This is a genomic window from Bradyrhizobium sp. 191 (genome assembly GCF_023100985.1).
Lineage (GTDB): Bacteria > Pseudomonadota > Alphaproteobacteria > Rhizobiales > Xanthobacteraceae > Bradyrhizobium > Bradyrhizobium diversitatis.
In genome coordinates this window covers 3705468-3755000 of record NZ_CP064692.1, presented here as the reverse complement: position 1 = coordinate 3755000, position 49533 = coordinate 3705468, and the positions used below count along the sequence as shown (strand labels likewise).

52 protein-coding genes and 1 pseudogene (2 of these 53 running past the window's edge) are annotated in these 49533 nt (G+C 64.5%); 34 read left to right on the top strand and 19 right to left on the bottom strand.

Annotation, left to right across the window (positions count from 1 at the left end):
- Positions 1–179, bottom strand: the 5' portion of a protein-coding gene (locus IVB23_RS17420; RefSeq protein WP_247804434.1) for a helix-turn-helix domain-containing protein. Its footprint begins 172 nt before the window's first position; 179 of the gene's 351 nt are visible here — the first part of the coding sequence; its start codon is at positions 177–179; its stop codon lies off the left edge, out of view.
- A 38-nt stretch (positions 180–217) separates the two neighbouring features.
- Here IVB23_RS17420 and IVB23_RS17415 point away from each other — a divergent pair, with 38 nt between their 5' ends.
- The gene (locus IVB23_RS17415; RefSeq protein WP_247803920.1) at positions 218–1348 is read left to right on the top strand and encodes an IS630 family transposase; all 1131 of its coding nucleotides are present in this window, start codon (positions 218–220) and stop codon (positions 1346–1348) included.
- Positions 1349–1450: 102 nt separating this feature from the next.
- On the opposite strand, the gene IVB23_RS17410 is transcribed toward IVB23_RS17415, so the two are convergent.
- The 6 genes from IVB23_RS17410 to IVB23_RS17385 form a co-directional block, all read right to left on the bottom strand.
- Entirely contained in the window at positions 1451–2539 is a 1089-nt protein-coding gene (locus tag IVB23_RS17410) for a TRAP transporter substrate-binding protein (RefSeq protein ID WP_061879180.1), read from the bottom strand.
- A 181-nt stretch (positions 2540–2720) separates the two neighbouring features.
- Positions 2721–4034, bottom strand: a complete 1314-nt coding sequence (locus tag IVB23_RS17405) for a Gfo/Idh/MocA family oxidoreductase (protein ID WP_247804433.1) — start codon at positions 4032–4034, stop codon at positions 2721–2723.
- Positions 4035–4225: 191 nt separating this feature from the next.
- Positions 4226–5026 (bottom strand): phytanoyl-CoA dioxygenase family protein, encoded by an 801-nt coding sequence (locus IVB23_RS17400; RefSeq protein ID WP_247804432.1) that lies wholly within the window; start codon positions 5024–5026, stop codon positions 4226–4228.
- A gap of 132 nt (positions 5027–5158) precedes the next feature.
- Positions 5159–5836, bottom strand: coding sequence for a GntR family transcriptional regulator (locus tag IVB23_RS17395; protein ID WP_247804431.1), 678 nt, complete (start codon positions 5834–5836; stop codon positions 5159–5161).
- 187 nt (positions 5837–6023) lie between these two features.
- Positions 6024–6836, bottom strand: coding sequence for an alpha/beta hydrolase (locus IVB23_RS17390; protein WP_247804430.1), 813 nt, complete (start codon positions 6834–6836; stop codon positions 6024–6026).
- Between the two features lie 17 nt (positions 6837–6853).
- Complete coding sequence (locus tag IVB23_RS17385; RefSeq protein ID WP_247804429.1) at positions 6854–7672, bottom strand: alpha/beta hydrolase; 819 nt, start codon at positions 7670–7672, stop codon at positions 6854–6856.
- Between the two features lie 133 nt (positions 7673–7805).
- Here IVB23_RS17385 and IVB23_RS17380 point away from each other — a divergent pair, with 133 nt between their 5' ends.
- Complete coding sequence (locus tag IVB23_RS17380; protein WP_247804428.1) at positions 7806–8348, top strand: methylated-DNA--[protein]-cysteine S-methyltransferase; 543 nt, start codon at positions 7806–7808, stop codon at positions 8346–8348.
- Positions 8349–8476: 128 nt separating this feature from the next.
- Here the strand turns inward: IVB23_RS17380 and IVB23_RS17375 are convergent, their stop codons facing one another.
- Positions 8477–10021 carry an acyl-CoA synthetase gene (locus tag IVB23_RS17375; protein WP_247804427.1) on the bottom strand — a complete coding sequence of 515 codons (1545 nt, stop codon included), beginning with the start codon at positions 10019–10021 and terminating at the stop codon, positions 8477–8479.
- Positions 10022–10216: 195 nt separating this feature from the next.
- Positions 10217–11389: an acetyl-CoA C-acetyltransferase gene (locus tag IVB23_RS17370; RefSeq protein WP_061879188.1), complete on the bottom strand. Its 1173-nt coding sequence runs from the start codon at positions 11387–11389 to the stop codon at positions 10217–10219.
- Positions 11390–11599: 210 nt separating this feature from the next.
- Here IVB23_RS17370 and IVB23_RS17365 point away from each other — a divergent pair, with 210 nt between their 5' ends.
- From IVB23_RS17365 to IVB23_RS17330, 8 genes are all read left to right on the top strand, one after another.
- Entirely contained in the window at positions 11600–12202 is a 603-nt protein-coding gene (locus tag IVB23_RS17365; RefSeq protein ID WP_035707126.1) for a TetR family transcriptional regulator, read from the top strand.
- Positions 12203–12260: 58 nt separating this feature from the next.
- Positions 12261–13019, top strand: a complete 759-nt coding sequence (locus tag IVB23_RS17360) for an SDR family NAD(P)-dependent oxidoreductase (protein ID WP_024337318.1) — start codon at positions 12261–12263, stop codon at positions 13017–13019.
- A 194-nt stretch (positions 13020–13213) separates the two neighbouring features.
- On the top strand, positions 13214–14020 hold the full coding sequence (locus IVB23_RS17355) for an enoyl-CoA hydratase-related protein (RefSeq protein ID WP_197966010.1): 807 nt from the start codon (positions 13214–13216) through the stop codon (positions 14018–14020).
- 44 nt (positions 14021–14064) lie between these two features.
- Positions 14065–15936, top strand: coding sequence for an AMP-binding protein (locus tag IVB23_RS17350; RefSeq protein ID WP_247804426.1), 1872 nt, complete (start codon positions 14065–14067; stop codon positions 15934–15936).
- A 158-nt stretch (positions 15937–16094) separates the two neighbouring features.
- A complete protein-coding gene (locus IVB23_RS17345) occupies positions 16095–17222 on the top strand; it encodes an acyl-CoA dehydrogenase family protein (protein ID WP_247804425.1) in 1128 nt (375 codons plus the stop codon).
- A 145-nt stretch (positions 17223–17367) separates the two neighbouring features.
- Positions 17368–18612 carry an acyl-CoA dehydrogenase gene (locus tag IVB23_RS17340; protein ID WP_247804424.1) on the top strand — a complete coding sequence of 415 codons (1245 nt, stop codon included), beginning with the start codon at positions 17368–17370 and terminating at the stop codon, positions 18610–18612.
- A 112-nt stretch (positions 18613–18724) separates the two neighbouring features.
- A complete protein-coding gene (locus tag IVB23_RS17335) occupies positions 18725–19969 on the top strand; it encodes an acyl-CoA dehydrogenase (RefSeq protein WP_247804423.1) in 1245 nt (414 codons plus the stop codon).
- A gap of 141 nt (positions 19970–20110) precedes the next feature.
- On the top strand, positions 20111–20809 hold the full coding sequence (locus IVB23_RS17330; RefSeq protein ID WP_247804422.1) for a nitroreductase: 699 nt from the start codon (positions 20111–20113) through the stop codon (positions 20807–20809).
- A 100-nt stretch (positions 20810–20909) separates the two neighbouring features.
- Here IVB23_RS17330 and IVB23_RS17325 read toward each other — a convergent pair whose 3' ends face one another.
- The gene (locus tag IVB23_RS17325) at positions 20910–21458 is read right to left on the bottom strand and encodes a sigma-70 family RNA polymerase sigma factor (RefSeq protein WP_018316216.1); all 549 of its coding nucleotides are present in this window, start codon (positions 21456–21458) and stop codon (positions 20910–20912) included.
- Positions 21458–21691 (bottom strand): NepR family anti-sigma factor, encoded by a 234-nt coding sequence (locus tag IVB23_RS17320; RefSeq protein WP_024337325.1) that lies wholly within the window; start codon positions 21689–21691, stop codon positions 21458–21460. Before IVB23_RS17320 ends, IVB23_RS17325 begins: the two co-directional genes overlap by 1 nt.
- 218 nt (positions 21692–21909) lie before the next feature.
- Between IVB23_RS17320 and IVB23_RS17315 the strand changes: the two genes are divergently transcribed.
- The 3 genes from IVB23_RS17315 (at position 21910) to IVB23_RS17305 (ending at position 23921) form a co-directional block, all read left to right on the top strand.
- A complete protein-coding gene (locus IVB23_RS17315; RefSeq protein ID WP_028179299.1) occupies positions 21910–22716 on the top strand; it encodes a response regulator in 807 nt (268 codons plus the stop codon).
- Positions 22717–22878: 162 nt separating this feature from the next.
- The gene (locus IVB23_RS17310) at positions 22879–23493 is read left to right on the top strand and encodes a nuclear transport factor 2 family protein (RefSeq protein WP_247804421.1); all 615 of its coding nucleotides are present in this window, start codon (positions 22879–22881) and stop codon (positions 23491–23493) included.
- Positions 23494–23735: 242 nt separating this feature from the next.
- Entirely contained in the window at positions 23736–23921 is a 186-nt protein-coding gene (locus IVB23_RS17305) for a hypothetical protein (protein WP_061879196.1), read from the top strand.
- A 161-nt stretch (positions 23922–24082) separates the two neighbouring features.
- Here the strand turns inward: IVB23_RS17305 and IVB23_RS17300 are convergent, their stop codons facing one another.
- The 3 genes from IVB23_RS17300 to IVB23_RS17290 form a co-directional block, all read right to left on the bottom strand.
- Positions 24083–24487, bottom strand: coding sequence for a BA14K family protein (locus IVB23_RS17300; protein WP_245312028.1), 405 nt, complete (start codon positions 24485–24487; stop codon positions 24083–24085).
- Between the two features lie 567 nt (positions 24488–25054).
- Complete coding sequence (locus tag IVB23_RS17295; protein WP_082822027.1) at positions 25055–25717, bottom strand: response regulator transcription factor; 663 nt, start codon at positions 25715–25717, stop codon at positions 25055–25057.
- Complete coding sequence (locus tag IVB23_RS17290) at positions 25714–27744, bottom strand: ATP-binding protein (protein WP_247804420.1); 2031 nt, start codon at positions 27742–27744, stop codon at positions 25714–25716. Before IVB23_RS17290 ends, IVB23_RS17295 begins: the two co-directional genes overlap by 4 nt.
- Positions 27745–27904: 160 nt before the next feature.
- Between IVB23_RS17290 and IVB23_RS17285 the strand changes: the two genes are divergently transcribed.
- Both IVB23_RS17285 and IVB23_RS17280 read left to right on the top strand, forming a co-directional pair.
- Positions 27905–28723: a Crp/Fnr family transcriptional regulator gene (locus tag IVB23_RS17285; protein WP_247804419.1), complete on the top strand. Its 819-nt coding sequence runs from the start codon at positions 27905–27907 to the stop codon at positions 28721–28723.
- Positions 28724–28768: 45 nt separating this feature from the next.
- On the top strand, positions 28769–29005 hold the full coding sequence (locus IVB23_RS17280; protein ID WP_061879198.1) for a hypothetical protein: 237 nt from the start codon (positions 28769–28771) through the stop codon (positions 29003–29005).
- Between the two features lie 214 nt (positions 29006–29219).
- On the opposite strand, the gene IVB23_RS17275 is transcribed toward IVB23_RS17280, so the two are convergent.
- Positions 29220–29417 carry a hypothetical protein gene (locus IVB23_RS17275; protein WP_131869020.1) on the bottom strand — a complete coding sequence of 66 codons (198 nt, stop codon included), beginning with the start codon at positions 29415–29417 and terminating at the stop codon, positions 29220–29222.
- A gap of 564 nt (positions 29418–29981) precedes the next feature.
- Here IVB23_RS17275 and IVB23_RS17270 point away from each other — a divergent pair.
- From IVB23_RS17270 to IVB23_RS17230, 9 genes are all read left to right on the top strand, one after another.
- Positions 29982–30401 carry a hypothetical protein gene (locus IVB23_RS17270; protein ID WP_247804418.1) on the top strand — a complete coding sequence of 140 codons (420 nt, stop codon included), beginning with the start codon at positions 29982–29984 and terminating at the stop codon, positions 30399–30401.
- Between the two features lie 111 nt (positions 30402–30512).
- Positions 30513–32390: a molecular chaperone HtpG gene (gene htpG, locus IVB23_RS17265; RefSeq protein WP_247804417.1), complete on the top strand. Its 1878-nt coding sequence runs from the start codon at positions 30513–30515 to the stop codon at positions 32388–32390.
- 124 nt (positions 32391–32514) lie between these two features.
- Complete coding sequence (locus tag IVB23_RS17260) at positions 32515–32799, top strand: DUF3551 domain-containing protein (RefSeq protein ID WP_061879201.1); 285 nt, start codon at positions 32515–32517, stop codon at positions 32797–32799.
- 9 nt (positions 32800–32808) lie between these two features.
- Positions 32809–33111 carry a DUF3551 domain-containing protein gene (locus IVB23_RS17255; protein ID WP_247804416.1) on the top strand — a complete coding sequence of 101 codons (303 nt, stop codon included), beginning with the start codon at positions 32809–32811 and terminating at the stop codon, positions 33109–33111.
- 382 nt (positions 33112–33493) lie between these two features.
- Positions 33494–35308 carry a long-chain-acyl-CoA synthetase gene (locus IVB23_RS17250; protein WP_197966022.1) on the top strand — a complete coding sequence of 605 codons (1815 nt, stop codon included), beginning with the start codon at positions 33494–33496 and terminating at the stop codon, positions 35306–35308.
- A 143-nt stretch (positions 35309–35451) separates the two neighbouring features.
- Positions 35452–35697 (top strand): acyl carrier protein, encoded by a 246-nt coding sequence (locus IVB23_RS17245; protein WP_061879258.1) that lies wholly within the window; start codon positions 35452–35454, stop codon positions 35695–35697.
- Entirely contained in the window at positions 35684–37066 is a 1383-nt protein-coding gene (locus tag IVB23_RS17240) for a fatty acid--CoA ligase family protein (protein ID WP_197966023.1), read from the top strand. Before IVB23_RS17245 ends, IVB23_RS17240 begins: the two co-directional genes overlap by 14 nt.
- Entirely contained in the window at positions 37059–37781 is a 723-nt protein-coding gene (locus IVB23_RS17235; RefSeq protein ID WP_197966024.1) for an SDR family NAD(P)-dependent oxidoreductase, read from the top strand. Before IVB23_RS17240 ends, IVB23_RS17235 begins: the two co-directional genes overlap by 8 nt.
- 126 nt (positions 37782–37907) lie before the next feature.
- The gene (locus IVB23_RS17230) at positions 37908–38117 is read left to right on the top strand and encodes a hypothetical protein (protein ID WP_197966025.1); all 210 of its coding nucleotides are present in this window, start codon (positions 37908–37910) and stop codon (positions 38115–38117) included.
- 5 nt (positions 38118–38122) lie between these two features.
- Here IVB23_RS17230 and IVB23_RS17225 read toward each other — a convergent pair.
- Positions 38123–38520, bottom strand: a pseudogene (locus IVB23_RS17225) (hypothetical protein).
- A 213-nt stretch (positions 38521–38733) separates the two neighbouring features.
- Here IVB23_RS17225 and IVB23_RS17220 point away from each other — a divergent pair.
- Complete coding sequence (locus tag IVB23_RS17220) at positions 38734–39876, top strand: DUF3095 domain-containing protein (protein WP_247804415.1); 1143 nt, start codon at positions 38734–38736, stop codon at positions 39874–39876.
- 156 nt (positions 39877–40032) lie between these two features.
- Here the strand turns inward: IVB23_RS17220 and IVB23_RS17215 are convergent, their stop codons facing one another.
- From IVB23_RS17215 to IVB23_RS17205, 3 genes are all read right to left on the bottom strand, one after another.
- On the bottom strand, positions 40033–40467 hold the full coding sequence (locus IVB23_RS17215) for a DUF2147 domain-containing protein (RefSeq protein WP_247804414.1): 435 nt from the start codon (positions 40465–40467) through the stop codon (positions 40033–40035).
- 105 nt (positions 40468–40572) lie between these two features.
- Positions 40573–41958: an MATE family efflux transporter gene (locus IVB23_RS17210; protein ID WP_247804413.1), complete on the bottom strand. Its 1386-nt coding sequence runs from the start codon at positions 41956–41958 to the stop codon at positions 40573–40575.
- A gap of 81 nt (positions 41959–42039) precedes the next feature.
- Positions 42040–42567, bottom strand: a complete 528-nt coding sequence (locus tag IVB23_RS17205) for a GNAT family N-acetyltransferase (RefSeq protein ID WP_061879211.1) — start codon at positions 42565–42567, stop codon at positions 42040–42042.
- A gap of 243 nt (positions 42568–42810) precedes the next feature.
- On the opposite strand from IVB23_RS17205, the gene IVB23_RS17200 reads away from it, so the two are divergent.
- The 9 genes from IVB23_RS17200 to IVB23_RS17160 form a co-directional block, all read left to right on the top strand.
- Positions 42811–43407 carry a superoxide dismutase gene (locus IVB23_RS17200; RefSeq protein ID WP_061879212.1) on the top strand — a complete coding sequence of 199 codons (597 nt, stop codon included), beginning with the start codon at positions 42811–42813 and terminating at the stop codon, positions 43405–43407.
- 253 nt (positions 43408–43660) lie between these two features.
- Positions 43661–44272: a permease gene (locus tag IVB23_RS17195; protein WP_247804412.1), complete on the top strand. Its 612-nt coding sequence runs from the start codon at positions 43661–43663 to the stop codon at positions 44270–44272.
- A complete protein-coding gene (locus IVB23_RS17190) occupies positions 44269–44769 on the top strand; it encodes a hypothetical protein (protein ID WP_126259429.1) in 501 nt (166 codons plus the stop codon). Before IVB23_RS17195 ends, IVB23_RS17190 begins: the two co-directional genes overlap by 4 nt.
- Before the next feature lie 44 nt (positions 44770–44813).
- Positions 44814–45050 (top strand): hypothetical protein, encoded by a 237-nt coding sequence (locus IVB23_RS17185; RefSeq protein ID WP_082822030.1) that lies wholly within the window; start codon positions 44814–44816, stop codon positions 45048–45050.
- A 2-nt stretch (positions 45051–45052) separates the two neighbouring features.
- Positions 45053–45808 carry an ABC transporter ATP-binding protein gene (locus IVB23_RS17180; RefSeq protein WP_061879215.1) on the top strand — a complete coding sequence of 252 codons (756 nt, stop codon included), beginning with the start codon at positions 45053–45055 and terminating at the stop codon, positions 45806–45808.
- Positions 45809–45814: 6 nt separating this feature from the next.
- Complete coding sequence (locus IVB23_RS17175) at positions 45815–46684, top strand: metal ABC transporter permease (protein WP_061879216.1); 870 nt, start codon at positions 45815–45817, stop codon at positions 46682–46684.
- A 2-nt stretch (positions 46685–46686) separates the two neighbouring features.
- Positions 46687–47550 (top strand): zinc ABC transporter substrate-binding protein, encoded by an 864-nt coding sequence (locus tag IVB23_RS17170; protein WP_247804922.1) that lies wholly within the window; start codon positions 46687–46689, stop codon positions 47548–47550.
- Positions 47551–47604: 54 nt separating this feature from the next.
- Positions 47605–48645 (top strand): GTP-binding protein, encoded by a 1041-nt coding sequence (locus IVB23_RS17165; protein WP_247804411.1) that lies wholly within the window; start codon positions 47605–47607, stop codon positions 48643–48645.
- Positions 48645–49533 carry the 5' portion of a WD40 repeat domain-containing protein gene (locus IVB23_RS17160; protein ID WP_247804410.1) on the top strand. The gene runs 131 nt beyond the window's last position, so only the first 889 of its 1020 coding nucleotides appear in the window; its start codon is at positions 48645–48647; its stop codon lies beyond the right edge, outside the window. Before IVB23_RS17165 ends, IVB23_RS17160 begins: the two co-directional genes overlap by 1 nt.

The following is a 49533-nucleotide window of genomic DNA, read 5'->3' as shown; positions in this document are numbered from 1 at the left end:
ATGAAGCCGTTTCGTTCGAGGGTGACAATCATCTGGTGGACCGAAGGCGGGCTGACGCGGAAGTGGCGCTGGATGTCGGCTTCGGCGGGTGGGCGTCCGAACATGTAGGCGTAGGTATGGATGAAGGCCAGGTAATGTCCCTGCTTTTCGGTGAAGTGCGCGCCTGATTTTTGACTCATCGCTGGATTCGTCCCGGCCTCCGACAAGGAGGCAAAGCATGAATGTACGTTATCGGGTCGAATTGAGCCAAGCCGAGCGCGATGAACTGACGGCGATGCTCGGTGGCGGCAAACACGCCGCCCGCAAGCTTAAGCGGGCGCAGATTTTGCTGGCGGCCGATAGGGGCGGCCGCGACGAGGAGATTGCCCGGACCGTGAGAGTCAGCCTCTCCACCGTCGGCCGGACCAAGCGCCGCTTCGTGGAAGGCAATCTGGAGCGGGCCTTGAGCGAGGAGCCGCGTCCGGGCGCAGAGCGCAAGCTGACCGGCAAGGAGGAGGCCCTGCTGGTGGCGACCGCATGCGCCAAGCCGCCCGCCGGCCACAAACGCTGGACGCTGACGCTTCTGGCCGACACGATGGTCAAGCTCACCGATCACGACAGCCTGTCGGGCGAGACCGTGCGCCGCCGGCTGGCCGAGAACGATTTCAAGCCATGGCGCAGGGACATGTGGTGCATTCCTCATGTCGATGGCGAATACGTCGCCCGCATGGAGGACGTGCTCGATCTCTACGCCGAGACGCCGGATCCCGCCCGGCCGCTGGTTTGCTTCGACGAGACCCCCGTCCAACTGATCGGCGAGGTGCGCCAGCCTGTCGCGGCCCAACCGGGACAGCGCGAGCGATACGATTACGAGTATCGTCGCAACGGCACCGTCAATCTCTTCGTCACCTTCGATCCGCATCGCGGCTGGCGCAACGTCAAGGTCACCGATCGCCGCGCCGCCGTGGATTACGCCCAATGCATGCGTGAGCTCGTCGACGTCCATTATCCCGACGCCGCCTGCATCCGTGTCGTGCAGGACAATCTGTCGATCCATAAACCTGGGGCGCTGTATGAGGCCTTCGCGCCCGCCGAGGCCCGACGCATCCTGCGCCGTCTCGAATTCCACTTCACTCCGAAACACGCCAGTTGGCTCAACATGGTCGAGTGCGAGATCAGCGTGCTGCAGCGCCAGTGTCTCGGCCGCCGCATCGACGACCCCAAAAGGCTCCGAAACGAGATCGCAGCATGGCAACGGCGGCGAAACAAAACCCGAGCCAGCATCAAATGGATGTTCACAACCGACAAAGCCCGCGCCAAACTCGGCCGCGCTTATCCAGCCACCGCTAAAGAGTCAAAATCACTGTGATGAACCACTAGGCTTTCGTGTACCTGTATCGCCATGAACACAAAAAAGCCCCGGAGACATCTCCGGGGCTTTCGTCGTTTCGTCGCTTGCAGCGCGATGCGACTACGTCCTCGTCCGCATCCGCATCATGAAGGTGTCGAAGCTGAGCTCGGCCACCTGCATCCAGGCGAGCGACTCGCTGCGGAAGGCGGTGAGGCTCGCATACATCTTGGCGAAATGCGGGTTGCTCTTGGCGAGACCAGCATAGATCTCGTTGGCTGCGCCGTAGCAGGCTTCGAGCACCTCCTGCGGGAAGGGCTTGAGGATCGCGCCGGCAGCGAGCAACCGCTTGAGGGCGGGTGGATTGACCGAGTCGTACTTGCCGGTCACCCAGGTGAACGTATCGAGCGATGCCGTCGAGATCGCCGCCTGATAGTGTTTCGGCAGCGCGTTCCATTTCTCCAGATTCATGATGTTGTGGCCCTGTCCGGTGCCTTCCCACCAGCCCGGATAGTAATAGTACTTTGCCACCTTCACGAAGCCGAGCTTCTCGTCGTCATAGGGCCCGACCCACTCTGCCGCGTCGATCGTCCCCTTTTCCAGCGCCGGATAGATGTCGCCGGCCGCGATCTGCTGCGGCACGCCACCAAGCTTCGAAATGATGGTGCCGGCGAAGCCGCCGACGCGGAACTTCAGGCCCTTGAGATCGTCGACGGTCTTGATCTCCTTGCGAAACCAGCCGCCCATCTGGGCTCCGGTCGAGCCTGTGGGAACGCCGACCGCATTGTGCTCCTTCAGGAGATCGTTGAGCATGTCCTGACCGCCGTTCCACAACAGCCAGGAGATGTGCTGGCGCGTGTTGAGACCGAAGGGCAGCGACGTGCCGAAGGTGAATGCCGGGTTCTTGCCCCAATAGTAATAGAGCGCAGTGTTGCCCATCTCGACCGTGCCGTTGGAGACCGCGTCGAGCACCTGCAGGCCCGGCACGATTTCACCGGCAGCAAAGGGCTGGATCTGAAAGCGGTTGTCCGTGATCTCGGCGACGCGCTTGCAGAAATATTCGCAACCGCCATAGAGCGTGTCGAGCGATTTCGGCCAGCTCGCCGTCAGCCGCCATTTCACCTCGGGCATCGACTGCGCGATAGCCGGCGAAGCAACGGCACTTGCGGCCAGGCCCAATCCGCCTGCCGTCAGGAATTTACGACGTTCCATGCGTTTCCCTCCTGTGATGTCGTGTCCTCGACGAGGGATCGCGGTCTTGGCGCCGCTTTCGTCTTCGTCGGTGGCCGACGTTTCCTTATTGTCCGAAATTCAGTATTCCCGGATCGCAGTCAGCATGACCAAAGGGGAACCGCAAATCAAGCGCACTTTGGTTGAGGCGCCGGCAGGCCGGTCAATGCTGCGCTGCGAACGCGGCTTCCATTGCCTTGCGCGTCTTCACCGTTTCGTTGCCCGGGTCGAATTCGACATCGTTCCAGCGCACGACCGCGCCATGGGCGACGTCATGTTTCAGCTTCACGCGATGTGCTAGTCCGATGGGCAGGGCGCCGGCCCTCAGGCTCGCAGCCGCCGGTACCAGCTTGCCCCACACCGTATAGCCGCCCTCGCCGTCGAGCATCTCGCCGGCGCGCAGATTGCGTTTGGCCACCGCTGCGACGTCGCCGCGGAAGCCAATGGCCTGCCCGGTCGGTTCGCCCCGCAGCGCGGCCGACAGCACCGAAATGTTCAGCTCGAGCCCGATCAGATGATAGGGCTTGTACATCGCGGCGAAGCGTCCGCTGGCGTCGGTCTTCAGGCCATATTGCCTGAAGCAGTCGGCGGCATAATCGTTCGGCGCCTCCAGCACGACATAGACGCCCCAGCGCAGATCGCGAAACACCGGCCGGCCGTCGCGCTCGAGCGAGGAGACGACCTCGACGACGCCGGACCGCTCCAGTACGCCGCCGCGAGAGCGCGGCCGCATGATGTGCGGCAGGTCGTCGACGCCGCAGGGTGGAAACAGCAGGCCGTCCGTGGGCACGTCGAGGCCGCAGGCGTTCGCAATCGCGGCCATCTCGATCGCCGATTTGGTGCCGTCGAGAAAGGAATTGAACATCTGCGGATTCATGCCGGCCGATTGCGCCTCGCCCGCAGTCAGGCCGTAATGCTGCCAGACGGCGTCGGGCGTCACGTCGTGATAGGCCGGCAGATATTTCGTGCCTTTGCCGGCAGCGACGACGCGGAATCCGGTGGCCCGCGCCCAATCCACCATCTCCGCGGTCAGCGCCGGCTGGTCGCCATAGGCGAGCGAATAGACCACGCTGGCCTTGCGCGCTTCCTCGGCGAGCAGGGGGCCTGCCAGAACATCGGCCTCGACATTCACCATCACGATATGCTTGCCGGCCGCGATCGCGGCGCGCGCATGCTTGATGCCGACCGCAGGATTGCCGGTCGCCTCCACCACCACGTCCATCGTGCCGCCGGCAATGGCGCGCGCGCCGTCATCGGTGAACATGGTTGCGGCGATCCGCTCGGCGCTCCAGCCGACGGTGCGGCAGGCCTCACGCGCGCGGTCACGGTCGATGTCGACGATGATGGGCACCTCCAGCCCAGGCGTGTGCGGCACCTGCGCCAGGAACATCGAGCCGAATTTGCCCGCGCCGATCAGCGCGACTCGGACCGGCTTGCCGGCGGACGCGCGGGCCTGGAGGAGGCGGAAGAGGTTCATGTTGTCATCCGATAAGTCTTGTGTCCCGGACGCGGTGCAGCGCTTCTTCAGCGCTGCTCCGCAGAGCCGGGACCCAGTGCAGGGAATTCGGCGCGGCCTGGGCCCCGGCTCAGCAGCGCATCACACCGGACGATGCTCCGCATCGCCGGGAGTGCTGCGCTGCGTCCGGGGCACGGGACCGGATCCTACTCTTACTCCGCCGCCTGACGCGGTGCACGGGCGAGCCGCAGCAGCGCGTCGTCGTCCACGGTCTTGATCGGCGTGAAGTCACGATGCGCGATGTAGTCCGGCCGGGTCGGCGTGCGGATGTGGTTCGAGACCGCGTTCAGCGTCAGGTACACGATCTTGCGCGGGTAGGGCGTGATGTTGCCGGCAGATCCATGCACGAGATTGCCGTGGAACATTAGCATGCCGCCGGGCTTGCCGGTGGGCGCCACGATGCCGCCTTGCTCGACGAGGCGTGTCACGGTGTCCTCGTCCAGCGTCCACAGCGGATAGGAGGTGGTGGCGAGGTCATGCGAGGCCTCCAGGTCGCCGGCATTCTGGCTGCGCGGCACCAGCATCAAGGGGCCGTTGATCGGCATCACCTCGTCGAGGAAGATCGCGATGTTCATCGCGCGCGGCTCCGGCATGCCGTCGTCGCGCTTCCAGGTGCCATAATCCTGGTGCCACTGCCAGACGTCGCCCGTGAAGGCCGATTTCGCGTTGATCTTGAACTGGTGCATGTAGACGGGCTCGCCGAACACCTGCTCGACCGGCTCGATCATGCGCGGATGCGCGCCGAGGAGTCCGAAGGCCTCGTTGTAGAGATGTGCGGCAAAGGCCGTGCGCGGCGCGCCGCTCTTCTCGCGCCAGACCTCCGGCCGGTTGGCGTCGTAGATGCCGACCGCCTCGCGCGCCAGCAGATCGACCTCCTCTTGGGCGAACAACTCGGGCAAAAACAGCCAGCCCTCGCGGTGGAAGAACTCCAATTGCTCCTGAGACAGTTTCATGGGTCGTCCTCCTGTTTTGATTTGTTCTCTTTCTCGTCATGGCCGGGCTTGACCCGGCCATCCACGTCTTTGCGGCTCGTCAAGAAAGACCGTGGGTGCCCGGCACAAGGCCGGGCATGACGGCGCCTGCCGCTACGCCGCTGCCTCGTCCGTCGCCCTCAATCTCTCCTCGGTCATTCGTCCCGCCGTCTGCGCATGCGCCAGCGCTGCGCGTTCGGCTCCGTTCGCATCGCCGGCGAGAATGCGTGCGGCGATGTCGGCATGTTCGGCCCAGGCGCTGTCGCGATAATCGAGCTCGGACAGCACCGTCGCCATCGAGCGCCGCATATGCGGCCATTGCGGTGCGATCGTTTCCTCGATCACGGGATTGCCGGCGAGCTGATAGATCGCGCGGTGGAAGTCGACATCGAGCGCGATGAGCTCGGCCAGCGTCGTGTTGCGGTCGCTGCGGCGTCCGGCGGCAAGCGCCGCCTCCAGCCGTGCGCGTCCGGCCGCGTCAGTGCCTGCGCGCGCCGCGGCGAGTCGGGCCGCCAGCGCGTCGATGGCACCGCGTACCTCGTAAAGCTGGCGGATGCGCGCGGGATCGAGCTGGGTGACTTCAAATCCCCGGCGGCCGCTTTCGGCGACCAAGCCCTGGCGGTGCAACAGATGCAGTGCATGCGAGACCGGCTGGCGCGACACGCCGAGCTTATCGGCGAGCTCGTTCTGCCGGATGCGCTGGCCGGGGCGCAGCGTGCGGTCGGAGATCGCTTCCAGGATCCGCGCATAGACCTGGTCGATCAGATTCGGGAGCGGGTCGAGAGGGATCACGCCGGCGGCTCCTCGTACGGAATACGGAATTCCGTATCGGAAGGTATGCCGGGACGGTTGGGGCGTCAAGGCGAACCTTCGAGATCCCGCTCAAGCGGCTTTTCGGCCTCCGCTAAGCCGTTGATATCTCTAGGCCCTTCTACTGTGCATGGGGTTGTTTTCGAAGTCTGGAGGCGGGCAGCCGCCCCTACTTCGCCAGGAACCTGTTCACGACTTCACCGAACTCCAGCGGCGCCTGCTCGAACATCCAGTGGCCCGCGTTCGGGATCACCGCCGTCTCGGCTCCGGCGATGTGGTCGGCCAGCACGCGCCACATCACCGACAGGCTGCCCGTGGTGGCGCCGCCGCCGATCAGCAGCGTCGGCGTTCTGATCGCCTGCGCGTCGCTGAGGGTGTAGGGCCGGCGCTGCTCGTTGATCTGGCCGAGGAAGGTCAGCGCATTGTCGCGCAGTTGCTGCTTGGCCGCGGCGGGCACGCGCCGCCAGGAGCCGTCGCCCTCGATGCCTTCGTAGAAATTCTGTAGCGCGCCTTCGATATTGCCGGCGCGGATCATCTCGACCGATCGCACGGTGCGGGCCGCCAGCGGCGGATGCGCGGGCGTGCCTTCCGGCACCGGCAGGGATGCGTCGAGATCGCCGCCGGGCTCGGCCAGCACCAGCTTGCGCAACAGGTCAGGCCTCGCCTGCGCGACGCGAAACGCGATATGCCCGCCGCGCGAATGGCCCATGAGATCGACCGGCGCAGGCTCAACCTGCTCGATGAAGGCGATCACGTCAGCAACATGCTGCGCCATCTTGTAGTCGTCGCCGACCGCATCCCAATGCTCGGGGAAGAAGCGCCGCAGGCTGACCGAGATCACGCGATGATTCTTCGACAGCGGGCCGAGCACTGAATACCAGGTGCGGAAGTCCCCGAGCGTGCCATGCACGCAGACCAGCGGATGGCCGCTTCCAACTTCCAGATAGGCCATGTCGTAACCGTTGACGCGAATTGTCTGCATGGGTCAGCTCGCCAAAATCAACCTGCTAAGAAATCCAGCACCACTTCGGAATATTTCTGCGGCGCCTGCTCGAACATCGGATGCGTCGCGTTCGGGATGATCGCCGTCTTGGAATAGGGCACATGCGCGGCCAGCGCGTGCAGCACTTTCGGCAGCAGGCCCTTGGTCCGCGCCCCCAGGATGAACAGGGTCGGCATCTTGATGGCCTCCGCATCCGCCTTCGAGAACGGCGGGCGGTTGTCGCGGACCTGGCCGATCAGCGTCATGGCGTTGTCGCGCAGATTCTGCTTCACCATCGCCGGCAGTCGCGGCCAGGTGCCGGGCCCCTCCAGCGTATCGACGAAGACGGCGAGGCCGCCATCGACATCGCCGGCAGCGATCTTCTCTGCGGAAGCCGTGAAGCGCGCCAGCAGGGGAGAGGGGCCGCCGACGTAATCAGGATCGAGGCTCGCATCGAGCTCGCCGCCGGGCTCGGCCAGGACCAGCCGCCGGAGCAGATCCGGCCGCCGTTGCGCCACGCGGAAGCAGATGTGCCCGCCGCGGGAATGTCCCATCAGGTCGACCGGTCCGAGATCGAGCTCGTCGATGAAAGCGATGACGTCTTGGACATGCTGGGTGATCGAATAGGTGTCACCAAGGCCGTCCCAGCGCTCGGGGAAGAAGTGCCGCAGGCTGACGGCGATCACCCGGTGTCGCTGCGTCAACGGCCCGAGCACGCAGCCCCAGACACGGAAGTCGTTGAGCGATCCGTGCACGCAGACCAGCGGCGGACGGCCTCTGTCCTCGCCCACGTCGAGATAGGGCATGTCGTATCCGTTGACGTGGACGCTTTGCATTCAGGGCTCGTGAGGAATTGGAACTCCTGTGCAAGATTCCCGGAAACCGGGTGGATCGCAACTATTTCCAAGCCTAGATTTGCCGCGAGATGAAAGTGGGGGCCTGCACGAGACGCAAGCCAGGAACCTAGCCATGACCGACCAGCATTTTGCCCTGTTCGATACCCGGATCGGCCTGTGCGCCATCGCCTGGGGCCCGCGCGGCATCAACGGCACGCAATTGCCGATGGGCGGCGAGCAGAAGATCCGCACCCGCATCAGCCAGCGCCACGCCGATGCCAGCGAAGCCGAGCCGACCGCCGCGGTGCAGCAGGCGATCGACCGCATCACGAAACTGCTCGCGGGCGAGCCGGATGACCTCATCGACATTCCGCTCGACCTCGACGGCGTGCCCGAGTTCAACCGCGGCGTCTACGACATCGCCCGCACCATTCCGCCGGGCAAGACGATCACCTATGGCGACATCGCCAAGCAGCTCGGCGGCGTCCAGCTGTCGCGCGACGTCGGCCAGGCGCTCGGCCGCAACCCCTGCCCGATCGTCGTGCCCTGCCATCGCGTGCTGGCGGCCGGCAACAAGCCCGGCGGCTTCTCGGCGAACGGCGGCGTGGTGACGAAGCTGAAGATGCTCGAGATCGAAGGCGCGTTGGTGAACCACACGCCGAGTTTGTTTGATTGAGGTTGCGAAAGCTTGCTCGGCGTCATGGCCGGGCTTGACCCGGCCATCCACGTCTTCCTTCGCAGCACAAAGAACGTGGATGCCCGGGACAAGCCCGGGCACGACGGTGTTGGGAGCAGGCGCTCGTCCTAAATCTTCGTCGCCGTCTTCGGCCAATACCGATCGCGCAGATGCCGCTTCACCAGCTTGCCGGTCGGCGTGCGCGGCAGTTCGGCTTCGAAGTCGATCGAGCGGGGGCACTTGATCGCGGAGAGGCGGGTCTTGCAATAGGCGATCAGATCCGCCTCCAGCGCCTTGCCGGCGCGGCTCATGTCGTGGGGCTGCACCACCGCCTTCACCTCTTCGCCCATCTCTTCGTTCGGCACGCCGAACACCGCGACGTCGGCGACCTCAGGATGCGTGATCAGCACGTCCTCGGTCTCCTGCGGGTAGATGTTCACCCCGCCCGAGATGATCATGTAGGACTTGCGGTCGGTGAGATAGAGGAAGCCGTCATTGTCGAGATAGCCGACATCGCCCAGCGTCGACCAGCCCTTGGCGTTGTAAGCCTTCTTCGTCTTCTCGGGATCATTGTGATAGGTGAAGGCGGGCGCGTCGGCGAAATAGACGGTCCCGATCTCGCCGACCGGCTGCTCCTCATCGTTCTCGTCGAGAATCTTGATCTTGCCGACCACGGCCCGGCCGACGCTGCCGCGGTGCTCCAGCCATTGCTGCGAGTTGCAGACCGTGACGCCGTTGCCTTCCGAGCCCGCATAATACTCGATCAGGATCGGTCCCCACCATTCGATCATCTTGGCCTTGACGTCGACCGGGCAGGGCGCGGCGGCGTGGATCGCGCCCTTCAGCGTCGAAACGTCGTACTTCGTGCGCACCTCGTCCGGCAGCTTCAGCATGCGCACGAACATGGTCGGCACCAGCTGCGACTGCGTCACCTTGTATTTCTCGACCAGCTTCAGGAATTCCTCGGCATCGAAGTGCTCCATGATGATGGAGGTGCCGCCGAGCACGGTGGCCATCATGTTGAAGCGCAAAGGAGCTGCGTGATAGAGCGGCGCCGGCGACAGATAGATGCTCTCCGCGTTCATGCCGCACATGTCGGCGCAGAGCACGCGCAGGAAGGCGTTCGGCACGTCGATCCTGTTGCCTTCGAAAGCCTTCTTGATGCCCTTGGGCCGTCCGGTGGTGCCGGAGGAGTACAGCATGTCGTAGCCGGCGACCTCGTCCGCGATCGGCGTGGTCGGCTGCGCAGCGGCTTCCTTGTCGTAGGAGCGGAAGCCGGGCAGAGGCTCGTCCATCATGTAGAAGATCGGCTCGCCGGCGGTGCCCTTGTTCAGGCCCCTGATCTGGTCGGCGCACTTCGGCGTGGTAATCACGACCTTGGCGCCGCAATCGGCGATGATGTAGTCGATCTCGTCCTGCTTCAGGTAGCGGCTGATCGCGGTGTAATAGAGCCCGCTGCGCTGCGCGGCCCAGCACAGCTCCATGAAGGCGAGGCGGTTCTCCATCAACAGCGCGATGTGGTCGCCGGCCTTTAGCCCGAGCGATCGGAAGAGATGTGCGCCCTGGTTCGAGAGCTCGTCGAGCTCGCGATAGGTGATCGCCTTGCCGGTCCCGGCCATCTGGTAGGCGATCTTGTCGGGCGTGGTGAGGGCGTGGATGGAGGGGTGGGTCATGGCGAAGGTCTCGCAACAAAGAAGGTGTCATCCCGGCAGAAGCCGGGATCCATAACCACAGGGCGTGGTTGTTGAAACGAGATGGAGCTCCGGCGCAGCACAACCACGGAGTCCTGTGGCGATGGATCCCGGATCGGCGCGCGCTTGTGGCGCGCTCGTCCGGGACGACATTGTTTGTGGGACGACGTCTCGGCTTTACAGCCGCTCGACAATCGTCACGTTGGCCATGCCGCCGCCCTCGCACATGGTCTGGAGGCCATAGCGCTTGCCGCGCTGGTGCAGGGCGTGGACCAGCGTGGTCATCAGCTTGGTGCCGGAGCCGCCGAGCGGATGGCCGAGCGCGATGGCGCCGCCGTTGACGTTGAGGCTATCAGGATCGGCGCCGGTGGTCTTCAGCCATGCGGTCGGCACCGAGGCGAAGGCCTCGTTGACCTCGAACAGGTCGATGTCGCCGATCTTCATGCCGGCCTTCTCGAGCGCGCGCTTGGTGGCATGCAAGGGAGCATCGAGCATGATCACGGGATCGCCGCCCGTCATGGTCATGTGGTGGACGCGCGCGAGCGGCTTGACGCCGAGTTGCTTCAGGCCCTTCTCGTTCACCACCATGACGCCGGAGGCGCCGTCACAGATCTGGCTGGCGCTGGCCGCGGAGAGCCTGCCGTTCTCGGCGATCAGCTTGACGCCCTTGATGCCGTCGAGGCTGACGTCGAAGCGGATGCCCTCGTCGATGTGGTGGGTGTCCTTGCTGCCGTCGGCGCGGGTGATCTCGAGCGGCACGATCTCCTTCTTGAAGTGACCGGATTGCGTCGCTGCGATCGCGCGCTGGTGGCTGTTGTAGGAGTACTCGTCGAGCTCGTCCTTCGAGAGGCCGTACTTCTCGGCCATCATCTCCGCGCCGGTGAACTGGCTGAACACGATGTTCGGATACTTCTTCTCGATGCCCGGGCTCTTGTAGTTGCCAAAGCCGTTCTTGGCCGGAAGCTGCGACGACAGGCCCATCGGCACGCGCGTCATCGATTCCACGCCGGCCGCGATCACGACGTCCATCGCGCCCGACATCACGGCTTGCGCGGCGAAGTGCAGCGCCTGCTGCGAGGAGCCGCACTGGCGGTCGATCGAGGTGCCCGGCACACTCTCCGGCAGCTTCGAGGCCATGATCGCGTTGCGCGCGACGTTGTTGGACTGCTCGCCGACCTGCATTACGCAGCCCATGATCACGTCCTCGACCAGGGCGGGATCGACCTTGGTGCGATCGACCAGCTCGTCCAGCACCTTCGCGGCGAGATCGGCCGGATGCCAGCCGGCGAGGCGGCCCCCCTTGCGCCCGCCCGCGGTGCGCGCAGCGGCGACGATATAAGCCTCGGCCATGTCGGTCTCTCCCTGAATTTTTGACTGGGTTGGTTGTCGGGTCGGATTTAAGGGATCGGAGATCGTTTAGTCAATCGATCAATTAACTCTTGTGATGAGGCGCTGCTTGGGCTTATCTGCACCCCGCTTCAAGCGGCGAAAACAGGGATCTCCGTGGCTACCAGCGTACCGAACAGGCTCCCCGGCGGGAAAAATTCCACGGCAGAGAAATTGCTGGTGGCCGCGAGCGAGCTGATGATCGAACGCTCCTCGATCGAGATATCGCTCTCCGATATCGCGCAGAAGTCCGGCGCCAACGCCGCGCTGGTCAAATATCACTTCGGCAACAAGGACGGCCTGCTGCTGGCGCTGCTTGCACGGGATGCGGCGACCGAGATGTCGAATCTCGAATATCTGCTGGCGCAACCGATCACGTCGACGGCGAAGCTGAAGCTGCATATCGCCGGCATCATCCGCGCCTATCACCGATTCCCCTACATGAACCGGCTGATCCACTATCTGCTGCACGAGACCAGCGCGGGCTCCGCCGACGAAGTCTCGAAATTCTTCGTCGCCCCGCTGCTGGATTTCCACCGCCGCCTGCTCGCCGAAGGCGTCAGCCGCGGCGAATTCCGGCAGACCGATCCGGTGCTGTTCTACACCAGCCTGATCGGGGCCTGCGATCATCTGTTCTTCGGCCGGCATGCGATGTCCCGCGCGACCGGCGTCGGCCCGGTCACCGATGATGTCTGCCGGCAATACATCAAGCACATGGAAACGCTCATCTGCGGCGGCATCCTCACGCAAGCCGAGGAAGCTGCCGCGGCCGGATAATCGGCCGAACTCCAAGTCCAGAGAAGAAACGCCCAAGGAAAAGGTAGAGGTACAAGCGATGCAGTTGAAAGACGTAGCCGTTCTCATCACCGGCGGTGGTTCGGGCCTTGGTGCCGCGACCGCCCGCGCCATGGCTGCCAAGGGCGCCAAGATCGGCGTGATCGACCAGAGCAAGGAAAACGCCGAGAAGGTCGCGGCCGAGGTGAAGGGCGTCGCGCTTCATGCCGACGTCACCAGCGAAGAGCAGATCAAGGCGGCGATCGCCAAGGCCGAAGCCGCGCACGGCGTCGCGCGGGTGCTGATGAACTGCGCCGGCATCGGCGGCTCGCAGCGCATCGTCGGCCGTGACGGCGTCTACCCGCTGGAAAAGTTCGCGCGCATCATCAACGTCAACCTGATCGGCACGTTCAACTGCCTGCGGCTGTTCGCCGAGCGCCTCGTCACGGCGGAGCCCATCGGCGAAGAGCGCGGCGTCATCATCAACACCGCTTCGGTTGCCGCTTATGAAGGCCAGATCGGCCAGATCGCCTATTCGGCCTCGAAAGGTGGTGTCGTCGGCCTCACGCTTCCGGCCGCGCGCGATCTCGCCAGCCAGAAGATCCGCGTCAACACCATCGCGCCCGGCCTGTTCTTCACACCGCTTCTGATGGGCTTGAACGAAGAGGCCCGCAAGAGCCTGGGCGCCCAGGTGCCGCACCCCTCGCGTCTCGGCGACGCCAATGAATACGGCATGCTCGCGGTGCACATCGTCGAGAACCCGATGCTCAACGGCGAGACCATCCGCCTCGACGGCGCCATCCGCATGGCGCCGCGGTAATTCTTTTCTTTCCTTCTCCCCCTGTGGGAGAAGGTGGCGCGAAGCGCCGGATGAGGGGTTCTCTCCGAGATCTCATCTGTGGAGACAGACCCCTTACCCAAGCGAGTATGTGGCTAGCGATGTACATGCCCTCTCCCACAAGGGGAGAGGGCGCAGCAATCGGCGCCGAGACCCGCGGCAAGCACGAGGCTCCCATGTCCCAACCGCTGCTGATCGAGCATGACGACGGCGTCGACCGGGTGACGCTCAATCGTCCTGACAGTCTCAATGCACTCGATCCCACGCTGATCGACGCGCTCAACGATTATTTCCAAGGCCTGCAGCGCAATCGCGACACGCGCGTCGTCGTGCTGAAGGGCGCCGGCAAGAATTTCTGCGCGGGTCTCGATCTCAAGCACGCGATGCAACGCCGCGCCGGGCAGCAGGAGCCGCCCGGCGTCACGGAGTCGCTGGATTCGCAGCGACGCATCGCCGACATCGTGATGCTGATGCGGCGTTGTCCGCAGCCGATCCTGGCGCTGGTGCAGGGTGCGGCGGCCGGCGGCGGCTTTGCTCTGGCGCTGGCCTCCGACATCCGCATCGCGACGCGGTCGGCGCGGATGAACTGCGCCTTCATCAAGCTCGGCCTCGGCGGCTGCGACATCGGCACCAGCTATTTTCTGCCGCGGCTGGTCGGCGTCTCCGTGGCATCGGAACTGATCCTCACCGGACGCTTCATCGGCGCCGAGCGAGCGCTCGCGGTCGGGCTCGTCTCGGAAATCGTCGAGGAGGACGGTCTGGATGACGCGGCCGAGCCTTACGTCGAGGCGATGATGACGGCCTCGCCAGTGGGCCTGCGCCTGTCCAAGGAATGTCTCAACATGAGCGTCGATGCCGGATCGCTGGAAGCTGCGATCGCGATGGAGGATCGCAACCAGGTCCTTTGCAGCCGCTCGGAAGAGTTTTCGGAAGGCATCAGGGCCTTCCTCGAGAAGCGAAAGCCTGTCTATATCAAGCGCTGAACGACGAAGATCCGCAAAGGACAATAATTCCGGGAGACGCAAAAATGAGTGGAAGCGCGGCGGCCGTGATGACGAAGCCCGCCTTTCGCAAGGTCCAGTGGCTCGCGCGCGACATCGAGGTCGAGCGCCGCAATGACGGCACTGTGGTGCTGAAGTCGCGCATTCCGCTGCAGCCTTATGAGAAGCACATTCCGGCGTCGCTGGCGAAATGGGCGAAGGAAGCGCCCGAGCGCATCTGGCTGGCGCAGCGCGGCGGTCCGAACCGCGAATGGCGCAAGGTGTCTTACGGCGAAGCCAAGCGCACCGTGGATGCGCTGACGCAAGGCTTGCTCAATCTCAAGCTCGCGGGACGTCCGGTCACGATCCTCTCCGGCAATTCGATCGAGCACGCGCTGATGACGCAGGCCGCGATGCAGGCGCGCGCTCCAGCGGCTCCGGTCTCGCCGGCCTACTCGCTGATGAGCCACGATCACGTCAAGCTGAAATATCTGTTCGACCTGATCAAGCCGGCTGTCGTGATGGTGCAGGATGGCCCGACCTTCGAGAAGGCGCTGAAGGCGCTCGATCTCACCGGCGTCACCGTGGTTCACGTCGCGCGGCCCTGCGACGGCATCGAGAGCGTCAGCTTTGCCGAGCTCGCGGCAACGTCAGTGACGGCGGATGTCGAAGCGTCGATTGCGGAGATCACACCCCAGACCGTCGGCAAGCTGCTGTTCACGTCGGGCTCGACCGGCATGCCCAAGGCCGTCATCAACACGCAGGAGATGATGTGCGCCAATGCGGCGATGATGATGCAGGTGCGGCCGCGCGATCCGAATGGCCCGATCTCGACCATGCTGGACTGGATGCCCTGGAACCACACCATGGGCGGCAATGCGGCGTTCCACCCGATCCTGGTCGACGGCGGCACGCTCTATATCGACGACGGAAGGCCGATGCCGGGCCAGTTCGACGAGACGCTGCGCAATTTGCGTGAGATCTCGCCGACCTATTACGCCAACGTGCCCGCCGGCTACGCCGCGCTCGCGGCCGCGATGGAGAAGGACGACGCGCTCTGCCGCTCCTTCTTCAAGAATCTCTCGATCATGGCCTATGGCGGCGCGCGGCTGCCCGACGATCTCTATGAGCGCATGCAGGCCCTCGCCGTGAAGACCACCGGTGAACGCATCGTGTTCTACACCGGCTGGGGGTCGACCGAGACCGCGCCAACGTCGACCGGCACCTATTGGGACACCGAGCGCGTCGGCCTGATCGGATTGCCGTTCCCCGGGGTCGAGCTGAAGATGGTGCCGTGCGGCTCGAAATACGAACTGCGCCTGCGCGGCGTCAACGTCACGCCGGGCTATTTCGGCCAGTCGGATCTTACGACGAAGATGTTCGACGAGGAAGGATTCTACTGCATCGGCGATGCCGGCATCTTCGTCGACGACACCGATCCGGTACAAGGCATCATCTTCGCTGGCCGCGTGGTGGAAGACTTCAAGCTCACCACCGGCACTTTCGTGCATGTCGGCTCGCTGCGGACCGATGCGATCGCCGCGGCGACCCCTGTGGTGCACGACGCGCTGGTCGCGGGGCAGGATCGCGCCTTCATCGGTTTGCTGGCCTGGCCCAATTTGCATGCCTGCCGCCAGCTCGTCGGCAATCCCGATCTGAGCTTTGCCGATGCCGTGAGCCATCCCGAGGTGATCGCCTGCTTCAGGCGCGGCCTGGAAGCGCACAACCGGGAATGCGAGGGGGCCAGCAGCCGCATGATTGCGCGCGCGATGCTGATGGTCGAGCCGCCCTCGATCGACGGCAACGAGCTCACCGACAAGGGCTACATCAACCAGCGCGCCGGGCTCGAGCGCCGCGCCGCGCTGGTGGAGCGGCTCTATGCCGACAGACCGGACGAGGATGTGATTGTGCTGCGATGAGTGCGCAAATCTCTCACCTCGTCATTCCGGGATGGCCCGAAGGGCCAGGCCCGGAATCCATAACCCCGGCTGGTGGCTATGGATTCCGGGCTCGCGCTACGCGCGCCCCGGAATGACGGTGCCAATAATGACAACGAATAACCAAAGGTAGCCCGCCCATGAACTTCGATTTCTCCGACGACCAGAAGCAGCTCCGCGACCAGGCTCGCAAGTTCCTCGCGGAAAAATGCCCGGCGAAGGCGGTGCGTGTCGTGCTCGACGGCAAGGCGCCTTACGACAGGGAGCTGTGGAAAGGCCTTGCCGAGATGGGCTTCCTCGGTGTCGCGATTCCCGAGGAATTTGGTGGTGCGGGCGCCGGCCATCTCGAGCTCTGCGTGATCGCGGAGGAAATGGGCCGGGCCAACGCGCCGGTGCCGTTTTCCTCGACGGTCTACCTCGCTGCCGAAGCGCTGCTGATCGCCGGCAGCGACGCGCAGAAGAAGAAATGGCTGCCGGCAATTGCTTCGGGCGAGGCGATCGGCACGCTTGCGCTGTTCGAGGGCAAGGGCAATCCGTCGCCGAAGAACGTCAAGATCACCGCCGCGAACGGTGTCCTTAACGGCGTCAAGAAGCCGGTGGCCGACGGGGCAATCGCCGATTTCGCGGTGGTTGCCGCGCGCACGGGATCGAGCGGACGCGAGAATGACATCTCGCTGTTCCTGGTCGACCTCAAGGCCGGCGGCGTCGAGGTGAAAAGCCTCACCAATCTCGATCCGACCCGCGGGCAGGCCGAGATCAGCTTCAGGGAGTGCAAGGCAGAGCCGCTCGGTGCCGCGGGCGAAGGCTGGAGCATCCTGACCCAGATGCTCGATCGTGCCGCGGTGCTGTGCGCGTTCGAGCAGGTCGGTGGTGCCGATCGCGCGCTGGAGATGGGCCGGGACTACGCGCTCGACCGCATCGCCTTCGGTCGCCAGATCGGCTCCTTCCAGGCGGTCAAGCACATGCTCGCCGACATGTACGTCTCGGCGACCCTGGCACGCTCCAACAGCTATTACGGCGCCTGGGCGCTCTCGACCAACGCGGCCGAACTGCCGGAGGCCGCAGCCGCCGCGCGCATCAGCGCAACGCAGGCGTTCCAGCACTGCGCCAAGAACAACATCCAGGTTCACGGCGGCATGGGTTTCACCTGGGAGTTCGACTGCCACATGTACTACCGCCGCGCCAACGCGATGGCGCTCGGGCTCGGCAGCCTCAGCTATTGGGAAGATCAGTTGATCGACCGTATGCGCAAGAAGAACGCGGCCTGATGACAGGTGCGTAGGGTGGGTTAGCGGAGCGGGTTGCGCGAAGCGCGAGCCGCTCGGCGTAACCCACCTCTTCTGTCGAAGAGGAAACCAAAGAGGTGGATTACGCCTTCGGCTAATCCACCCTACGGACAACAGAGAAAAAGCCATGAACTTCGACGACACCCCGCAGGAAGCCGAATTCCGCGCCACAGCGCGCGCCTGGATCAGCGCGAATGCGCCAAAGCAATACGAGGAAGAGCTGCGCAAATCCTCGCTCGGCCGCACCGTCCTCAAGAACGCCAACATTCTCGAAGTGGCAAAAGCCTGGCAGAAGAAGAAGGCCGACGCCGGCTGGGCCTGCCTGCACTGGCCGAAGGAGTATGGCGGCCGGGGCGCCTCGCCGATCGAGCGGGTGATCTGGCAGGAGGAAGAGGGGCCGTTCGGCCAGCTGTCCCGCATGTTCATCATCGGCCACGGCATGTGCGGGCCGACCATGATGGCGTTCGCGCGCGAGGAGCATAAGCGCAAATATCTGCCGCCGCTCGCCTCCGGCGAGAAAATCTGGTGCCAGCTGTTCTCCGAGCCCGCCGGCGGCTCTGATGTCGCAGGGCTTCGCACGCGCGCCGAGAAGGATGGCGACGAGTGGGTGGTCAACGGCCAGAAGATCTGGACCTCGGGCGCGCATTATTCCGACTACGGCATTTTGCTCACCCGCACCGATCCGACCGTGCCCAAGCACAAGGGGCTCACCATGTTCTTCCTGGACATGAAGAGCCCTGGCGTCGAGGTCAGGCCGATCAAGCAGGCGAGCGGGGCCTCGGATTTCAACGAGGTCTATTTCACCAATGTCCGCATCCCCGACCATCAGCGCCTCGGCGAGGTCGGGGACGGCTGGAATGTCTCGCTGACCACGCTGATGAACGAGCGCAGCGCGATCGGCGCGGCCGTCTCGACCGGCTTCCCTGAATTGTTCGAGTACTGCTCCAGCCTGATGCTCGACGACGGTCCGGCGATCGAGGATCGCGCGGTGCGCTCGAAGCTGGCGAACTGGGCGGTGAAGGCGAGCGGCCTGAAATACACCAGCATGCGCGCGATCTCGGCGCTGTCGAGGGGCGAACGCCCGGGGCCGGAAAACTCCATCGGCAAGCTGGTCGCCGGCTCGATGATCCAGGACGTTGCGACCTACGCGCTGGATCTGCAGGGCGCAGCCGGCGTCGTCAGCGGCGAGGATGCCGAGCTGGCCGGTCGTTTCCAGGCCATGCTGCTGCGTGCGCCCGGCACCCGCGTCGAAGGCGGCACCGACGAGATCATGCGCAACATCATCGCCGAGCGGGTGCTGGGCCTGCCCGGCGATATCCGTGTCGACAAGGACGTGCCATTCAACAAGATCCCGACGAAGGGAAGGAATTAGCCGTCATTCCGGGGCGCGCAACGCGCGAACCCGGAATCTCGAAGTGAATATGCAAGCTCTGGATTCCGGGTTCGCGCGTTGCGCGCCCCGGAATGACAAGAAAGGAAGCGCCATGAATTTCGACGACACGCCACAGGAAGCCGCATTCCGCGAGACCGCGCGCAAATGGATCGAGGCCAATGCGCCGAAGGAGCTGCATGCCGAGCTGTCAAAATCCTCGCTCGGCCGTATCCGCCTTGCCAATCGCGACATCGTGGATGTCGGCAAGGCCTGGCAGAAGAAGAAGTTCGAAGGCAATTGGGCCTGTCTGCACTGGCCGAAAGAATATGGCGGCCGCGGCGCCACGCCGATCGAGAAGGTGATCTGGCAGCAGGAGGAGGGCTTCTACGGCAAGCTGACGCAGCCGTTCCAGATCGGCGAGGGCATGTGCGGCCCGACCGTGATGGCTTTCGGCAGCGAAGACGCCAAGCGCCGCTACTTGCCCAAGCTTGCCTCGGGCGAGGAGATCTGGTGCCAGCTGTTCTCCGAGCCATCGGCCGGCTCGGACGTTGCGGGCCTGCGCACGCGCGCCGAGAAGAAGGGCGACAACTGGGTCGTCAACGGCCAGAAGATCTGGACCTCGGGCGCGCATTACTCCGACTACGGACTGCTGATCGCGCGCACCGATCCGAACGTGCCCAAGCACAAGGGCCTCACCATGTTCTTCCTGGACATGAAGAGCCCCGGCGTCGAGGTGCGGCCGATCAAGCAGGCCAACGGCATGCAGGAGTTCAACGAGGTCTATTTCACCGACGTCGTGATCCCCGACAGCCAGCGGCTGGGGGCCGTCGGCGAGGGCTGGAGCGTGTCGCTGACCACGCTGATGAACGAGCGCATGTCGATCGGCGCGCGGCTTGCGACCGGCGTGCCTGAGATGTTCGAGTTCTGCTCCAGCCTGATGCTGGAGGACGGACTCGCCATCGACGACCCCGCCGTGCGCTCGAAGCTCGCGAGCTGGGCGGCGAAGTCGAGCGGGCTGAAATACACCAGCTACCGCACGATCTCGGCGCTGTCGAAGGGGGAGCGGCCGGGCCCGGAGAATTCGATCGGCAAGCTCGTGTCGGGCATGATGCTCCAGGACATCGCGACCTGCGCCATGGACCTCCAAGGCGCGGCCGGTGTTCTCACCGGCAACGACGAGGAGACGGTGCAGGGCCAGTTCCAGCAGATGCTGCTGTCCTCGCCCTCGATGCGCATCGCCGGCGGCACCGACGAGATCCTGCGCAACATCATCGCCGAGCGTGTGCTGGGATTGCCCGGCGACATTCGCGTGGACAAGGACGTGCCGTATAACAAGATCCCGACCAAGGGGCGGTGATACCAGTCTTGTAGGGTGGGTTAGACGAGCAGGTGGGCGAAGCCCATCTGCTCGGCGTAACCCACCATCTCCGCCGATGCGCAAACCAAAGAGGTGGGTTAGGCCTTCGGCTAACCCACCCTACGAAGAGCGAGCTGATTCATGGACGCTACCGTCAAACAAACCGACCGCATCGGCGTGCTCGAGGAGCTGCTCAACGAGCGCTACTCCGTCCGCGCCTTCCTTCCCCGGGAAGTCGACCGCGCGACCATCGAGCATGTGCTGACCACCGCGCAGCGCACGGCGTCCTGGTGCAACAGCCAGCCCTGGCAGGTCATCATCGCCAGCGGCGAGGCCAAGGAGCGCTTTCGCAAGGCGATCTACGCGGAGGCCTCAAAGGGCCTTGGCGATGATTACGATTTCACGCCGCCGCGCGAATATGTCGGGGTCTACCTGGAGCGCCGCCGCGAAAGCGGCTTCCAGCTCTACAACACGCTCGGCATCGCCCGTGGCGACAAGATGGCCTATGCTAGGCAGGCGCTCGAGAACTACAATTTCTTCGGCGCGCCACATGTCGCGATCATTCACACCAACGAGCCGCTCGGCATTTACGGTGCGATCGATTGCGGCGCCTATGTCAGCAATTTCATGCTGGCCGCGCAGGCGCTGGGGCTCGGCACAATACCGCAGGCGGCGCTCGCGCGGCATTCCGGGCTGATCCGCCGGCATTTCAATCTGCCCGACGACCGCCGCGTCGTCTGCGGCATCTCGTTAGGCTACGCCGATCACGCGCACAAGGTCAACAGCTACCGCACCTCGCGTGCGAGCGTGGCCGATACCGTGACCTTTGTTGACGAGTGATCGAGCGCCGCGAACCCGGCGCCACCCGCATCGGACGCGCGCGAAGACGGCCGTGGAAACGGCCGTCTTCGTTTCGTCCGAGTCCGATTGGCGTCGGCTGTCAGCCGCCGCTGCCGCCGATCACGGCCCGCACCGTCTCGTCGGGCCCGAAATCCTCGGCGCCGTCGACATAGAGCAGCGCGGCGAGCTTCGAGCGGGCGCGGTTCACGCGGCTCTTGATCGTGCCGACCGCGCAGCCGCAGATCGAGGCCGCGTCCTCATAGGAGAAGCCGGACGCGCCGACCAGGATCAACGCTTCACGCTGATCCTGCGGAAGCTTGTCGAGCGCCGTGCGGAACTCCTCGAACTCGAGATGCGCGTTCTGCGAAGGCTGTGTCTTCAGCGTCTTGGCGTAGTTGCCCTCGGCATCCTCGACCTCGCGCCGCCGCTTGCGATAGTCGGAGCGGAACAGGTTGCGGAGAATCGTGAACAGCCAGGCCGGCAGGTTGGAGCCCGGCTGGAACGAGTCGATGTTGGCGAGCGCACGCAGCAGCGTCTCCTGGACCAGGTCGTCGGCCCGGTCCGCATTGCCGCTGAGCGAGATGGCGAAGGCGCGCAAACTGGGCACGGCCGCCAGGATGTCGTTACGAAGGGAGTCCGTGAGAGGCATTAATCCCTCCCATTGTTGTTGTCGTTGGATCCACCCTCATTTTCCACGTGGGGAGTCGCTCCCGGCGCATCAAGCTTCTTGATCAGTTCGGCGAACCGATCCGGAACCCCCTGTCGCACGACGTCGTCGTACATGGCGCGCAATTGATGCCCGATCCGGGATTGAATCTCCGGAGTGAGGCCTCCCTTGCCGGGGGTCGTGCTTCTGCTGGCTTGAGACTTGAGATCTTTCATGACCTGTTCCACGTTTCCCCGAGTTAAGTGACTGCAAATTCGAGAGGTTTTCTCAACCGGGAGCCGTTCCCTGGATAGGCTCAATTCCAGGTCCGCGAAAAAGTTCCGCGCTCTACGGAACTTTTCTTGAGCTGATGCGTAGTCAGCCCAGCAGGGGAACCCGGGCCCCCCGCGTGTCTCCTGACCTCAAGGCTGGCCCGAAGACGAATGGAGTGGGGATGTCCCGTTCACAGCTTGTTGCTGAACACTTGCCGTTGTTGCGCCGGTACGCGCGCGCCCTGACCGGCAGCCAGGCCTCCGGTGACGCCTATGTCGCAGCCATGTTGGAAGCCATGCTGGGAGATCCGTCGGTGCTCGATGAGAGCCATGGGCCTCGGGCCGGCCTGTTCCGGCTGTTCACGCAGATCTGGAATTCGGTCTCGGTCAACGAGGATGCCGAGGTGACGACCCTGCCGATGCCGCCGGAGCGGCGGCTGTCGAACATCACGCCGCTGCCGCGTCAGGCCTTCCTGCTGCTTTCGCTCGAGGGCTTCTCGGAAGAGGAAGTCGCCTTCGTCCTTGGCACCGACGTCGCGGAGACGCGGCGCCTTGCAGACGCTGCCGGACGCGAGATGGCGGCCGAGATTGCGACCGACGTGCTGATCATCGAGGACGAGACCTTCATCGCGATGGACCTCGAGAGCCTGGTGAAGAATCTCGGCCACAACGTCGTCGGCGTCGCGCGCACCCATGCCGATGCAGTGGCGCTGGCCAAGAACAAGCGGCCCGGCCTGATCCTAGCCGACATCCAGCTCGCCGACGGCTCGTCGGGCCTTGATGCGGTCAATGAACTGCTGCGTACCTTCGAGGTGCCCGTGGTGTTCATCACGGCCTATCCGGAGCGCTTCCTCACCGGAGAGCGCCCCGAGCCGGCGTTCCTGATCTCAAAACCGTTCCAGCCGGCGATGGTATCGGCAGTGGCGAGCCAGGCCCTGTTCTTCCAGCGCAATTCGCGCAATCGCGCGCCGAAGGCGCCGGCGGCGTAAGAAGGCCTGGTAGCCCGGCAATTGGCGAAGTGATCTGATCCGGCGTGCCGCAAGGCACGCCGGATTTTTCATGTCCGCTGCCATGCTTGACGGCCGTGGAATTCACCGCCCATACCTCATGCAGAGGCTGCGCCTGCGGCCGCACCAATCGGAGATGTCCCCATGGATCAGCAACTCCTCGACCGCCTCGCCATCCGCGATCTCGTCGAGAACTGGGCGGTGTGGCGCGACGCCGGCGACTGGGAGCGCTTTGCCACGGTCTGGCATGACGAGGGCTGGATGTCCGCCACCTGGTTTCAGGGGCCGGCGCGGGATTTCATGCGCGTCAGCCAGGAGGGATTCGCGAAAGGCGTGCGCATCCTGCATTTCCTCGGCGGCACCAGCATCGATCTTGCCGGCGAGCGGGCCATCGCCCAGACCAAGATGACGATCTCGCAGCGCGCCCTGGTGCACGACGTGCTCTGCGACGTCGTCTGCACCGGGCGCTTCTACGATTTCCTGGAGAAGCGGCATGACCAATCCGGTATTGGCAAATGGGGCATCGTCCGCCGCCAGCCGATCTACGAGAAGGACCGGATCGATCCGGTCGATCCCGCCGCGACGCTGCGCCTCGACCAGGAGGCGCTCGCCGCGCTGCCCGAAGGCTATCGCCACCTCGCCTACATGCAGGAGCTGATCGGCTACAAGGTCAAGCGCGACATGCCGGGCCTCACCGGCCCGGAAGTCGAGAAGCTCTATGGCGAAGGGCGGGAATGGCTCGCGGCGAAAGCGACGTAAGTGGCAAACGAGGAAGGCCGGCCGATCGGAGCCGCGCGAAAGCGGTCCGAACAGCCTCGTTCATGTCGGTCTCTCCTAGTGAAACGGGCGCCTGCCCGATCGACGGCTGCAACAAGGATGGCCATAGCCGCACCAAGCGTGCATGCGGGTCAGGGATTTCCTGACGCCGATTGGAGGTTACCTGACTGACGAGACGACATGAGGCCGCGCAAGATCGAGCCGGGACCGTGCAGGAGGAGACCATGGAGCTTGCGATCGGCTTGGGCATGCTGGTGATTGCCATCGTGCTGATCTACGCCGGACTGCCGGACAAGCAGGGCGGCAGTCCTCGCTTCCTGCGGTTCCATGCCGCATCCGTCCTGTATCCACCCTTGATCCTCGTATTCATCGCGCTCGGTACGGCTCAGGTCGTCTTCTCCTTCGATTAGGGCGATGCGTCCGATGCGCATGAATGGTGATGCGGCCAGGAGCTGAGAGAGCTACATAGCCATCGACGCCACTCCCGTTGAATACGACGTTCCAACCCTTCGATTGGCACGTCGCATGTCAGGAAGAGACGCCGACGTCGTTCGCCTACGCAGGTCTCAAATCACGGACAGGGATGACGTTGCCCGTCATATCCGAGATACGTTCCCGAAGCCGGGTCGTAGGATTTGAATCGTTGCGAACAGTACGCATCGTTTTCGGCTGCCTGGGCGCGGCTGTTCGCGATCGCTCCCCCGATAGCGGCGCCGGCCGCAAATCCACCGAGCGCCGGGGCCCAGCCGTAACGGCGCGGATAGCCATAGCGCCATCCGTGGTGGTGATGGTGATGATGCCATCCTCCTCGCCATTGAACGGCGACGATGTTGGAGGGCATACCGGGCGTGCTTTGTACAGCAAGAGGTGCGGCCGTCGCGCTGTTCACGCCGAGACTGTTCATCCCAAGGCTGTTCGCTCCAAGGGTGGTCGCAAGCAGCGCGCCTGCGACGGCCAGCTTTTGCAAATGTCTCACTTTCGATCTCCGTTTATCACGCTTCGCGTTGGGCCAATTCATCTGCTAGCCCAAGGTTCAATTGCGCAAGGTACAAACGCGTACCCAAGCGAGCAGCGTAAACGGATGGCGATGACCCATCGATGGCCTGAAGGAGTGCGTACCGAAACGTACGTTCCGAGCCGGCATGCCGTGACAGCCGCGAGGGCTCATCGTAAGATGTCGTCTCGCGGCAAAGATAAAATTCGGGCCGCCAAGATCATTTCCAGGAGGGAATACGGCTCCGACGCTCGCGTCAGAGCCGTTTTTCGCTGGGCCGCAAACCTCGCACGGCCAACTCTTCTTGAACAGTCACCGAGCCGGTAGCTGTCACGCAAGGCGTTCAAGGGCGGCCGGGCTGACCCGGCGCGGAAGCGTAATCTCGCGCATCGAAAAGAGCGGGGCGGAGCATCACAATTGCCGCGATGCCGGATTCCCCGTTCCGGCGTCAGCCTCAGCTGCAGGGACTCCGGCTCAGCCCACGACCCGGTCCTTATCGAGTCGAGCGGGATAGGAGCCCACACCGCGTTTGGCGCTGGCATCGCCACGTCATTCCTTGGACAGATGATCGAGCCAGCCCTGAGAGACGCCGTAGCGGACGATGTCGGCGCGCTTGTGCAGCCCCAGTTTCTCCACGGCTCTCGATTTATGAGTTTCGATGGTCTTGATGCTGACGTCCAGGCGCGCTGCGATCTCCTTGTTGCTAAATCCCTGGGCAATGAAGCGGAGGACCTCGGCCTCGCGCGGCGTGAGCTCCAGCTGAGTTGTGCTTTCGGAAGGTGCGTGATCGCCGGGTGGAGATGGCAGCGCTTTCTCCGCGATCGCCGGGTCCAGATAGATCCCGCCCTCGGCGATCGCACGGATGGCACGCACCAGTTCATCCGCTGCGGATCGTTTGAGCAGATATCCACGTGCGCCGGCCTGCAACATCGGCTGAACGTAAGCACGATCCTCGTGCACCGTGAGTGCCAGCAATCGAACGTTGGGAAACTCGATCGCAATTCGTTGCGCCAGTTCGATGCCGCTAATGATTGGAAGCGAGATATCCAGCACGGCAATATCCGGTCGCTCCCTGCCGATGACGTCGATCGCGTTCTGCCCGTCGGTCGCCTCGCCAACGATGGAGATGTCTTGAACGGGCTCCAGCAAGGCCTTCATGCCTGCAAGGACAAGCGGATGATCGTCAGCCAGCGTGATTCGGATCGGTTTCACGAGCCTGCATCCTGTCCGGAAAGAGGTACCGTCATGAAGAGTGTCGTCCCGATATTGGGCGCGGATTCGACGGTAAGCGATCCGCCGAGCAGCGCCAGCCGCTCCTCCATGACGGAAAGGCCGAGTCTGGAAGCGTTGAGGCCCGACAGTTTCGACGGATCGAAGCCGATCCCGTCGTCTTCGACGATGACGCGAAGTTCGTCCTTTCGCCGGTCGAAGACGAGACTGACGTTGCGCGCATTGCCGTGCTTGGCCACATTGTTGAGAGCTTCTTGAATCGCGCGGTAGAGGGCGATCTCGACTTCGATCGGGAGGCGGTCTGCCGGTCCAATCAACTGGACGTCGGTACTGATTCCGAAGCGCCGGGTCCACTCCGCACAGAATGCTTCGATGGCTCTGTGCAGTCCAAGATCGTCGAGGGCGGTAGGACGAAGGTCTGCAGCGATCTCGTGGATGTCTCGTCCGATCCCGCTGGCGAGCCCCTGCAGCCAGTGCAACTTATCGACCTGAGCCGGATCGGAGGATGTCGTCGCGAGCGATTGTTCGAGGTTCTTCAACCCCAGCAGCAGCCCGGTCACCGTCTGACCGATCTGATCGTGCAATTCACGGGAGATTCGCCGGCGTTCGTTCTCCTCGGCGTCGCCGAGCCGCCGCAGCAGGCGCTGGCGATCGAACTCCGCCCGCTTCATCTCGTCAATGTCCAGGAGCACACCGATGATGACTTCGGCGTTGTATCCGTCGATCCGCGAGCTGCGGCCGCTGGCGCGCAGCCAGCGGCCGTCCGGAGGAGCCGTGCGGAACTCTGCGGCGACGGCGTCGCTCTTGCGGGATTGCAGCAATATCTTCTCGAATGAGGCGCGGTCCGCCGGGTCGATGCCGGTCAGGAGCGTCTCGAAGGGAAGGCTCACGTCGCCGGTGGCGGCGCTCTTGATGATCTTGAGCATGTCCAGGGCCCGTTGCGAGGCGATGACTTCGCCGGTCGGCACGTTCCAGCTGAATACTCCGAGATCCGCCGCATCGACCATGAGCCGTCGTCTTTCCTCGCTCTGTCTCAGGGCCAGCGCGGCTTGGGCCTCTTGCTCGACGCGTCGCTGCGATATGTCGCGCGCCGTAAACCAGACGAGCGCGAGCCCGAGGGCCAGGCTCACGGCACCTCCACTGGCGAGAAAAATTGCTGACCGGCGGACCGGGGCATCGAGCTGGTCCGTCGGGATGGCGAGGTGAACCGACCAACCGCCTGTGCCAGGCAGTCCCTTGTAGATGGAGTCGACCTTGGCTCCTTCGAGCGTCGTCCCGACATAGCTGCCTTGGGACCCTTGGGCGATTGCTTCCCGCACAGATGCGCTGGCTGGACGGCCGAGCTCAAATTGCTCGGCGACGGTGCGCGCGACGATGTTGCCCTTGCCATCGACGACGACGCCGACCCATCCAGGCGGCGCCCCCGCGCTCTTCAGAATCTGGCTGACCGCGTCGGGCACCAGCGCGACAGTCAGGACGAATCTGAGGTCGCCGTTCCGTTCGACGGGGGCTCGCAAGGCGACGAGGCGTTTGCCCGAAATCGGACCCAGAGGTCCAATTCCACCGATCGCCGCCTTGCGGGTCGTCAGGATTCTCTCGAAATTCTCCCGATCTGCAGTTGCCCCGAGATCGGCTCCGATGGGGCGTAGCAGATTGAGCACTTGATTGCCCTTGGGGTCGACCAGCTCGATCGTTTCCCAAAGAGGCCTGGTTTCCTTGACGCGTAGAGCCTCGACATAAAACGACGAGAGATCCGAAGTATCAAGGCTGGCTGAGGCAGCAAGCGTCTCGGCGATCTGGACCTGAAGCGCCAGATCCGAAGAGATTCGCGTCACGACACGGTCGAGCGTTTCGAGAGCGGCGAGGCGCGAGTCGGTCCGCTCTTGGCGGGCATTCAGGAAAACGACCCACCCCGCGAACAGAACGAGCGGAATGGCCGCCGCCATGATGAGCAGGATCAGCGGACGTTGTGCGGCCCGCGCCGAACCTGGTTGGACAACTGCTCTCACTCTCGGTGCCTCACGTTAGCATGGCCGCGGTTCGCAAGCCGCAGCAACCCGCCAAAGCCAACTTGTCAGGTTTTTCCTGACGGGAACCGTCCTTCAGCCCGACTGGGCCAAAAGTGACCCACTCCCCATGATCGGTCAAACGGCAACCGAGAGATGGCACATGCTGGAACTGGATCTTGTAAAGAAGAACGCGCGAAAACCGGGGACTGCTCCGTCGATCGTGTCGAAGATCGCTCCCCAGACGCGCGACGCATCGCCTCCCTCCTTGGGCAACGACCTCATCGCGCATCTCTCGCCTCGGTCGCGTCGATTGGTTCTGGACCGCTGCGATTCGATCCGCTTGACGGCACGACAGGTGCTGCAGGAGCGAGGTCTTCCCCTGCAATACGCATACTTCATCGAGTCCGGGGCGGCGTCGCTCACGACCCGGGTCGGAGATTGCCCGCCTGTTGAAATCCATACCCTGGGGAAAAAAGACTTCGTCGGCGTCCCCCTGGTGCTCGGAATGCGGATCTCTCCGCATCGGTGCACTGTTCACGTTCCTGGAAAGGCGCTGCGGATCCAAACCGAAGCGCTGATCGGGTTGATCAAGACGGACACAGAGGTGGAGAAGCTGTTGTTGCGGTACGTCCAGGCAACGCTGATACACAGCGCTCAGTTGGTCGCATGCAACTCGCGGCATAATCTGTCGCAGCGGCTGGCCCGATGGCTGCTGGTCGCACGCGATCGGATCGGAGACAACGAGGTTGCATTGACTCACAAATGCATGGCGCAAGCGCTCGGCGTACGCCGTGCCGGCATTACGACTGCGGTGGGAGACATGGAGGCAAACGGTCTGATCCGGCGGAGCCGTGGGCGAACGGTGATCGTCGATGAGACCCGCCTGGAGCAGGCATCCTGCGACTGCTTCCGCGTCATTCGATCCGCCCACGAGAATTCTCTGTTGGGACCGATCGCGTTGCGCGTCGCGCATCCTTGACCTCAGGGTTTTGCGTGGGGCTTGTGCAAAAGGAGGGCATGCGGCATGAGTCTGGCGTCCACGATCGTTGGAAATGGCAAATTGCAGTCTGATGCGGAAATTCTTGTAGAGGCGCTTGAGGAGACCAAGCGCCTGCTTGCGTCGGCCGGAGTTGCCGGCGCGACATGCAGGTCCGAGCAGCACGAACTCCTGAATATGATCGAGTTCGTAATTTATGATCCGGCCGTCGCGCGTGCCGCGGAGCGGCTGAAGCTGCGTGCACGATTGAAAGCGGTCGTCTGACCGACCTTTGGCCCGTCGACCCATTCAGCATATTGAGATATTGCGATATTGCGGAATGAGGCGGCCGAACACGCCGCGCGGATCTGACCAGGATGCCGCTTCGTCCCATCGCAAGAAGTTCGTGAGTGGTACCTCGGTTCTTCTGACGTCGGCTTGCTGTGCTCCTCGCGTCCTTGATCGCTTGCCTCTACGTAGCGATACGAAGCGGTCACACCTAGGACGAATCCTCGGCCGGACCGTTGATGGCGTCGATCAGGTGCGCCACAAGAATGCTGGCGCTGAAGAACATCATGCAGGCGACCACAATTCCGATCATTCGCGTGCCTTCGATGTGGGGGATGACACGTAGCGCGCCAAGACCGCTTCCCAAACCCGGTCGAGGATAGTTTGGAAGATGGTCGTCCGACGCCATGATTTCCCGGCGTGCGCCGGGATGTTGCGCGCGGCCCGGGGGGCTCCCGGTCCGGGCGACAGAACGCGGGGGCCGTCACCTCGGCCGGTGGATAGCCAGCTGCCGATTTTCGATCGCACGAACAATGTCATATCCAGTCTCCCGGGATGGCAGCGGTGCCGGGTAAGGCTGGAGTTCAAATGGCCTCCGGGCTAGTCGGGCTGACTCCCCGGGCAGTCAGGAAATTCCCCACGTTGCGACGGCGCAACGATATGCGCGGCATTGTGCCGGCTTCCGCCGAGCGCGCTCCGGGGCCTTCAACGGAATCTCCGGGCGGCTTGCGGACAAAAGTAAGGCGCGACCGGCATCACCACAGTCGCGCCCTACGTCGCCGGCTTATGGGGCAGGGGGGAATAGCCGGCTGCTGAGACGACTCCTGACCGTCGGAGTCGTTCCATGGCTTGCGAAATATTTCGCCGACCTGCGGCATTTTCCGCACACGGTTAAGTGATCGTAATGGCCGAGAACCGCCGATCCTGTGGCGGCGTTGTTCCCGTGATCGCCATGGGCGAGGGATTGACAGCCATGTCACAGATTCAAAAGGTATTTTTAGGCGCCATTGCGACCGTCGCCACGCTCGGTGCTGTGCAATTGGCCTCCGGCCATGACTTGGCCGGTCGCTGGCAGGCGGTCGCCGACACCCGCGGCGCGAACCTCGCCCCGAGCCACAACGTCAATCGCACCGCAAAGGCGGACCGGCTGGCCGAAATCAAGCCGGCGCCGGCTCCGACCCGCACGGTGTCGATGCGGCTGAACGACCTCGCCGACACGTCGGTGCTGCTGCGGCTCCCGGCGGTGATCGAGACCGGCAACGCCAAGCCGCCGGTGCTGCTCCTGAACCAGCAGAAGGTTCGCACCAGGCCGACGACGATCGCCTGTGAGCCGATGGTCAGCTCCCTGACCGAGGTCGCAAAGCTGCTCCAGCCCGGCCGTTGCGTGACCTGATCCGCGCCTCCCGTGACGGGAGCCCTCCGGGCGGATGCTTCACATCCTCTTGATCCGCCGTTGCCTCGCGCTATATCCGGGTTCCTCCCTTTGTTTTGACCGGGTAAGCGCATGACGACGTCAGATACGGCTGTGCATACGCAGCCTTTCCAGGCCGAAGTTTCCGAACTGCTGCACCTGATGGTGCATTCCGTTTATTCGGAAACCGATATCTTCCTCCGCGAACTCATCTCCAATGCCTCCGATGCCTGCGACAAGCTGCGCTACGAGGCCATCGCCAGTCCCGCCCTGCTGGGCGAAGGCGACGCGCTCAAGATCCGCATCATCCCGAACAAGACGGCCAAGACGCTTGCGATCGCCGACAACGGCATCGGCATGGAGCGGCAGGAGCTGATCGATCATCTCGGCACCATCGCCCGCTCCGGTACCAAGGCGTTCGTATCCAAGCTGAAGGAGGCCAAGGACGGTCTCGGCCTGATCGGCCAGTTCGGCGTCGGCTTCTATTCCGCCTTCATGGTCGCCGAGAAGATCGTCGTGATCAGCCGCCGCGCCGGCGAGAGCGACGTCTGGACCTGGACGTCGTCCGGTGGCTCCGGCTTCGAGATCGCCCGCGCCAGCGACGAGGACGCGGCGCGCGTGACACGCGGCACCGAGATCGTCCTGCACCTGAAGGACGAGGCCAAGAAGTATCTCGAGACCTACGAGATCGAGCGCATCGTCACGGCCTATTCCGACAACATCCTGTTCCCCATCGAGCTCGTGCCCGAAGAGGGCGAGCCGCGCCAGATCAATTCGGCCAGCGCGCTATGGCAGCGCGCGAAATCCGAGCTGACGGCGGACGACTACAAGAAGGCCTATCAGCAGATCGCTTCCGCCTTCGACGATCCCGCGATGACGCTGCACTACCGCGCCGAGGGCCGCTATTCCTACGCCGTTCTGTTGTTCGCGCCCTCGACCAAGCCGTTCGACCTGTTCGAGCCTAACCGCAAGGGGCGCGTGAAGCTCTATGTCCGGCGCGTCTTCATCACCGACGATGCCGATCTGTTGCCGGGCTATCTGCGCTTCATCCGCGGCGTCGTCGACAGCGAGGATCTGCCGCTCAACATCTCCCGCGAGATGCTTCAGAACAATCCGCAGCTCGCGCAGATCCGCAAAGCCGTGGCGACCCGGGTTGTGTCCGAGCTCGAAAGTCTTGCCGACAAGGACCCGGAGAATTTTGCCAAGATCTGGGACGCCTTCGGCGCGGTGCTGAAGGAAGGCATCTACGAGGATTTCGAGCGGCGCGAAAAGCTGCTTTCGCTGTCGCGCTTCACCACCACGTCGGGCGAAAAGCGTTCGCTGAAGCAGGTCATCGCCGATTTCAAGCCGAACCAGACCGAGGTCTATTATCTGGTCGGCGACAGCATCGAGCGGCTGAAATCCAATCCGCGGCTGGAAGCCGCGACCGCGCGCGGCATCGAGGTGTTGCTGCTGTCCGATCCCGTCGATGCCTTCTGGACCTCGATGCCGTCGGAGTTCGACGGCAAGCCGCTGAAGTCGCTGAGCCAGGGCGATCTCAATCTCGACCTGATTCCGCGCGTCGACGAGGCGGACGAGGCGAAGAAGGACGAGCCGGCCGCGGATGAAGCGGCCACCATCGCCGTGATCAAGGCCGCGCTCGGCGAACGCGTCAGCGACGTCAAGGCCTCGACCCGGCTCACCAGCTCGGCCTCCTGCCTCGTCGCCGACAGCCAGGGGCCCAGCCGCGAGCTCGAGCGCATCCTGTCGCAGCAGAACCGCGGCATGAAGACCAAGCCGATCCTCGAGATCAATTTGCGCCATCCGCTGGTTACCGCGGTCACCAAGGCGCAAGCCGGCTCGAAGGTCGTCGACGATCTCAGCCTGTTGCTGCTCGAACAGGCGCAGATCCTGGACGGCGAATTGCCGGAGGACCCGGCGGCGTTCGCGGCAAGGCTGAATCGGCTCGTGCTGCAGGGGCTCGGCGCCTAGCGCCGCAGCCCCACCCTACTCACCTTGCCGTCATCTATTTGCAGGAACAGTCGCGTCCGCCGTGATGTTATGCCATATGGAACCGCCGGCCCCGATCCGCCGGCGGCTACTCGAGGATGCGTCCATGCGCTTGCCGATCTTGACCCTCACCGCGATTGCGACCCTGTTCGTCGCGGCAGATGCCAGCGCCCAGACCTATGATCCGCGCTATCCGGTGTGCATGCACGTCTATACACCCGGCGGCGGCTTCGGCGGTGGCGGCGGAGACTATTTCGACTGCTCTTTCACCTCGCTGCCGCAGTGCCGCGCGACCGCGTCGGGGCGCTCGGCGAGCTGCGACCTCAACCCGTATTACGCCTTCGATCAGCCCCCGCCGCGCCCGCGCAAGCGGCAGAAGCAGCAATACTAGCGGTCCACCATGCGTCTCTCTCGGATCTTCGCCGCGCGAATCTCGCTCGCCCTGATCGCGGCGAGCGGCGCCCTGCTCGCCGCCGCGCCGTCGCATGGTCAAACCTTCGATCCCCGCTATCCCGTCTGCATGCACGTCTATTCCGGCGCGAATGGCGGTGGCGGGGACTGGTACGACTGCTCCTTCACCTCGCTGCCGCAGTGCCGCGCGACCGCCTCGGGACGCGCCGCGACCTGTGACCTCAATCCGTACTACCCGGTCAACGCGCCGCACCAGCGTCACAGGCGAAGCGGTCAGCACAAGGGATGGTAGAGCAAGGAATTTCCTGCCTGGCGAAGGCGGCCTAGCCCCTCCCACTATTCCCTCCTCACGCTCGACAGCTCGACCACTTTGCGCCAGCGATCGGCTTCTGCCGTCAGCAGGCTGCCGAACTCATGGGCATTGCTGTGCAGCGGGATCGCGCCGAGGTCGGCGATGCGGGCCTTGATCCCGGCGTCGAGGGAGAGGGGAAGCTTCCCGCTCGGCTTCGCTACTTTGCTGTCGCAAGAATGGCACCGGGCTGCACGCCGATCCCGCCAGCCTGGTAAAGGATCGCTAGAGTTAATCGCGCACTAACGGAGTTTTACCTTGTCTCTTAACACCTGGGCAGCGCGCGCGGGCTAAGCTGCCGGACACAAGCAGACGGCCCGAAAGAGTGAACAATATGACCACCGGCGTCATCGAGCAGCCGAAAGCCGTACACGCACCGTCGGCCTCGAAGATCTGGCTGAAAGCGATCGAGCTCACTGCGCGGATCGAGGCATTGCCCGGGCGTCTGTTCGCGGACGTCATCGACGATTGGGCACAACGCCAGCCCGGCCGCGTTGCGCTGGTCACGGCTGACACAAGTCTGGACTATCAAGGCCTGTCGAAGCGCATCAATCGCTACGCGCGCTGGGCGCGCTCGGTCGGGGTAGCCAAGGGCGATACCGTGGCGCTCATCATGCCGAACGGTATCGACTATCTCGCGGCCTGGCTTGGCATCAGCCGCGTCGGAGGCGTGGTGGCGCTGCTCAATACAAAGCTGGTGGGACAGTCGCTTGCGCATTGCATCGACGTCGCACGACCGGCGCACATCATCGTCGCGCACGAGCTGACGGAGATGCTGGACGGCGCAACGCCGCATCTGAAGGCGCAGCCCAAGGTCTGGACCCACGGTGATGCCCGCAGCCAGCGCGCGATCGATGTCGCTCTCGCCGTCCTCGACGACGGCCCGCTCTCGTCGGACGAACATGGCGACGTCACGATCGATGATCGCGCGCTGCTGATCTACACCTCGGGCACCACTGGTCTGCCGAAAGCGGCCAGCATCAGCCACCGCCGTATCCTCAACTGGGGCTTCTGGTTCGCCGGCCTCACCGGCGCGACTCCGCAGGACCGGCTCTACGATTGTCTCCCGTTGTTCCACTCGGTCGGCGGCATCGTCGCGCCGTGCAGCATGCTGGCTGCCGGCGGCTCGGTCGCCATTGCGGAAAAATTCTCGGCTTCGCACTTCTGGTCCGACATCGTCCGGCATGACTGCACGATGTTTCAGTATATCGGCGAGCTCTGCCGCTATCTGCTGAAGGCGGCGCCGTCGGAATACGAGACCACGCACCGCCTGCGGCTCGTCTGCGGCAACGGTCTGCGCGGCGACATCTGGGAAGATTTCCAGGCGCGCTTTTCCATTCCGCGCATCCTCGAATTCTACGCGGCGACTGAAGGCAATTTTTCGCTGTTCAATGTCGAGGGGCAGCCGGGCGCGATCGGGCGCATTCCGCCGCTGCTCGCACATCGCTTTCCCGCCGGTCTCGTCAAGCTCGACCCCGGCAGCGGCGTGCCGCTGCGCAATGACGAGGGCTTTTGCATCGCCTGTGCTCGCGGCGAGGCCGGCGAAGCCATCGGCCGCATCGGCACCGCGGACGAGGGCGGCGGCCGCTTCGAAGGCTACACCGATGCGGGCGAGACCGAGAAGAAGATCCTGCGCGACGTCTTTGCCAGAGGCGATGCCTGGTTCCGCACCGGCGATCTGATGCGGATCGACGACAAGGGCTTCTTCCATTTCGTCGACCGCATCGGCGACACCTTCCGCTGGAAGGGCGAGAACGTCGCGACCTCGGAGGTGAACGACGCCGTGCGCGATTTCGCCGGCGTGGTTGATGCCACCACCTACGGCGTCGCCATCCCCGGCGCCGACGGCCGCGCCGGCATGAGCGCGATCGTCGTGAACGAGGGCTTTGACATCGCCGCGCTGCCTGCGCATCTCGCGCAGCGCCTGCCGGCTTACGCCCGGCCAGTCTTCATTCGCATCTCGCGCGAGCTCGATGCGACCGAGACGTTCAAGCAGAAGAAGGGCGATCTCGCGCGCGAGGGATTTGACCCGGCTGCGATCTCCGATCCGTTGTTCATGCTCGACCCGAAATCCGGCGCCTATGTCGCGCTCGATTCCAGCACATTTGCCGGGATCGTAGACGGCATGATCCGGCTGTAACGGCAACAAAATCCGCCAGATGGGTCCAATTTTATCTGAATTGTCCAAGAGGCCATTTACTTCTGTCGGGTAAACAGAGGGTCATTGGGAGGCGGTCATCAAGAGCCGCCGGAACACGAATGATAACGAAAAGCGAGCCAGCCATGTCGGTAAGGTCAAAGGTCATCGAAGCGATCCAGCAGATCGCCAGAGAGCAGCATGTCGCGCTTCCCGCACTCTCGGACGATCTGTCCCTGCACGAGACGGGTTTCGACTCGCTCGCCTTCGCCATTCTTGTGGCGCGCCTCGAGGACGAGACCGGCATCGACCCATTCACCATTTCCGAGGACGCTGCGTTCCCCGCCACGGTAGGCGATTTCGTGCGGGCCTACGAAAATGTCCCCGCGTGAGATATTTGCGCTTCGCGACCATCTCGGCGCGGAGCTGAAAGGCCGCACGATCTCCGATGCGCATGATGTCGTGTCGCTGACCGACATCCTGTCGCACACGGTTCTCGGCGGCCGTCTGAGCGAGCTGTCCGGCCGCGCGGTACTGCTGAAACTGTCGGACCAGCTCCGGTCCGGCCTTGCCATGATCGAGCTCGACGGCATCGCCCGCCGCATGCTTCTGTGTCCGCCGGATCTCAACCCGGCGCATCTTGACACGTTGATCGCTGATGCCGGCATCGATGCCGTCGTCACCGACGAGCCTGATCGCTGGGCCGGCACCGGCGTTCCGCTGGTCGTCACCGCGCATTTGCCGCTTCAAGCCACCGCGCCGGCCACGAGCGAGCGTGCGACCGAATGGTTGATGTTGACTTCGGGTACCTCTGGCGTGCCAAAGATCGCTGGCCATACGCTGGAGGCGCTGACCGGGGCGATCGTTGCCGAGGGCCCTGCGCGCGGACCGGCGCCGGTATGGGCGACGTTCTACGACATCCGCCGCTATGGCGGCCTGCAGATCTTCCTCCGCGCTATCCTGTCCGGCGGCTCGATGGTGCTGTCCGATCCGCATGAAGCGCTCGGCGATCACATCGCGCGGTTGAATGCGCGCGGCGTCTCGCACATCTCGGGCACGCCCTCGCACTGGCGCAAGCTCCTGATGAGCGGCGCGGCCGCGCAATTCGCCCCGGCTTACGTCCGCCTCTCCGGCGAGATCGCCGACCAGGCCGTGCTCGACGGCTTGAAGGCGGCGTTCCCCGATGCTTCGGTCGGCCACGCCTATGCCTCGACCGAGGCCGGAGTCGGCTTTGCCGTGAATGACGGGCTGGAGGGCTTTCCGGCCGACTATCTCGGCAACCGCAACGGCGTCGAGATGAAGGTCGTCGACGGCTCGCTGCGGATTCGCTCGGCGCGCACGGCGCATGCCTATGTCGGCCGCGACGCGGCGGCGCTTACCGATGCCGACGGCTTCGTCGACAGCGGCGACATCGTCGAGCTGCGCGGTGACCGTTACTACTTCGTCGGCCGTCGCGGCGGCATCATCAATATCGGCGGGCTGAAGGTCCATCCCGAGGAGATCGAGGCGGTGATCAATCGCCATCCTGACGTGCGGATGTCGCGCGCCAAGTCGCGCCGCAGCCCGATCACCGGCGGCATCGTCGTCGCCGACGCGATCCTCACTGAGGGCACCGATGCGGCGCGCGCGAAAGAGATACGCGACCAGATCCTGGATCAGTGCCGCGCCCAGCTCGCGTCCCACAAGGTGCCGGCGGTGATCCGTTTCGTCGAGGCGCTCGACGTCACCCCGGCCGGCAAACTGGCGCGCACCGATGCATAACGTTCTCGTCACCGGCGGCAGCCGCGGTATCGGTCTTGCCATTGCAACGCGCCTCGTCGGAGGTGGCTTCAACGTGATCGCGGCCGCGCGGCGCGAGAGCGACGAGCTCAAGGCGGCGATTGTCCGGTCCGAGGGGCGGCTGCATTTCCGCGCCTGCGATCTTGCGGTGATCGATGCGATCCCGGCCTTCGCAAAACTGGTGCGCGACGAATTCGGCCCGATCTACGGCCTCGTCAACAATGCCGGCCTCGGCACTGAAGGCCTGCTCGCCACCATGCACAATTCGGAGATTGCGGCGCTGGTGCAGCTCAACGTGCTGTCGCCGATCGTCCTCACCAAATATGTCGCGCGGCAGATGATGGCCGATGGTGCCGGCCGCATCGTCAACATCTCCTCGATCATCGCGACCACGGGCTACAACGGCCTGTCGGTTTACGGCGCGACCAAGGCGGCCGCGACCGGCTTCACCCGATCCCTCGCGCGCGAGGTCGGCAAGCTCGGCATCACAGTGAATGCGATCGCTCCGGGCTTCATCGACACCGAGCTCACCCACAATCTCTCCGACGAGGGACGCAGGCGCATCGCGGGCCGCAGCGCGCTGCGTCGCCTGCCGGAGACGGACGACGTCGCGCGCATGGTGGAATACCTGCTGGGCGAAGGCGGCCGCAACGTCACCGGGACGGTGTTCACCATCGACGCGGGGAATACGGCGTAAGCGGAACTCTGACGCCATGATCGTGTTGATCCGGCCCAATGACATTCAGCCGGATTTGGTCGTAAGATGCCCCGCAATCGGTTGGGTTACGTCAATCGATCTGCCCTAATCGACAGGGAGCAGTCCATGACGACATCAAACATGACCGCTTCAAATCAGGTCCGCGCGGAGCAATCCCCTGCGAAACCGAATGATGTCCGCTGCCCGCCGATGACACATCAGAATTCCGGCAGTCACGGCCATGAAATGTACCCGCAGCAATTCGTCCGTCTGGTCGGCTGCCATGATGCGTCTCTCGATGCCTTGCGCAAGCTTCAGGATGAGCGGCTGCACTAAGCCGCTCATGTCCGCAGCTTCGGCGAGTCCTTCGGAAGGTCAATTCGCTCGTGTGAGAATTCCGGCGGGCCTTCGGTGAGGCGGCGGATGCGGCGCTCGCGTTCGTCCGCCGGTAATGCGGGATCGAGCAGCGTCTCGATCTCATGGACTGCGATCTCTTCGATCCTGGTGGCGTCCGATTCGAGCGGGTGCACGGCGTGAGGACCGGGGATGCGGTCTTCAAGCCCAGCTCGATCAGCTTGCAGATTGCATCCGAGCGAGTCAGCTGATGAGATTCGGCCCAAGCGTCGACGGCCGCCGTCAGCCTTTCGGGCATCTTCACGGCGCTGATCGGGTCGATGCCCGTGCGCCGCCTGACCGGAGAGGTGGAGTCCTTGTTGCCGAAGTCGGGCACCTCGATCATCCCATGCAACCCTTGGAGGCGATCGACGATAGCCGTTCTCCCCGGGCCGTCGTTTGATGCCGATCAATGACTCCGCCGCGGCAATTGCAGCGGGGCCGTATCTTGTTGTCCGGGTCGGTTTCGGCCAATGATTGAATTTGGGGGCGCCGTTCGGCGAACCCGGATCGATCCTGCCACGTATTTGCTTCGTACTCCAACCATCCGGCAACCCCGATGACCTCAGGCGAATCCTTCTATGGCGGCATTCCCGTCTTCCGAGGCTTCACCAGCCTGATGGACCCGGCGCTGTATTCGCCGCTGCCGGAGGACTGGAGCATCGGCATTGCCGACATCGTCGATTCGACCAGGGCGATCGCGGCGCAGCGCTACAAGGCGGTCAACATGGCCGGAGCCGCCGTGATCGCGGCGGTGACGAATGCGTTGGGGGGACGCGAATTCCCCTTCGTGTTCGGCGGCGATGGCGCGAGCTTTGCGGTTGCGCCGGAGGATGTCGAACTTGCCCGCGAGGCGCTGGCCGCGACCGCGACTTGGGTGCGGGAAGATCTCGATCTGACCATGCGCGTCGCACTGGTGCCGGCCAGCGCCATCCGCGTGCAGGGGCTTGACGTGCGCGTCGCCCGGTTCGGGCCGTCGGCCAACCTGTCCTATGCGATGTTTTCGGGCGGCGGGCTCGCCTGGGCCGACGCCGCGATGAAGCGCGGCGAGTTTGCCGTCGAGGAGGCGCCCGCCGGGGCACAACCGGACCTCTCGGGCCTGTCGTGCCGCTTCGAAGTGATGCCCGCGGCGCGCGGCCTGATCCTGTCGGTGCTGGTGATGCCGGCGCGCGGCGTTGATCCGCAGGCCTTGCGCAAGGTGATCGAGGACATCATCCATCTCGTCGAGCGCAGCCCGGAAGGGGGCCGCCCGGTGCCGCCGCAGGGCCCGCCGCTGAAATGGCCGCCGCAGGGCGTGGAATTCGAGGCCCGCACCAGGCGCGGGGGTCCGCTGCTCGCGCGCAGAGCCAGCGTGCTGGCCTATACGCTGTTCGCCTATTTCATCATGCGCTTCGACATCAAGATCGGCGGTTTCGTGCCCAGCCTCTACAAGCGCCAGGTCGTCGAGAACTCGGACTTCCGCAAGTATGACGACGGCCTGCGCATGATACTCGACTGCACCCCGCAGCTCGAGCGCTTGTTGAGCGAACGTCTCGCGGCCGCCGCGCGCGACGGCATCGTACGCTACGGCCTCCATCAGCAGGACGCCGCGATGATGACCTGCTTCGCGCCGTCGGCGCTGCGCAGCGATCACGTCCATTTCATCGACGGCGCGCGCGGCGGCTATGCCTCGGCGGCGACGGCGCTGAAGGCGATGATGTGAAAGACTCTCGTGCCCCGGACGCAGCGCAGCACGTAGTGATGCGCTGCTGAGCCGGTGCCCATATCTCGGTGTCGCACCGTGCTGCTGTCTGGGCCCCGGCTCTGCAGCGCACCGCAAGAGCGCCGCGCTGCGTCCGGGGCACGAGAGTTCAGAAGCTCACCGCCCCGCGCGCGTCCAGGTTTCACCGCCGCAGAGCGCGCCGACGCAGCCTTCGACCCGCAGCGAGTCCGCGCCCGTCAGGCTGATGTTGCTCGCATAGGTGCTGCCGTCGTCGGCGTTGTAGATCTGCCCCGACCATTTGTTCAGTCCCGCCGGCTCCATGCCGCTGAACAAGGGCAGGCCGATCATCGGACGCCTGGCGAGTGCGGGATTGGGATTCTTGCTGTCGGTGGCGGGCTGGCCGGTCGAAGTATCATAGGGCTCGCGCAGCCAGACGATGTGGCCGCAGATGCCGCCGCCGCATTTGCTGATCTTCACGCGCGCATCGCCGGCCTGCGTGAGCCAGGTCCCGTCGGCGCTCTGCGCACGAGCGGCAGATGTGCCAAGCAACGCGGCGAAGAGGACGATGAGAGCTGCGAATCTGGACGTCATGGAAGGCCCCGAAAATGGAGCGCCTCCATAGCAGCCCGGCAGGATAGTGCAACGCCGGCCGGAATCACTTTCCTGCGTTCGACGGCCTGAACGTTTTGCCTGCGCTCATTTGCCCCAGCGCACGAACGCGACCGAGGCCGCGGTTGACAGCCCGAACGCCACCATGGCGCCGCCGACCAGCGCGAACAGGGTCCAGGCCGGAGCTTGCGCGGTCAGGAGTCCGACGCCGCCGATCGCGACGATCAGGAGCCGCGCCGTCGAGGCGAGCACGGGCCCGCCGACGCGCGCCGCGCCCTGTGACGAGAAGTATAGCGATACGCCCATGCCGAAGAACACGAAGGCCGGACCTGCCCAGTGGAAATAGCTGTGCGCGGCGGCGGTGACGCCGGGATCCCGCGTGAAGAGCCCGACCCACAGCGACGGAGCGAGCGCAACAGTGAGGCCGATCAGGCCGACCGTGAGTCCGGAGGCCGCAGCCGCCGTCCACGCCACGCGCCGCGCGCGCTTCACATGTCCGGCGCCGATCGCCATGCCGACCATCGGCACCGAGGCGATGCCGAAGGCGAAGGTGATCGGAATCAGCAGAAATTCCAGCCGCGAGCCGATGCCATAGCCTGCCAGCATCTCGGTGCCGAAGGTCGCGAGAATCTTCGTGAAGATCAGGATGGTGAGCACGGTCTGCAGCGGCGACAAACAGGCCACCGCGCCGACCTTGAGGATGTCCAGGAACATCGCGCGTTCGAAATGAAACGCGCGGATATCGAGCGGCAGCCGGCTGCGCCCGGACAACAGATACCAGAGGAAGAAGATCGCCGCGCAGCTGAACGCGATCAGCTGGCCGCTCGCGACACCCGGCATGCCGAATTGCGGCACGCCGAACAGGCCGAGCCCGAGCGTGCCGCCGAGCGCGATCTGGAGCACGCTCGCTCCGATCAGAATCATCGAGGGCAGGCGCATGTCGCCGGTGCCGCGGATCACCGAGGCCAGCGTGTTGACGAGCCAGATCGCGACCGCGCCGGAGAACAGCACCTGCGAATAGCCGCTGGCTTCTTCCAGCACGTGCTCGCGCCCGCCGAGCAGTGCGAAGAAGGAGCGGCCGAAGGCGAGCATCGTCACCGTGAAGAACAGCCCGCCGCAGAGGCCGATGATGGCGGCATGCAGCGCCAGCGTCGCGGCGCGGTCGCGATCCCCTGCGCCGAGCGCGCGGCTGATCGCGGAGGAAACGCCGCCGCCCATCGCGCCTGCGCTCATCATCTGCGTCAGCATTGCGAACGGAAACACCAGTGCGATCGCGGCGAGCGGAATGGTGCCGAGCCGGCCGATATAGGAGGTCTCGGCCACTGCAACGAGCGCGCTGCCGACCATCGCGATCATGTTGGGGATCGCGAGCCGCAGCAGCGTCGGCAAGATCGGCGCGGTCAGGAGGCTGGCGATGGGGGAGGCGACCGGCGCAACCGGCGGGACGGCGTCTGCTGTGGCGTCGATCGTCATGTTCACCGGGCGGAATATTAAATGATGGCCGACATATTATAAGGCCTGCGGCAGCCGGCGCAGCCCTCGCTCACGCAGGGCTCACCACGGCAGGCCGCATAGGTCGATCGTGCCCAGCGTCGGCGCGCGCACGATGTCGAAGACGTAGGGCGCCATGTAGTCGAAGCGGATCCGCCCCTCCGGCTGCTCGCAATAGACCTCGCCCTTGAAGCGCTGCCATTTGCGAGCCTCGTAGAACGCGAAATTGTGCGGCTCGCAGAACAGCAGGCCGAAGCGGACCGCCTCGTTGGCGCGCATGGTATGCACCGCCGCATCGATCGCGATGGTCGCGTAGCCGCGGCCGCGCCGGTCCTCCCGCGTGGAGACGCCGCCGATGCCGCCGACGTGAACCTTCTGTCCGTTCCAGCTGATGGTCCGGAAGTAGATGCCGACATGGCAGACGAGACCGTCCTCGGGCGTCTCGAGCAGCACGCGGAGATCGGCATTGGCCCATTTGACGTGAGCCCAGGACTTACCCGCGACCAACTGCGGTGCCCAGACCGCCTGAAGCAGCGGCTCGGCAATCTGCCACGAGGCGTCGCCGTTCAAAATGTCGATCTCGATGCTCATGGCGTGCTCCTTCGCAACTCCGTTCCTTGGCGCGTCAGTTCTGTCTTAAGCGCTTCAAAGGCAATGATATTTCCCGGCGCCCGCAGGCCCGATCGACGGCGGCCGGTTGCGGTGAATTTGTGCATCGGACAAGGCTCGCCCGGTCACGCCTTTTCGTAAATTCTCAGGTATTTAATGACGGCGGAACCTTCTATAAGGGGTGACCGTTAGAACTCGTTCCCCACCAGTTGCGGACAAGAACCCATGACCTTTACGCTGCCCCCACTCCCTTACGCCTATGACGCCCTCGGCCAGTATATGTCGAAGGAGACGCTGGAATATCATCACGACAAGCATCATCAGGCCTACGTCACCAACGGCAACAACGCGCTCAAGGGAACCGAATGGGAAGGCAAGTCCCTTGAAGAGATCGTCAAGGGCTCGTTCGGCAAGAACCCTGCCGTGTTCAACAATGCCGGCCAGCACTACAACCACATCCACTTCTGGAGCTGGATGAAGCCAAATGGCGGCGGCACCAAGCTGCCGGGCAAGCTCGAGAAGAAGATCAACGAGGACCTCGGCGGCTTCGAGAAGTTCAAGACCGACTTCCAGGCGGCCGGCGTCGGCCAGTTCGGCTCCGGCTGGTGCTGGCTCCAGGTCAAGAACGGCAAGCTCGAAATCTCCAAGACCCCGAATGGCGAGAATCCGCTGGTGCACGGCGCCACCCCGATCCTCGGCTGCGACGTCTGGGAGCACTCCTACTACATCGACTATCGCAACCGCCGCCCCGACTATCTCAAGGCGTTCGTCGAGAACCTCGTGAACTGGGACTACGTGGAGTCCCTGTTCGAGAAGGCGTAAGTGTCATTCCGGGGCGCGCGAAGCGCGAGCCCGGAATCCATTTATCCGTTCGGGTGACGCCCGATGGATTCCGGGCTCGGCGCTGATGCGCCGCCCCGGAATGAACAAAAAGGCGGTCGCATCAGCGGCCGCCTTTTTGCTGTGCGGAATTGCCCTGCACGGTGCGCGTATCGGCCTGTGATCGTTCCGTTTGCATCGCCCGGCCGGCGCTCCTAATCAGAACGGGCCATCCCCTCGAGCCGACCCGAGCCCGTTGTCAGAACCTTCCCCGAAAGACCCGGCGCCTGCCGAGGACGCAGACTCCGAGCCGCGGCCGGGGCGTGTGCGCAAGCCGATCGGCTGGTCGACCATCATCATTGCGGTCCTGGTGGCGGTGAGCGCGGGACTGGTCTGGCGGCGTGACGGTGCCGACGGCGTCCTCGACATTCTCACCCATGACCTGTCGCTGTTCGGCGGCATCCTGCCGCGCGTGCTGGCTGGGTGCCTGCTCGGCGCCTTCATCTCCGAGATCCTGCCTCACGAGAAAGTTTCACGCTCGCTCGGGCCGAAATCCGGCCTGATGGGTCTTCTGATCGGCACCGCCTTCGGCGCGATCCTGCCGGGCGGTCCCTTCACCGCCTATCCGGTGGCGAGCGCGTTGCTCGCGGTCGGCGCCGATTTCGGCGCCACCATCGCCATGGTCGTGAGCTGGACGCTGATCGGCTATGGCCGGGCGGTCGCCTGGGAGATCCCGATCATGGGCACCGACTTCACGCTGTGGCGGATCGTCATCTCGCTGCCGCTGCCGGTGCTGGCGGGTGCCCTCGGCCGCTTCGTCTATGTCAGGCTCTATCCGAAGCCGCTCGCGAAGGATGACGAGAATTGAGCGCGGCGCTTCTGATCGACATCCTGTTGTGGGGCTCGGTGCTGGGCGTCGGCCTGATCGCGTTCCGCCGCGGCCCTCCCGTGTTCAAGGCCTCGCTGCGCGAAGGCTCGATGGACTTCATCAACATCGTGCCGCGGATCGCCCTGGGTGTGATCGGCTCCGGCTACATCGCCGCCATCATCCCGCAGGAGGTGATCACCGGCTGGCTGGGCCCGGACAGCGGCTGGCTCGGGGTCGCAACTGCCGTGGTCGCCGGCGCGGCCACGCCCGGTGGTCCCGTGATCGGCTTCTCCATCGGAACCGTGGCGCTGAAGTCCGGCGGCGGAATGCCCCAGGTGGTTGCCTATGTCGTCGCCTGGGCGCTGTTCGCTTTTCAGCGCGTGATTTTGTGGGAAATCCCGTTCATGCCGGCCCGTTTTGTCTGGTTCCGCTGTGCCGTGTCCGTGCCATTCCCGTTCGTGGCCGCCGCCATCGCGATGGTGATCGGCAAGCCCTGAGCCCGGCGTGGACAGGAGTGATGTTATAATATAACGTTGTCGACATGGTTCCCGCCGCGTCCCGCGCCCAGCATCATGACCATGTCCAGGGCCACGCCCTTGGCCACGGGCATTCGCATGGGCACGACCACAGCCATGCCCATGTTCATGATGCGACGTCTCCGCATCCGGCCCAGGCGGCGCGCTGGTCGATCCTGCGCATGACCGTGGCAGGCCGCCTCGCGGCCGCGGCCGCCGTTTGTGCCGTGCTCTGGGGCATCGTTTTTCTGGCGATGAGGTGAGCATGGCGGCGCTGCATTTCCACAACGTCACGCTGGGCTATGACCGTCATCCGGCGGTGCACCATCTCAGCGGCGAGGTCGCCCCGGGTGCACTTGTCGCCGTGATCGGCCCGAACGGCGCCGGCAAGTCGACCCTGCTGCGCGGCATCGTCGGCATCCTCAAACCGCTCGATGGCACCATCCATCTCGGCGGCCTCGATGCCCGCGACATCGCCTATCTGCCGCAGAGCGCGGAGATCGACCGCAGCTTCCCGATCTCGGTGTTCGATTTCGTCGGCACCGGGCTGTGGCGCGCCACCGGTCTGTTCGGTGGCATCGGCAGGGCCGCGCGCGAGAAAATCCTCGGCGCGATCGCCTCCGTCGGCCTCAATGGATTCGAGAACCGCCCGATCGGCACGCTCTCGGGCGGCCAGATGCAGCGCGTGCTGTTCGCGCGCGTGCTGCTCCAGGATGCGAGCCTGATCGTGCTCGACGAGCCCTTCAACGCCATCGACACCAAGACCACGGCCGATCTGCTCGCGCTGGTAAAGCAATGGCACGGCGAAGGCCGCACCGTGCTCGCCGCGCTGCATGACATGGAGATGGTGCGCAACCATTTCAGCGACACGCTGGTGCTGGCGCGCGGCCCCGTGGCATGGGGCCCGACCGCTGAGGTGCTGACGCCGGAAAACCTGATCGTCGCGATGCGGATGTGCGAGGCCTTCGACGACAGCGCCGCCGCCTGCGCGGCCGATGATGTCAGCTCGCGGGCGGCTTGATATCCGATGATCCATGACGCGCTGATCGGTCCGTTCACCGAATTCGAGTTCATGCGGCGGGCGCTCGCCGCCGTGATTGCGCTGGCATTGGCGGGCGCGCCGATCGGCGTATTCCTGATGCTGCGACGGATGAGCCTCGTCGGCGATGCCATGGCGCACGCGATCCTGCCCGGCGCGGCCGTCGGATTCCTGCTCTCGGGCCTCAGTCTGTTCGCGATGACGGCCGGTGGCCTCATCGCCGGCTTTGCAGTCGCGATCCTCGCCGGCGTGGTCGCGCGCTCGACCGGGCTGAAGGAGGACGCGTCGCTTGCGACTTTCTATCTGGCCTCGCTCGCGCTCGGCGTCACCATCGTCTCGATCAAGGGCACGAATATCGACCTGCTGCACGTGCTGTTCGGCAACATCCTCGCAATGGACGATCAGACGCTGCTGGTCGTCGCCTTCAATGCCACCGTGACGCTGCTGGTGCTCGCGGTGATCTATCGCCCGCTCGTGATCGAGAGCGTCGACCCCTTGTTCTTGCGCACCGTGAGCCGCGCCGGCGGCCCCGCGCATCTCGCCTTCCTCGCGCTCGTTGTCATCAACCTCGTCAACGGCTTTCAGGCGCTCGGCACGCTGCTTGCGGTCGGACTCATGATCCTGCCCGCGGGCACCGCCCGGTTCTGGTCGCGCGACCTGACCACGATGATCTGCATCGCCGTCGTTGCCGCCGCGGTCTCGGGCTATGCGGGGCTCGTGCTGTCGTTCCAAACCCGTGTGCCGTCAGGCCCGGCCATCATCCTCGTGGCGACGATGCTCTACATCGTCTCCGTCCTGTTCGGCCGCGTCGGCGGCATCGTCCGGCAACTGTTTCCCGGCCGGCACCTGGAAGCATGACGATGCGGCTCATCCTGTTTTGTGCGCTGTTGCTGATCGCCGCGCCGCTGCATGCCGCCGAGCGGCTCAACGTCGTCGCCAGCTTCTCGATCCTCGGCGATTTCGTCCGCAACGTCGGTGGTGACCGCATCAACCTGACGACGCTGGTCGGCGCGGACGGCGACGTCCACGTCTACACGCCGGCCCCGGCCGATGCGAAGCGGGTCGCGGATGCAAGGCTCGTCATCGTCAATGGACTCGGCCTCGAGGGCTGGCTGCCGCGTCTCGTCCAATCCTCCGGCAGCAAGGCAACGGTCGTCGTTGCCAGTGCCGGCATCGCGCCTCTGAAGCTTGGCTCAGCCGCGGATCCCCATGCCTGGCAGTCTGTCCCGAACGCCAGGATCTACGTGACCGACATCGCCAATGCGTTGGCCGCCGCCGTCCCGGCTGAGGCGGACTTCTTCCGCACCCAGGCCCAGGCCTATCTGGAAAAGCTCGAAGCGCTGGACCGCGATATCCGCGACGCCGTGGCGAAGATCCCGCCGGACCGGCGCAAGGTGATCTCCACCCACGACGCTTTCGGCTATTTTTCCGCCGAATACGGTATCCGGTTCATCGCCCCCCTGGGCGTCTCCACGGAAACCGAACCCAGCGCGCGCGACATCGCGGCCATCATCAGCCAGATCAAGGCCCAGAAAATTCCGGCCGTATTCCTGGAAAATATCAGCGACGACCGCCTGATCCGCCGGATCGCGGCCGAGAGCGGCGCCAAGGTCGGCGGGACCCTGATTTCGGACGGTTTGACCGACGAAAAGGGGCCTGCACCCACTTACATTGACATGGTCAGGCACAATATAAAGGCCCTGACCAGCGCGCTTGACCATTAGGGCAGGGGCCACCCCGCCTCGCGTCGCGCGACAAGCCCGAAGTCCGGAGTTGTTATGTCTGAAGCGACCGCCCAAAAGATTCCCGTGACTGTCCTGACCGGCTATCTCGGGGCCGGCAAGACCACGCTCCTGAACCGTATCCTGTCCGAAAACCACGGCAAGAAGTACGCCGTCATCGTCAACGAATTCGGCGAGATCGGCATCGACAACGACCTCATCATCGGCGCCGATGAGGAAGTGTTCGAGATGAACAATGGTTGCATCTGCTGCACCGTGCGCGGCGACCTCGTCCGCATCATGGACGGACTGATGAAGCGCAAGGGCAAGTTCGACGCCATCATCGTCGAGACCACCGGCCTTGCCGATCCCGCGCCAGTCGCGCAGACCTTCTTTGTCGACGAGGACGTGCAGAAGAACGCGCGGCTCGACGCGGTCGTCACGGTCGCCGACGCCAAATGGCTGTCCGACCGGCTCAAGGATGCACCCGAGGCCAAGAACCAGATCGCCTTTGCCGACGTGATCGTCCTGAACAAGACCGACCTCGTCTCCAAGGGCGAGCTCGCCGAGGTCGAGGCCCGCATTCGCGGCATCAACCCCTATGCGAAACTTCACCGCACCGAGCGCTGCTCGGTCGCCCTGGCCGACGTGCTCGACCGCGGCGCGTTCGACCTCGACCGCATCCTCGACATCGAGCCGGACTTCCTGGAGGCCGACGATCACGACCATGATCATCACCATCACGGCCACGACCATCACCACCATGATCACGGTCACGGCCTGAAGCACTATCACGACGAGGAGATGCAGTCGCTCTCGCTCAAGACCGACAAGCCGCTCGATCCGAACGTGTTCATGCCCTGGCTCCAGAACCTGGTGCAGGTCGAGGGCGGCAAGATCCTGCGCTCCAAGGGCATCCTCGCGTTCCACGACGACGACGACCGCTACGTCTTCCAGGGCGTCCACATGATGCTGGAGGGCAACCACCAGCGGAAGTGGAAGGAGGGCGAGCCGCGCGAGAGCCGTCTCGTCTTCATCGGCCGCGAATTGCCGGAAGAGGCCATCCGCAAGGGTTTCGAGAGCTGCATCGTCTCGTGATGAAAGAGTTCACGCCGCCTCCTGATTCCGCCTCGATCGTCTCCGTCACCGACCGCGTCAAGCCTGTTACGCTCGGCATGGCCGTGACCTCGGTGCATTTCCTCGGCCCCCGCGCTGCTTTCGTCGGTGGCGAGGAGAATGTTGCGTTCGTCGATGGCAACGGCGAGATCGACACGGTTGCCGTGCACAGCGGCGGCATTCTCTCGACCGCTTCCGACGGCAAGCGCCTCGTGATGGGCGGCGACGATGGCAAGGTCGTCTCGCTCGATGCCAAGGGCGAAGTGACGTTGCTCGCCACCGACCCGAAGCGGCGCTGGATCGATGCGGTGGCGCTGCACGCCGACGGTGCCTTCGCCTGGTCGGCCGGCAAGACGGCCACCGTCAAGAGCGGCAAGGCCGAGGAGAAGTCGCTCGAAGTGCCCTCGACCGTCGGCGGCCTCGCCTTCGCGCCGAAGGGCCTGCGGCTCGCGATCGCGCATTACAACGGCGTGACGCTGTGGTTTCCGAACATGGCGGGATCAGCCGAATTCCTGCCCTGGGCCGGTTCGCATCATGGCGTCAGCTTCAGCCCGGACAACAAATTCCTGGTCACCGCGATGCACGAGCCGGCGCTGCATGGCTGGCGGCTGGCCGACAACAGGCACATGCGCATGACCGGCTACCCCGGCCGGGTCCGCTCGATGTCCTGGAGCGCGGGCGGCAAGGGGCTGGCGACCTCGGGGGCCGACACCGTCATCGTATGGCCGTTCGGCAGCAAGGACGGCCCGATGGGCAAGGAGCCTGCGATGCTCGCCCCGCTGCAGGCGCGCGTGTCGGTCGTCGCCTGCCATCCGAAGAACGACATCCTCGCCGCCGGCTACAGCGACGGCACCGTGCTGATGGTGCGCC

Bases quoted from the DNA above. Each gene is read 5' to 3' on its own strand.
- IVB23_RS17415 (WP_247803920.1), top strand. From the start codon at position 218: ATGAATGTACGTTATCGGGTCGAATTGAGCCAAGCCGAGCGCGATGAA.
- IVB23_RS17410 (WP_061879180.1), bottom strand. From the start codon at position 2,539: ATGGAACGTCGTAAATTCCTGACGGCAGGCGGATTGGGCCTGGCCGCA.
- IVB23_RS17405 (WP_247804433.1), bottom strand. From the start codon at position 4,034: ATGAACCTCTTCCGCCTCCTCCAGGCCCGCGCGTCCGCCGGCAAGCCG.
- IVB23_RS17400 (WP_247804432.1), bottom strand. From the start codon at position 5,026: ATGAAACTGTCTCAGGAGCAATTGGAGTTCTTCCACCGCGAGGGCTGG.
- IVB23_RS17390 (WP_247804430.1), bottom strand. From the start codon at position 6,836: ATGCAGACAATTCGCGTCAACGGTTACGACATGGCCTATCTGGAAGTT.
- IVB23_RS17385 (WP_247804429.1), bottom strand. From the start codon at position 7,672: ATGCAAAGCGTCCACGTCAACGGATACGACATGCCCTATCTCGACGTG.
- IVB23_RS17380 (WP_247804428.1), top strand. From the start codon at position 7,806: ATGACCGACCAGCATTTTGCCCTGTTCGATACCCGGATCGGCCTGTGC.
- IVB23_RS17375 (WP_247804427.1), bottom strand. From the start codon at position 10,021: ATGACCCACCCCTCCATCCACGCCCTCACCACGCCCGACAAGATCGCC.
- IVB23_RS17370 (WP_061879188.1), bottom strand. From the start codon at position 11,389: ATGGCCGAGGCTTATATCGTCGCCGCTGCGCGCACCGCGGGCGGGCGC.
- IVB23_RS17360 (WP_024337318.1), top strand. From the start codon at position 12,261: ATGCAGTTGAAAGACGTAGCCGTTCTCATCACCGGCGGTGGTTCGGGC.
- IVB23_RS17355 (WP_197966010.1), top strand. From the start codon at position 13,214: ATGTCCCAACCGCTGCTGATCGAGCATGACGACGGCGTCGACCGGGTG.
- IVB23_RS17350 (WP_247804426.1), top strand. From the start codon at position 14,065: ATGAGTGGAAGCGCGGCGGCCGTGATGACGAAGCCCGCCTTTCGCAAG.
- IVB23_RS17345 (WP_247804425.1), top strand. From the start codon at position 16,095: ATGAACTTCGATTTCTCCGACGACCAGAAGCAGCTCCGCGACCAGGCT.
- IVB23_RS17340 (WP_247804424.1), top strand. From the start codon at position 17,368: ATGAACTTCGACGACACCCCGCAGGAAGCCGAATTCCGCGCCACAGCG.
- IVB23_RS17335 (WP_247804423.1), top strand. From the start codon at position 18,725: ATGAATTTCGACGACACGCCACAGGAAGCCGCATTCCGCGAGACCGCG.
- IVB23_RS17330 (WP_247804422.1), top strand. From the start codon at position 20,111: ATGGACGCTACCGTCAAACAAACCGACCGCATCGGCGTGCTCGAGGAG.
- IVB23_RS17325 (WP_018316216.1), bottom strand. From the start codon at position 21,458: ATGCCTCTCACGGACTCCCTTCGTAACGACATCCTGGCGGCCGTGCCC.
- IVB23_RS17320 (WP_024337325.1), bottom strand. From the start codon at position 21,691: ATGAAAGATCTCAAGTCTCAAGCCAGCAGAAGCACGACCCCCGGCAAG.
- IVB23_RS17315 (WP_028179299.1), top strand. From the start codon at position 21,910: ATGTCCCGTTCACAGCTTGTTGCTGAACACTTGCCGTTGTTGCGCCGG.
- IVB23_RS17310 (WP_247804421.1), top strand. From the start codon at position 22,879: ATGGATCAGCAACTCCTCGACCGCCTCGCCATCCGCGATCTCGTCGAG.
- IVB23_RS17305 (WP_061879196.1), top strand. From the start codon at position 23,736: ATGGAGCTTGCGATCGGCTTGGGCATGCTGGTGATTGCCATCGTGCTG.
- IVB23_RS17285 (WP_247804419.1), top strand. From the start codon at position 27,905: ATGCTGGAACTGGATCTTGTAAAGAAGAACGCGCGAAAACCGGGGACT.
- IVB23_RS17280 (WP_061879198.1), top strand. From the start codon at position 28,769: ATGAGTCTGGCGTCCACGATCGTTGGAAATGGCAAATTGCAGTCTGAT.
- IVB23_RS17275 (WP_131869020.1), bottom strand. From the start codon at position 29,417: ATGGCGTCGGACGACCATCTTCCAAACTATCCTCGACCGGGTTTGGGA.
- IVB23_RS17270 (WP_247804418.1), top strand. From the start codon at position 29,982: ATGTCACAGATTCAAAAGGTATTTTTAGGCGCCATTGCGACCGTCGCC.
- htpG (WP_247804417.1), top strand. From the start codon at position 30,513: ATGACGACGTCAGATACGGCTGTGCATACGCAGCCTTTCCAGGCCGAA.
- IVB23_RS17260 (WP_061879201.1), top strand. From the start codon at position 32,515: ATGCGCTTGCCGATCTTGACCCTCACCGCGATTGCGACCCTGTTCGTC.
- IVB23_RS17255 (WP_247804416.1), top strand. From the start codon at position 32,809: ATGCGTCTCTCTCGGATCTTCGCCGCGCGAATCTCGCTCGCCCTGATC.
- IVB23_RS17245 (WP_061879258.1), top strand. From the start codon at position 35,452: ATGTCGGTAAGGTCAAAGGTCATCGAAGCGATCCAGCAGATCGCCAGA.
- IVB23_RS17240 (WP_197966023.1), top strand. From the start codon at position 35,684: ATGTCCCCGCGTGAGATATTTGCGCTTCGCGACCATCTCGGCGCGGAG.
- IVB23_RS17235 (WP_197966024.1), top strand. From the start codon at position 37,059: ATGCATAACGTTCTCGTCACCGGCGGCAGCCGCGGTATCGGTCTTGCC.
- IVB23_RS17230 (WP_197966025.1), top strand. From the start codon at position 37,908: ATGACGACATCAAACATGACCGCTTCAAATCAGGTCCGCGCGGAGCAA.
- IVB23_RS17220 (WP_247804415.1), top strand. From the start codon at position 38,734: ATGACCTCAGGCGAATCCTTCTATGGCGGCATTCCCGTCTTCCGAGGC.
- IVB23_RS17215 (WP_247804414.1), bottom strand. From the start codon at position 40,467: ATGACGTCCAGATTCGCAGCTCTCATCGTCCTCTTCGCCGCGTTGCTT.
- IVB23_RS17210 (WP_247804413.1), bottom strand. From the start codon at position 41,958: ATGACGATCGACGCCACAGCAGACGCCGTCCCGCCGGTTGCGCCGGTC.
- IVB23_RS17205 (WP_061879211.1), bottom strand. From the start codon at position 42,567: ATGAGCATCGAGATCGACATTTTGAACGGCGACGCCTCGTGGCAGATT.
- IVB23_RS17200 (WP_061879212.1), top strand. From the start codon at position 42,811: ATGACCTTTACGCTGCCCCCACTCCCTTACGCCTATGACGCCCTCGGC.
- IVB23_RS17185 (WP_082822030.1), top strand. From the start codon at position 44,814: ATGGTTCCCGCCGCGTCCCGCGCCCAGCATCATGACCATGTCCAGGGC.
- IVB23_RS17180 (WP_061879215.1), top strand. From the start codon at position 45,053: ATGGCGGCGCTGCATTTCCACAACGTCACGCTGGGCTATGACCGTCAT.
- IVB23_RS17175 (WP_061879216.1), top strand. From the start codon at position 45,815: ATGATCCATGACGCGCTGATCGGTCCGTTCACCGAATTCGAGTTCATG.
- IVB23_RS17170 (WP_247804922.1), top strand. From the start codon at position 46,687: ATGCGGCTCATCCTGTTTTGTGCGCTGTTGCTGATCGCCGCGCCGCTG.
- IVB23_RS17165 (WP_247804411.1), top strand. From the start codon at position 47,605: ATGTCTGAAGCGACCGCCCAAAAGATTCCCGTGACTGTCCTGACCGGC.